The 57671-nt window shown below is 69.3% G+C and carries 43 protein-coding genes and 1 pseudogene (2 of these 44 cut by a window edge); 25 read left to right on the top strand and 19 right to left on the bottom strand.

Annotated elements, in window-relative coordinates; translation table 11 throughout:
• Window positions 1-498 carry the 3' portion of an alpha-2-macroglobulin family protein gene (locus tag C6570_RS10880; protein WP_425437871.1) on the top strand. Its footprint begins 5523 nt before the window's first position, so only the last 498 of its 6021 coding nucleotides appear in the window; the start codon falls outside the window, past its left edge; it ends in the stop codon at window positions 496-498.
• Between the two features lie 396 nt (window positions 499-894).
• Here the strand turns inward: C6570_RS10880 and C6570_RS10875 are convergent, their stop codons facing one another.
• Entirely contained in the window at window positions 895-1554 is a 660-nt protein-coding gene (locus C6570_RS10875) for a GAF domain-containing protein (protein ID WP_106703221.1), read from the bottom strand.
• A 266-nt stretch (window positions 1555-1820) separates the two neighbouring features.
• Between C6570_RS10875 and pbpC the strand changes: the two genes are divergently transcribed.
• The 9 genes from pbpC to C6570_RS10830 all read left to right on the top strand — a co-directional run bounded on the left by pbpC (window position 1821) and on the right by C6570_RS10830 (window position 13652).
• Window positions 1821-4076, top strand: coding sequence for a penicillin-binding protein 1C (gene pbpC / locus C6570_RS10870; RefSeq protein ID WP_106704650.1), 2256 nt, complete (start codon window positions 1821-1823; stop codon window positions 4074-4076).
• Window positions 4077-4415: 339 nt separating this feature from the next.
• Window positions 4416-4931 carry a sigma-70 family RNA polymerase sigma factor gene (locus tag C6570_RS10865; RefSeq protein WP_106703220.1) on the top strand — a complete coding sequence of 172 codons (516 nt, stop codon included), beginning with the start codon at window positions 4416-4418 and terminating at the stop codon, window positions 4929-4931.
• Window positions 4928-5971, top strand: coding sequence for a FecR domain-containing protein (locus tag C6570_RS10860; protein WP_106703219.1), 1044 nt, complete (start codon window positions 4928-4930; stop codon window positions 5969-5971). The genes C6570_RS10865 and C6570_RS10860 overlap by 4 nt, the downstream gene beginning before the upstream one ends.
• Before the next feature lie 331 nt (window positions 5972-6302).
• On the top strand, window positions 6303-8669 hold the full coding sequence (locus tag C6570_RS10855) for a TonB-dependent receptor (protein ID WP_245896166.1): 2367 nt from the start codon (window positions 6303-6305) through the stop codon (window positions 8667-8669).
• A gap of 110 nt (window positions 8670-8779) precedes the next feature.
• Window positions 8780-9139 (top strand): DUF3649 domain-containing protein, encoded by a 360-nt coding sequence (locus C6570_RS10850; RefSeq protein ID WP_106704649.1) that lies wholly within the window; start codon window positions 8780-8782, stop codon window positions 9137-9139.
• Complete coding sequence (locus tag C6570_RS10845) at window positions 9136-10815, top strand: PepSY-associated TM helix domain-containing protein (RefSeq protein WP_106703217.1); 1680 nt, start codon at window positions 9136-9138, stop codon at window positions 10813-10815. Before C6570_RS10850 ends, C6570_RS10845 begins: the two co-directional genes overlap by 4 nt.
• Window positions 10812-11093, top strand: a complete 282-nt coding sequence (locus tag C6570_RS10840; RefSeq protein WP_106703216.1) for a DUF3325 domain-containing protein — start codon at window positions 10812-10814, stop codon at window positions 11091-11093. Before C6570_RS10845 ends, C6570_RS10840 begins: the two co-directional genes overlap by 4 nt.
• 46 nt (window positions 11094-11139) lie before the next feature.
• Window positions 11140-12315, top strand: a complete 1176-nt coding sequence (locus C6570_RS10835) for a YncE family protein (protein WP_106703215.1) — start codon at window positions 11140-11142, stop codon at window positions 12313-12315.
• A 206-nt stretch (window positions 12316-12521) separates the two neighbouring features.
• On the top strand, window positions 12522-13652 hold the full coding sequence (locus C6570_RS10830) for a YncE family protein (RefSeq protein WP_123812251.1): 1131 nt from the start codon (window positions 12522-12524) through the stop codon (window positions 13650-13652).
• A 180-nt stretch (window positions 13653-13832) separates the two neighbouring features.
• Here the strand turns inward: C6570_RS10830 and C6570_RS18290 are convergent, their stop codons facing one another.
• Window positions 13833-14570 (bottom strand): hypothetical protein, encoded by a 738-nt coding sequence (locus tag C6570_RS18290; protein WP_211297587.1) that lies wholly within the window; start codon window positions 14568-14570, stop codon window positions 13833-13835.
• Between C6570_RS18290 and C6570_RS18285 the strand changes: the two genes are divergently transcribed.
• Together C6570_RS18285 and gorA are read left to right on the top strand one after the other, a co-directional pair.
• Window positions 14521-14982, top strand: coding sequence for a YncE family protein (locus C6570_RS18285; protein WP_211297586.1), 462 nt, complete (start codon window positions 14521-14523; stop codon window positions 14980-14982). The genes C6570_RS18290 and C6570_RS18285 overlap by 50 nt on opposite strands.
• Before the next feature lie 298 nt (window positions 14983-15280).
• On the top strand, window positions 15281-16672 hold the full coding sequence (gene gorA, locus C6570_RS10820) for a glutathione-disulfide reductase (RefSeq protein WP_106703213.1): 1392 nt from the start codon (window positions 15281-15283) through the stop codon (window positions 16670-16672).
• A gap of 149 nt (window positions 16673-16821) precedes the next feature.
• Here gorA and C6570_RS10815 read toward each other — a convergent pair whose 3' ends face one another.
• Together C6570_RS10815 and C6570_RS10810 are read right to left on the bottom strand one after the other, a co-directional pair.
• Window positions 16822-17418, bottom strand: coding sequence for a DedA family protein (locus tag C6570_RS10815; protein ID WP_106703212.1), 597 nt, complete (start codon window positions 17416-17418; stop codon window positions 16822-16824).
• The gene (locus C6570_RS10810; RefSeq protein WP_106703211.1) at window positions 17406-18212 is read right to left on the bottom strand and encodes a haloacid dehalogenase type II; all 807 of its coding nucleotides are present in this window, start codon (window positions 18210-18212) and stop codon (window positions 17406-17408) included. Before C6570_RS10810 ends, C6570_RS10815 begins: the two co-directional genes overlap by 13 nt.
• A gap of 96 nt (window positions 18213-18308) precedes the next feature.
• On the opposite strand from C6570_RS10810, the gene C6570_RS10805 reads away from it, so the two are divergent.
• From C6570_RS10805 to C6570_RS10790, 4 genes are all read left to right on the top strand, one after another.
• A complete protein-coding gene (locus C6570_RS10805) occupies window positions 18309-19472 on the top strand; it encodes an alpha-hydroxy acid oxidase (RefSeq protein ID WP_106703210.1) in 1164 nt (387 codons plus the stop codon).
• A gap of 59 nt (window positions 19473-19531) precedes the next feature.
• Complete coding sequence (locus C6570_RS10800; protein WP_106703209.1) at window positions 19532-20479, top strand: alpha/beta hydrolase; 948 nt, start codon at window positions 19532-19534, stop codon at window positions 20477-20479.
• 280 nt (window positions 20480-20759) lie between these two features.
• Complete coding sequence (locus C6570_RS10795; RefSeq protein WP_106703208.1) at window positions 20760-23054, top strand: catecholate siderophore receptor Fiu; 2295 nt, start codon at window positions 20760-20762, stop codon at window positions 23052-23054.
• A gap of 98 nt (window positions 23055-23152) precedes the next feature.
• Window positions 23153-23833 (top strand): Fe2+-dependent dioxygenase, encoded by a 681-nt coding sequence (locus tag C6570_RS10790; protein ID WP_106703207.1) that lies wholly within the window; start codon window positions 23153-23155, stop codon window positions 23831-23833.
• Between the two features lie 108 nt (window positions 23834-23941).
• Here the strand turns inward: C6570_RS10790 and C6570_RS10785 are convergent, their stop codons facing one another.
• Window positions 23942-27280 (bottom strand): DUF349 domain-containing protein, encoded by a 3339-nt coding sequence (locus C6570_RS10785; protein WP_106703206.1) that lies wholly within the window; start codon window positions 27278-27280, stop codon window positions 23942-23944.
• 306 nt (window positions 27281-27586) lie between these two features.
• Complete coding sequence (locus tag C6570_RS10780) at window positions 27587-32419, bottom strand: DUF748 domain-containing protein (RefSeq protein WP_164675531.1); 4833 nt, start codon at window positions 32417-32419, stop codon at window positions 27587-27589.
• 871 nt (window positions 32420-33290) lie between these two features.
• On the opposite strand from C6570_RS10780, the gene C6570_RS10775 reads away from it, so the two are divergent.
• The 5 genes from C6570_RS10775 (at window position 33291) to C6570_RS10755 (ending at window position 37783) form a co-directional block, all read left to right on the top strand.
• The gene (locus C6570_RS10775) at window positions 33291-34121 is read left to right on the top strand and encodes a lytic transglycosylase domain-containing protein (protein ID WP_106703204.1); all 831 of its coding nucleotides are present in this window, start codon (window positions 33291-33293) and stop codon (window positions 34119-34121) included.
• Between the two features lie 340 nt (window positions 34122-34461).
• Entirely contained in the window at window positions 34462-35712 is a 1251-nt protein-coding gene (gene glyA, locus C6570_RS10770) for a serine hydroxymethyltransferase (RefSeq protein WP_106703203.1), read from the top strand.
• A 157-nt stretch (window positions 35713-35869) separates the two neighbouring features.
• Window positions 35870-36319: a transcriptional regulator NrdR gene (gene nrdR / locus C6570_RS10765; RefSeq protein ID WP_106703202.1), complete on the top strand. Its 450-nt coding sequence runs from the start codon at window positions 35870-35872 to the stop codon at window positions 36317-36319.
• Complete coding sequence (locus C6570_RS10760; protein ID WP_106703201.1) at window positions 36320-37066, top strand: hypothetical protein; 747 nt, start codon at window positions 36320-36322, stop codon at window positions 37064-37066.
• Between the two features lie 111 nt (window positions 37067-37177).
• The gene (locus C6570_RS10755) at window positions 37178-37783 is read left to right on the top strand and encodes a hypothetical protein (RefSeq protein ID WP_106703200.1); all 606 of its coding nucleotides are present in this window, start codon (window positions 37178-37180) and stop codon (window positions 37781-37783) included.
• Window positions 37784-37916: 133 nt separating this feature from the next.
• Here C6570_RS10755 and trxC read toward each other — a convergent pair whose 3' ends face one another.
• The 4 genes from trxC to C6570_RS10735 form a co-directional block, all read right to left on the bottom strand.
• The gene (trxC, locus tag C6570_RS10750) at window positions 37917-38363 is read right to left on the bottom strand and encodes a thioredoxin TrxC (protein ID WP_106703199.1); all 447 of its coding nucleotides are present in this window, start codon (window positions 38361-38363) and stop codon (window positions 37917-37919) included.
• 11 nt (window positions 38364-38374) lie between these two features.
• On the bottom strand, window positions 38375-38722 hold the full coding sequence (locus tag C6570_RS10745; RefSeq protein ID WP_106703198.1) for a hypothetical protein: 348 nt from the start codon (window positions 38720-38722) through the stop codon (window positions 38375-38377).
• A 143-nt stretch (window positions 38723-38865) separates the two neighbouring features.
• A complete protein-coding gene (locus C6570_RS10740; protein ID WP_106704648.1) occupies window positions 38866-39060 on the bottom strand; it encodes a DUF3820 family protein in 195 nt (64 codons plus the stop codon).
• Window positions 39061-39177: 117 nt separating this feature from the next.
• On the bottom strand, window positions 39178-40371 hold the full coding sequence (locus C6570_RS10735; RefSeq protein WP_211297695.1) for an aminotransferase-like domain-containing protein: 1194 nt from the start codon (window positions 40369-40371) through the stop codon (window positions 39178-39180).
• 199 nt (window positions 40372-40570) lie between these two features.
• Between C6570_RS10735 and nth the strand changes: the two genes are divergently transcribed.
• The gene (nth, locus tag C6570_RS10730; protein ID WP_106703196.1) at window positions 40571-41209 is read left to right on the top strand and encodes an endonuclease III; all 639 of its coding nucleotides are present in this window, start codon (window positions 40571-40573) and stop codon (window positions 41207-41209) included.
• Window positions 41210-41576: 367 nt separating this feature from the next.
• On the opposite strand, the gene C6570_RS10725 is transcribed toward nth, so the two are convergent.
• Window positions 41577-42464 carry an HTD2 family dehydratase gene (locus tag C6570_RS10725; protein ID WP_106703195.1) on the bottom strand — a complete coding sequence of 296 codons (888 nt, stop codon included), beginning with the start codon at window positions 42462-42464 and terminating at the stop codon, window positions 41577-41579.
• Between the two features lie 95 nt (window positions 42465-42559).
• Between C6570_RS10725 and C6570_RS10720 the strand changes: the two are divergent.
• Window positions 42560-43503: pseudogene (locus tag C6570_RS10720) on the top strand (LysR substrate-binding domain-containing protein).
• A gap of 106 nt (window positions 43504-43609) precedes the next feature.
• The gene (locus C6570_RS10715; RefSeq protein WP_245896165.1) at window positions 43610-44818 is read left to right on the top strand and encodes an ABC transporter substrate-binding protein; all 1209 of its coding nucleotides are present in this window, start codon (window positions 43610-43612) and stop codon (window positions 44816-44818) included.
• Between the two features lie 18 nt (window positions 44819-44836).
• Here the strand turns inward: C6570_RS10715 and C6570_RS10710 are convergent, their stop codons facing one another.
• From C6570_RS10710 to C6570_RS10695, 4 genes are read right to left on the bottom strand one after another with little or no spacing between them, the layout of a single operon-like run.
• Window positions 44837-46306, bottom strand: coding sequence for an efflux transporter outer membrane subunit (locus C6570_RS10710; protein WP_245896164.1), 1470 nt, complete (start codon window positions 46304-46306; stop codon window positions 44837-44839).
• 8 nt (window positions 46307-46314) lie between these two features.
• Window positions 46315-49659, bottom strand: a complete 3345-nt coding sequence (locus C6570_RS10705; protein ID WP_106703193.1) for an efflux RND transporter permease subunit — start codon at window positions 49657-49659, stop codon at window positions 46315-46317.
• On the bottom strand, window positions 49656-53042 hold the full coding sequence (locus tag C6570_RS10700) for an efflux RND transporter permease subunit (RefSeq protein WP_106703192.1): 3387 nt from the start codon (window positions 53040-53042) through the stop codon (window positions 49656-49658). Before C6570_RS10700 ends, C6570_RS10705 begins: the two co-directional genes overlap by 4 nt.
• A gap of 13 nt (window positions 53043-53055) precedes the next feature.
• Entirely contained in the window at window positions 53056-54762 is a 1707-nt protein-coding gene (locus tag C6570_RS10695; RefSeq protein WP_106703191.1) for an efflux RND transporter periplasmic adaptor subunit, read from the bottom strand.
• 220 nt (window positions 54763-54982) lie between these two features.
• On the opposite strand from C6570_RS10695, the gene C6570_RS10690 reads away from it, so the two are divergent.
• A complete protein-coding gene (locus tag C6570_RS10690) occupies window positions 54983-55366 on the top strand; it encodes a hypothetical protein (protein ID WP_123812250.1) in 384 nt (127 codons plus the stop codon).
• A 45-nt stretch (window positions 55367-55411) separates the two neighbouring features.
• On the opposite strand, the gene C6570_RS10685 is transcribed toward C6570_RS10690, so the two are convergent.
• The 4 genes from C6570_RS10685 to C6570_RS10670 all read right to left on the bottom strand — a co-directional run.
• Entirely contained in the window at window positions 55412-55729 is a 318-nt protein-coding gene (locus C6570_RS10685) for a DUF2322 family protein (RefSeq protein WP_106703189.1), read from the bottom strand.
• Window positions 55730-55753: 24 nt separating this feature from the next.
• Window positions 55754-56101, bottom strand: coding sequence for a GFA family protein (locus C6570_RS10680; RefSeq protein WP_106703188.1), 348 nt, complete (start codon window positions 56099-56101; stop codon window positions 55754-55756).
• 28 nt (window positions 56102-56129) lie between these two features.
• Window positions 56130-56954 carry an undecaprenyl-diphosphate phosphatase gene (locus tag C6570_RS10675; RefSeq protein ID WP_106703187.1) on the bottom strand — a complete coding sequence of 275 codons (825 nt, stop codon included), beginning with the start codon at window positions 56952-56954 and terminating at the stop codon, window positions 56130-56132.
• A gap of 105 nt (window positions 56955-57059) precedes the next feature.
• A protein-coding gene (locus C6570_RS10670; protein WP_245896163.1) for an ankyrin repeat domain-containing protein crosses the window boundary here: on the bottom strand, window positions 57060-57671 show its 3' portion. 180 nt of this gene lie beyond the right edge of the window; only the last 612 of its 792 coding nucleotides appear in the window; its start codon lies off the right edge, out of view — the gene reads right to left on this strand; it ends in the stop codon at window positions 57060-57062.

Here is a 57671-nt window from a genome sequence, read left to right as displayed (position 1 = left end):
AAGCCCTGGCTCACGCTGCAGTCGCTCGCCGCCGTGCCGCTGACCGCGCCCTTCTCGGCCGGCTATCAGATCAAGAAGACCATCACCCCGGTCGAGCAGGCCGACAAGCAGCTGCCACAGGGCCAGTATTCGCGCGGCGACGTGCTGCGCGTGACGCTGGACATCACCGGCGCGAGCGACATGAGCTGGGTGGCCGTGAGCGACCCGGTGCCGACCGGCGCCACCATCCTGGGAAGCGGACTGGGGCGCGATTCGACCCTGGCGACGCTGGGCGAAAAAATCGGCCGTGGCACCCACCCGGTGTATGAGGAACGCAGCTTCGAGGCCTACCGCGCCTACTACCAGTACCTGCCCAAGGGCACGGCCAAGCTGGAATACACCGTGCGCCTGAACAACGCCGGCACCTTCCAGCTGCCGCCCACGCGGGTCGAAGCGCTGTACGCGCCCGAGATGTATGGCGAGGCGCCCAACGCGCGGCTGGCTGTGCAGGCGCCGTGACGGCGTCCTTGCGCCCTTGCGTTCGTGCCGCGCGCCCGCACGCAGGCAGGGCGCAAGGCGCACGCCACGGTCTACGCGCCCGCCGCGTCCGCCGCGTCCGCCGCGTCCGCCAGGCAGTGGATAGATGGCGAGTGTGACGGGCAGCAGCGCGCGCGGGTGCCCCATGCCTGCCGAGCGTGCTGGCACCGGCGTGCGCCGTCACTTTGTCCGCGCGCCGTGCGCCAGGTCGCTGGCGCGCCGGCGCAACTCAGCGGCGCACGCGGGATGCAACCCGCCCATCTGCAATGGATATCAAATCGGGCCCTGGCGCAGCAGCAGTGTGCGCCAGCAGCTATTCAAATGATAGTAAAAGGCCTGATAAACGGGCTGACCACCGGCCCCGATGCTGACCGGGCATTACGCCAGCGGCTCGCCCTCGTTGCGCAGCCGCGCGTCCAGCAGCATCACCGTCTGGCGTGCCAGCAGTTCCAGCGTGCGCCGCTGCACCGGCGTCAATTCGCGCGGCACGACATCGGCCACGCTCACGGTGCCGCAGGTGACGGCGTTGGCCGTGACAAAGGGCGCGCCCGCGTAGAAGCGGATGTGCGGCGCGTCCACCACCATCGGCTGCTGGCTGAACTGCGCGTCCAGCATCGCGTCGGGCACGATGAGCAGATCGGGCAAGCCTTCCATCGCCTGGGCGCAGAAGGAGCCGGCCCGCGGCAAGCGTTGCAGCTCGATGCCCGTTGCCGCCGGGAACCACACCGACTCGCCGTCCATCATCGACACCGCCGCCATCGGCGTCTCGCAGATGCGGGCGGCCGTTTCGGCGACGTACTGCAGGGCGGATATGCCCCGCGCCTCCAGCAGCGCGAGGCTGCGGCGCTCGTTGTCGTCGCGCGCGCCGTCGGCGGTATCGGGCACGCCGATCAAGGGCACGGTGGGTTCCCACATGCTGGCGTCCTGCAGCGGGCGGGTCAGTTGCAAGGTGTCCGGGAACGCGTCCAGCCGCGCCAGGTCGGAAGCGCTGGCGTCTGCCGGGATGCGACGGAGCTTTCGGGTCAGCCAGTGGAACATGATGGGGCGTTCTGCTTGGGGTGATCGGAATCGGCGGCGCCGACCCTGTCGAACCAGATTATCTATTACGTTTTTTTACAGAGCCAGTGACGCAGCATAGAAATCCCTTGTGCCAGAAGGTTCTGCCGGCCGCAGTGACGGCTTTTTGGCGCTGGCGTGGGGCCGGCGCCACGGGCTGCGGCTTGCCCGGCGGCGCCATTTCTGGCTTGCGCACACCGCCGGTGCGCCGGCAGCCCGCCGCATGGGGGCGTCGCCCTGGCTTGGCAATGGCCACCACCCTGCTCGCGCTGGCTTGCCTGGCCCCCGCAGGCGCGGGCGCGCAGACGTTCGACGCGATTCGCGCCGAATACCGCCCATCTGAGACGGTGGTGCTGGACCGGCGCGGCGAGGTGCTGCAGCGCCTGCGCACCGACGCCAGCGTGCGCCGTGGCGAATGGGTGCCGCTGGCGCGCATCTCGCCCGCGCTGCGCCAGGCGCTGGTGCTGTCGGAAGACCAGCGCTTTTACGAGCACGCCGGGGTGGACTGGCGCGCCGTCAGCGCCGCCGCCTGGGCCAACCTGTGGAACACGCGCACGCGCGGCGCGTCCACGCTCACCATGCAGCTGGCCGGGCTGCTGGACGACGACCTGCGCCTGGGCACGGGCGGCCGCACGCTGCGCCAAAAGGTCGGCCAGGCGGTGATGGCCACGCAGCTGGAGCGCAGCTGGCGCAAAGACCAAATCCTCGAGGCGTACCTGAACCTGGTGCCGTTTCGCGGCGAGCTGGTCGGTATCGACGCGCTGGCGCGCACCCTGTTTGCCAAGGCCCCGCACGGGCTGCAAGACCAAGAAGCCGCCATTGCCGCCGCCCTGGTGCGCGCGCCCAACGCCCGCCCCGCGCTGGTGGCCGAACGCGCCTGCGGCGTGCTGAAAGCCATGCGCGCGGCCCCTGCGGGCAAGGTCGATTGCGTGGCGCTGGACATGCAGACGGAAGTCGCCCTGTCGCGCCGCGCCTTCGTGACCAGCGACGGCGTGGCCCCGCACGCCGCGCGGCGCGTGCTGGCCGCGTGGCGCGCAGCGCACCCGGGCGAGGCGCTGCCAGCCACCGTCACCAGCACGCTGGATGCGCGCATTCAGCGCGTGGCGCTGCAAAGTCTGACGCAGCAGATCAAGGAACTGCGCGGCCGCCACGTCGAAGACGGCGCCGTGCTGGTGCTGGACAACGCCAGCGGCCAGGTGCTGGCGTGGGTGGGCTCCACCGGCGCCTTGAGCGCGGCGGCCGAAGTTGACGGCGTGCTGGCGCCGCGCCAGCCGGGCAGCACGCTCAAGCCCTTCCTGTACGCCCAGGCGATGGCCGAGCGGCGCTTGACAGCCGCGTCGCTCATCGACGATTCACCCGCCGACCTGCAAACCGGCAGCGGCCTGTACATCCCGCAGAACTACGACCGGCGCTTCAAGGGCTGGGTGTCGGCGCGCACGGCGCTGGCATCGTCGCTGAACGTGCCCGCCGTGCGCACGCTGGTCATGGTCACGCCCGACGCCTTTGCCCGCCAGTTGGGCGCGCTGGGCATCGGCCTGCGCGAAGGCGGCGACTACTACGGCTACAGCCTCGCGCTGGGCAGCGCCGAAATACCGCTGCTGCAGATCACCAATGCCTACCGCGCGCTGGCCAACGGCGGGCGCGTCAGCCCCACGGCGCTGCTGCCGGGCACCGCGCCGGTGTTCCGCGCCGCGCTGGACCCTGGCGCCAGCTTCATCGTGAGCGACATCCTGTCCGACACCAACGCGCGCGCGCCCACATTCGGGTCGGATTCGCTGCTGGCCACGCGGTTTTGGAGCGCCGTCAAAACCGGCACCAGCAAGGACATGCGCGACAACTGGGCCGTGGGCTACAGCCAGCGTTACACCGTCGGCGTGTGGGTGGGCAACGCCAGCGGCGCGGCGATGTGGGACGTCAGCGGCACCAGCGGCGCCGCGCCCGTGTGGGCCGAGCTGATGCAGGCGCTGCACGGCGCCCGCGGCGGCGGGGCCGCCACGCCTTCACGCGCGCCCACGCCGCCGCCGGGCGTCATCGCACAGCGCGTGGCCTTTGGCGACGGTATCGAAGCGGCGCGCAGCGAGTGGTTTCTGAAAGGCACCGAGCAGGCGCTCTTTGCTACAGATTCAAAAGCACCCAGCTCAGGCGCCACCAGCGCCAGAGGCCGAAAACGCTCACAAAGCCAACGCGCAGCCAACGCCAACGCGGGCGACGCCGTGCCCGCGCGCATCACCGCCCCGCAGGACGGCACCATCCTCGCGCTGGACCCCGACATTCCCCCCGCCCGCCAGCGCCTGACCCTCAGCGCCGAACCCGGCAGCGCCCCCGCCAGCACGCTGCGCTGGTGGATCGGCCAGCGCGAAATCGGCCGAGGCGATCGCGCCCAATGGCTGCCTTGGCCGGGCCGCCACGTCGTGCAACTGCGCAACGCCCAAGGCCAGGTGCTGGACGAGCGCAGGCTGGAAGTGCGCGGCGCCACGGCCAAGCCGGGGGCGCGGCCGCGCTGAGTCTGCGCTGAACAGTGCCGCGCCATCGGCGTCCAGCGCGTGAGCGCGCCCGGCAGACGCGGCGCGCAGCACAGCACTAGGGCCTCACATGCCGCCAGCGCAAGCGGCACCTTCGGTTGATGCTATTGTTTCAGGAGCGTTGGAGGCTCTGTGCAGCCCGCTCGAGTGCGTCTGCCGAGGGCGGCAGCCCCGCGTTGGCGAGCCTTGCACGCAGCAACGAGGCCCCGCGTTGGTGCGGTTCTTGGCGAATGGACTTGCGTCACGAATACAATTACGAATCATTCTTATGTAGGTTCATCCTCAATCGCCACGCACGGCGCGCGATTGCGGAGCCGATTCATGCGCGACGACCTGGCCCTGACGAGCATCGAAAGCCTGTACTTCAACCACCACGTGTGGCTGCAGGCGTGGCTGCGCCGCCGCCTGGGCGATACGCACCGCGCGGCCGACTTGGCGCACGACACGTTCGTGCGGCTGCTCACCCGCCAGGGGCTGGGGCCGCTGCATGAGCCGCGCGCCTTCCTCACCACCGTGGCCGCACGCGTGTTGGCCAGCCACTGGCGGCGCGAGCAGCTTGAGCGCGCGTACCTGGACGCCCTGCGCTGCCTGCCGCCCGCGCTGGTGCCCTCGCCGGAAGAGCGCGCCTTGGTGCTGGAAGCGCTTCAGCAGCTGGACGAGTTGCTGGACGGGCTGCCGGCGCCGGTCAAGCGCGCCTTCCTGCTCAGCCAGCTGGACGGCCTGACCCAGCGGCAGATCGCGCAGCAGCTGAACGTCACCGAACGCACGGTGCGCCGCCACCTGACGCGCGCAGCCGAGCAGTGTTACTTCGCCGATGTGCTCGGTGTTGGCCCATGAGCGCCTCAGCCCGCCTTTCCGCCAGCGAACTGCCGCACGACGCGCCCAACTCGGCGCCTGTCGCGCCGCAAGCGGCCCGCGAGGCCGTGCAGTGGTTGCTGGATTTGCGCGACAAGGACGATAGCCCGGCCGTGCTGGCCGACTGGCAGCGCTGGCTGACCGCCGACCCAGCGCACCAGCAAGCGTGGCTGCGCATCGAAAGCGTCAATCAGCAATTGCGCGCGGCTTCGTCGCCGCTGGCGGCGGCCGTGGCGCGCGCCGGTCTGCAAGACCCGCCCAAGATGGGCCGCCGGCGCGCCGCGCAGGCGCTGGCGATCGCGCTGGTGGGCGGCGGCGCCGCGTGGCTGGTCGAACGCCACGCGCCCTGGCGCGAGATGGCGGCCGATTTGCGCACGGGCGTGGGCGAGCGCCGCGCCACCACGCTGGCCGACGGCAGCACGGTGGTGCTGAACACCGCCAGCGCCATCAACGTGCGCTTTGGCGCGGCCGAGCGGCGGCTTCAGCTGGTGGCCGGTGAGGTGCTGATCACCACGGCGCATGGCGCCGCGGCGTCTGGGCGGGCCTTTGTGGTTGAAACCCGCCACGGGCAAGCCCAGGCCTTGGGCACCCGGTTCAGCGTGCGCCAGGACGAACACGCCACGCGCGTGGCCGTTTTTGACGGCGCGGTGCAGATCCGCCCCTCCGACGCCAACGCCAGCTCCGTGCTGCTGCGCGCGGGCCAGCAAACCCGCTTCAACGCCGCGGGCGCCCGGACCGCCAGCCCCGCCGATGCGCTGACCGACACCGCGTGGACGCACGGCAGCCTGGTGGCCCTGTCCATGCGGCTGGACGATTTTCTGGAGGAACTCGGCCGCTACAGCGACAGGCCTTTGTCTTGCGACCCGGCCGTCGCCGCGCTGCGCATCTCGGGCTCGTACCCCACGGGCAACGTCGACGCCGCCCTGCGCAGCGTGGCGCAGGCGCTGTCGCTGCGCGTTGAGGTGGTCGACCGACTGTGGCGGCCCCAGGCGATGCGCCTCACCTCGGCGGGGAGGGCCTGACGCCATGCGCCGCAGCGTTCTACCCAAGCTCATCGCGTGCCCGGCGGCGCCGTTGCGCGCGTGCGGCACGCGCTCGCACGGGATGGTGGCGGGCGGTTTAACGCTTATTTGGCCTGTGAATGTCCGCTTTGGCGGCGCTCGTGCGACAGGAAGGGTGAAGCGATTGCTTTTACCCCTTTCCTACATGAGACCTTCCATGCGCCAGCCGACGTTTACCTACCCATCAGTCCATCGCCTCTTCAGGCGTGTCACCTTCACGCGCTCGGTGCTTGCTGGAGCCGCGCACCTTGCACTGGTCAGTGTTGCCGTGGGCGGCCTCGCTGCGGCGCCAATGCCAGCTCATGCGCAGGCGGCGTCTCGCAGCTACGAGATCCCGGCTGGTTCGCTGGACGAGGCACTGACCCGCTTCGGCAGTGCGGCCGGCATCCTGCTCTCGTTCCCTGCCGACCTGACCAAAGGACGTGCCAGCCCAGGGCTGCGGGGTAGCTTCACCGTGGACACGGGGCTGGCCGCCCTGCTGGCCAACACCGGCCTGCAAGCCGTGCGCCAGGGCGATGGCAGCTATCAATTGCGAAGCGTAGCCGCTGCGCCGGCCGCGGCGGCCAGCGCATCGGTCGCGCGCGGCGCGGAAGCCGATGCCGGCACCTTGCCCGCCGTCACGGTCAGCGCCCCAGCGGCGCGCCCGGGCGATTTACCTGAAGCCTATGCGGGCGGCCAGGTCGCCAGCGGCGGCCGGGTGGGCCTGCTGGGCAACAAGGACTTCATGACGACGCCGTTCAACAGCATCAGCTACACGGACGACTACGTGCAGAACCTGCAGGCCGACCAGCTGAGCCGTGTGATCGCCTTGACCGACCCCAGCGTCTTCAACAACGGCGCCACGGGCATGCTGAGCGATAGCTTTACGCTGCGCGGCTTCAACGTGGCGACCAGCGATGTCGCCTATGGGGGGATGTATGGGCTGATTCCGTACTGGCGAGTCACGCCCGAGCTGGCCGAGCGCGTCGAGGTGCTCAAGGGCCCCTCGGCTCTCCTCAACGGCATGCCGCCGGGCGGCTCGGTGGGGGGCACCATCAACCTCGTGCCCAAGCACGCGGGCGACGTGCCGCTGGCGCGCGTGACCACCACCTACACGTCCGACGCGCAGCTGGGCGTGCATGCCGATGTGGGCCGGCGCTTTGGCGCCAACCAGGAACTGGGCATTCGCGTGAACGGCCTTTGGCGCGAGGGCGACACCGCGGTAGACCACCAGTCGAAGTCCGCCAAACTGGCCGCCCTGGGCCTGGACTGGCGCACCGACCGCGTGCGCCTGTCTGCCGACGTCTACAGCAACGACGACCATACGCGCGGCCTGAACCGCGGCGTGTCGCTGGCGCCCGGCGTGGCCGTGCCAAGGCCACCCAAGCCCAGCACCCTGCTCGCGCCGGACTGGACCTTTGGCACCACCAAGGACCACGCCATCCTGCTGCGCGGCGAAGTGGATGTGACACGCAACATCACTGCCTATGCCGCTTACGGGCACGGCAAGACGGATTTCGACGCGCTGGCCAGCTCGACCTACACCATCATCAACGCCGCAGGCGACTACCGCAACAACTTCGCGCACCAGCGCTCCATCTTCGACAAAGACACCGCCGAGATCGGCGCGCGCGCCAAGTTCGCCACTGGCGGCGTGGGGCATGAGCTGGCGCTGACCGCCACCTACTACAAGCACAACAACCAGTTCGGGTTTCTGCGCAACATGCTCGCGCAGGACTACCTCACCAACATCTACCAGCCGGTTTGGGGCCCCAGCGTCAGCACCGCCTACAGCCAAGCCGCGATTCCACGCACCGGAGCGCTGCGCACCAGCAGTTTTGGGATTGCCGACACGCTGTCGTTCGCGCAGGACGCCGTGCAGCTCACCTTGGGCGCGCGCCGCCAGAACGTGGTCAGCGATACCTTCGATGGCAGCACGGGCGCGCGCACCGCCCGCTACGACGCCGGCGCCACCTCGCCAGCCGCAGCCGTGCTGGTCAAGGTGAGCAACCGGGTGTCGGTCTACGGCAACTACATCGAAGGGCTCAGCCAGGGCGGCACCGCGCCCGGCACGGCCGCCAACGCCGGGGAAGTGTTCCCGCCCTTCAAATCCAAGCAAAAGGAAGTGGGCGTCAAGGTGGACATGGGCGGCTTCGCTTCCACCCTCAGTCTGTTCGAGATCACCCGCCCCGGCGCCTACACCGACCCGGTCAGCAACCTCTATTCGTTCGGCGGCGAGCAGCGCAACCGTGGCCTGGAGCTGGGCTTCTTCGGGGAAGCCACGCGAGGCCTGCGCCTCCTGGGCGGCATTGCCTACACCGAGGCCAAGATGACCAAGACCGCCGGCGGCGTCAACCAGGGGCGCTACGCGACGGCGCTGCCCAAGTGGCAGGCCAAGCTGGGCGTGGAATGGGATGTGCCCGCCCTGCCCGGGCTAACGCTGACGGGCAACGCCTTGTCGATGTCCAAGCAGTACATCAACGCCGACAACTCACTGTCCGTGCCCGGCCGCACCGTGTTCGACCTGGGCGCGCGCTACGCCCTGCGCGTGGCAGACCGCCCGGTGACGTTGCGCGCCGCCGTGCTGAACGTGGCGAACAAGGCGTACTGGGCCGGCTCGCTTGCCAGCGGCACCGGCGCACCGCGCACCTTCCAGCTTTCCGCCTCCGTAGATTTTTGATGAAACACGGCCCCAGTGCCCGCCTCACCAGCGTCAACAGCTATCTTTTTTGATATGAACCGCCTATCTGTCCCCAACCACCGCACCGCCGCGTGCCCGGCGCCCACGCCATGAGCGCCGACCAACGTCTGGGCGGCTTGCTGCCGCGGCGCGGGGTGCCCCGCCGCGCTGCGGTGCGCGCCACGCTGGCCAAGGTATGGGCCACGGGGCCGCTGGTGTCGCGCATCGTCGCCGCCATTCTGGGCGGCTACGGCTTAGCAGCGCTGACGTCGATCGCGGCGCTGGCGCTGCCGATGCCGGTGACCGAGGCGGTCTTCACCGGCATGCTGGCCAGCTTTGCGGTGTACGCGGGCGCGGTGGTGTGGGTGTTTGCCGTGCGTTCGGCCACGCGCGCCTGGGTGGGCTTGATCGTGGTGGCCGTGCCGCTGGCCCTGGCGGCCTGGTGGGCCACGAAAGGGGCTTCAGTATGAGCGCGCTCGACAAGGCAACGCCCGCCAAAAAGGCACCGGAGAAAAAGGCACCAGAGAAAAAGGCGCCCGGCATCCGCCAGACCATGTCCGACCTGCACATCTGGGCCGGGCTGCTGGTGGGCTGGCTGCTGTACGCCATGTTCCTGACTGGCACGGTGGCGTATTTCCGCGACGAGACTTCGCAGTGGATGCGCCCCGAGTTGCCGCAGCAAACGCAGGTGCCCGATTCGGCCCTGGTTGCGCAGCGCCTGGTGGACACACTCAGCCGGATGGCGCCCGACAGCCCGCAGTGGAGCTTCAGCCTGCCGGACGACCGCAACAACGTGTCCACCGCGTTCTGGCGCAACCCGAAGGCGACCAGCGGCCGCGGCTTTGAAGACGCCACGTTCGACCCCGCCACCGGCGCCAAGGTGGCCGCGCGCGACACCCTGGGTGGCGAGTTCTTCTACCGCTTTCACTTCAACTTCCACTACATCCCGGTGATCTGGGGCCGTCTGCTGGCCGGGCTTTGCGCGATGTTCATGCTGGTGGCCATCGTCTCGGGCGTCATCACCCACAAGAAGATCTTCATCGACTTTTTCACCTTCCGCTGGGGCAAGGGCCAGCGCAGCTGGCTGGACGCGCACAACGCGCTGTCGGTGTTCGGCCTGCCTTTTCACCTGATGATCACGTACAGCGGGCTGGTCACGCTGATGTTCCTCTACATGCCGTGGGGCAGCGATCTCGCCTTCAAGACCCCGGTGGAGCGCCGGGCGCTGACCGCCGAGATCAGCGCCTTTTTGCCACCCGCCAAGCCCACTGGCCAGCGGGCCGAATTGGCGCCGATGGCCGGCATGGTGCAGCAGGCGCAGCAGCGCTGGGGCCACGACAACATCAGCCGCGTGGTGGTCACCAACCCGGGCGATGCCGCCGCGCAGGTGGTGGTGGTGCGCGGCGACGTCCAACGCGCAACGCACAGCCCGCAGTACATGGTGTTTGAAGGCGCCACGGGCAAGCTCGATCGCATCAAGGACAAAACAGGCGCGGCCGCCGAGACGCGGGGCGTGCTGTACGCCCTGCACCTGGGCCGCTTTGCCGACATGCCGCTGCGCTGGTTGTACTTCCTCGTCAGCCTGGCGGGCACCGCCATGGTGGGCACGGGGCTGGTGCTGTGGACGGTGAAGCGCCGCGCCAAGCTGCCCGACCCGGCCAAGCCCTACTTTGGCTTTCGGCTGGTCGAGCGCCTGAACATCGCGGCCATCGCCGGCCTGTCGATCGCCATGGCGGGCATGCTGTGGGCCAACCGCCTGCTGCCGCTGGACATGGCCGAGCGCAGCGCTTGGGAGGTGCACAGCTTCTTCATCGTGTGGGGCCTGAGCCTGCTGTGGGCGATGGCGCGGCCCGCCAAGCGCGCGTGGATCGAGCTGCTGTGGGTGGCCACCGCCGCGCTGGCGCTGCTGCCGCTGGTCAATGCGCTGACGACCGACCGGCCCCTGTGGCGCAGCGTGGCGCAGGGCGACTGGGTGTTCGCCGGGCTTGAGCTGACGCTGCTGGCATTGGCCGCCTTGCACGCCTACCTGGCGGTGCGCACGGCGCGGCACCAGCCCAAGACCAAACCCGCGCGCAAGCCGGTGCCGGCCGCCGCGCTGCAAGCCAGCCCAGCGGCGCCAACCGAAGCAGCGGGGCAAGCGCTATGACGCACGTAACCATCTTTGTGATTTGTCTGGCCGGCTTCGCCGCGCTGGCCCTGGCCACCGACCGCGCGCAGCGCACCACGCTGGGGCGCGAATTGCCGCCGCCCAGCGCGCGCGCGCTGCGCGCGGTAGGTTGGGTGCTGCTGTTGCTGGCGCTGTGGCGCACCGTGGCCGCCATGGGCTGGGGCATCGGCCTGGTGGCCTACAGCGGGCACACCAGCGCCGCCGCTGGCGTGGTGTTTCTTGCGCTGATCGCGTGGGGCCGCCGCATGGGCCGCTGACGCGCCCGCATCGTTTTTTTGTTGTGTCTCAAGAAAAGGTAGTGACATGAAATTGCTCCAATCTCCCTCTGTCCTCGCTCTGGCACTGGCGGCCGCCCTCGCCGGCTGCGCGCAGCAAGCCACCGCACCGGCCGCCACCGGCGCCGCGGCGGCATCTCAACCTGCGGCCAAGCAGGCGGGCGAAATCCGCCGCCAGGCGCTGGCGCAGGGGCTGTATGAAATCGCCTACAGCGCTCGCCAAGACGCCGTGTTCGTGGCCTCGGCAGGCGGTCGCGGCGAAGGCGCGGCACCGTCGAAGATCCTGCGCTTGCACCCCGAGACCCTGGCCGTGCAGGCCGAGATCCCGCTGGAGCGCAAAGGCTTCGGCATCGCGCTGGACGACGCGGGCAATCGCCTGTACGTGGGCAACACCAACGATGGGTCCGTCACCGCGATCGACACGGCCACCAACCGTGTCGTCGGCGTCGTGCAGCTGACCGAAAAAGCCAAGGTCAAGGGCCCGGACGGCAAGGAGGTGGAGCGCTTCCCCTACAACTTCCGCGAGATCGCGGTCGACCCGGCCAACCACCGCCTGTACATGCCCGGCCTGAGGGCCCAGGACAGCGCGCTGTTCGTGGTGGACACGCGCGCCCTGAAGCTGGAAAAAATCGTGCCCGGCTTTGGCTTCATGGCCACCGGCGTCGCGCTGGACGCCCAGGGCGGCAAGCTGTACGTGTCCAACCTGCAAGGCCAGGTCTTCACCGTGGACACACGCACGCTGGCGGCCACCAAGGCCGAAGCGCCTGGCGACCAGCTGATCAACCTGGCGGTGGCCCCGTCGGCGCAGCGCCTGCTGGCCACCGACCAGGGCCTGCCCAACCTGGACAGCATGCGCGCCAAGCAGCCCGCGCTGGCCAGCTACCAGCAGCGTGGCAAGGGCAACCAGGTGCTGGTGCTGAACGCGGCCGACAGCAAGCTGGTGGCCAGCCTGCCCACCGGCGCCGGGCCGCTGGCCATGCTGGTCGATGAGCCGCGCCAGCGCCTGTACGTCACCAGCCGCAACGCGGGCACCGTGTCCGTGTTTGACACCCGCACCGACGCCTTGCTGCAAACCATCGCGCTGCCCACCTACCCCAACAGCCTGGCGCTGGATGCGCGCCGCAACGCGCTCTACGTGACGGTGAAGAACGGCCAGAGCGATCCGAAGGGCAGCAACGAAAGCGTGGCCCGCATCCAGTTCTGACCAGCGCGCACGCGCCCTGGTTTTGAACCATTTAGGCCGCCGGCGCTGTTCACACCAGCGCTGGCAGCTATCGTTTTGATACCTGATGGCGTTTGCCTTCGCGGCAGGCCCTCTTCACACTGCGCGGCACTTCATGGCGCTTGGCGGCACCTCGGGCCGCGCAGCCCAACCAAGGAATCCACTTGAAGCCTCACTTCTCCCCCACCTTGTTGACCCTCGCTCTGGCCGCCGCGCTGGCAGGCTGCGCGCAGCCGTCCGCCGCACCAGGCAACGCTGCCAACAATGCCACCGCCGCCGCCAAGGCCCAGTCCGGCGAGGTGCAGCGCAAGTCGCTGGCCCAAGGCCTTTACGAGCTGACCTACAGCGCGCGCCAGAACGCGGTGTTTGCCGTGTCGTCCGGTGGGTTTGGCGACGGTGCCGATCCATCCAAGGTGCTGCGCCTGGACCCGGCCACCCTGGCCGTGCAGGCCGAGATCGCGCTGCCCGCCAAAGGCTTTGGCGCCGTGCTGGACGACAGCGCCAACCGCCTGTACGTGGGCAGCACCATCGACGCGGCCGTGCTGGTCATCGACACCACCACCAACCAGGTGGTGCGCACCGTGCAGCTGGCCACCAAGGTGAAGAACAAAGAGGGCAAAGAGGTCTATCCGCATGGCTTTCGGCAGCTGGTGCTGGACGCCCCCAACCAGCGCATCTACCTGCCCGGCCTGAGCATGGAAGACAGCGCGCTGTACGTGCTGAACACGCGCACCTCCGCGGTGGACAAGGTGGTGCCCGGCTTTGGCCCGCTGGCCACCGGCGCCGCGCTGGACGCCGCCCGCTCGCGCCTGTTCGTGTCCAACCTGCTGGGCGAAATCCTCACCGTGGACACGCGCAGCCTGCAGATCGTCAAGCGCTACGACAGCGGCGGCGACCAGCCGCTGAACCTGGAATACGACAGCGCCAGCAACCAGCTGCTGGTGGTCGACCAGGGCCTGGCCAAGCTGACCGAGGGCCGCAAGAAGCTGCAGCCCGGCTACCAGCCGCGCCCTGGCAACCGGCTGCTGGTGCTCAACGCCGACACCGGCGCGGCGGTGCGCAGCGTGGCCACCGCCGAAGGCCCCGTCGCCCTGCGCCTGGACCCGCAGCACCAGCGCATCTACGTGACCAACCGCGGCGCGGGCAACGTGCAGGTGTTTGACAGCCGCAGCCAGACGCTGCTGCGCACCATCGCGCTGCCCACGCACCCCAACAGCCTGGCGCTGGATGCGCAGCGCAACGTGCTCTACGTCAGCGTGAAAAACGGCGAGAAGGACCCGAAAGGCGCGCCCGAAAGCGTGGCGCGCATCCCCTTCTGAGTTGTGACCGCCGGGCTGCTCGGTTCAGCAAAGAATCGGGCGCCAGCGCAGTTTCACAGTGCGCTGGCAGCTACCTTTGTCATAGCAGATTGACGGTCGGCGGGCGCCACCTCAGCGCCTACCAGCTTCCCCCTGCGGGCTGCGTTGCCCGCGCCCAAGTCGCACCTCTTCATCCACCCCTTATTCATCAGGATCGACATGAACCACCTCAAAACGACTTCTGCCCTGCTGCCGCTGGCTCTGGCCGCCGCAATGGCCGGCTGCGCGCAGCAGCCCACCGCCACCACGGGCGCGGCCGCAGCCGCACCAGCGGTGACGGCCAAGACCGCCGCCCAGGTGCAGCGCCAGGCGCTGGCCAAGGGCTTGTATGAGCTGGCCTACAGCCCGCGCCAGAACGCGCTGTTCGTGGCCTCGTCCGGCGGCTTTGGCCCCGACGCCAGCCCGGCCAAGGTGCTGCGCCTGAACCCGCAGACCCTGGCCGTCGAGGGCGAGATACCGCTGGAGCGCAAGGCCTTCGGCGTGACGTACGACGATGCCAGCGGCCGCCTGTACCTCGGCAACACAGTGGATTTGTCTGTCACCGTGGTCGACACGCTGGCCAACCGCGTGCTGGGCATCGTGCAGCTGGAAGGCAAGGTCAAAGCCAAGGACAAGGACGGCAAGGACATCGAGCGCTACCCGCGCGACCTGCGCGAGCTGGCGGTCGACCCGGCCAACCAGCGCCTGTTCCTGGCCGGCCACGGCGGTGAGAACGGCAGCGTGCTGTACGTGGTCAACATCGAAACCCTGAAAGTCGACAATGTGCTGCCCGGCCTGGGCAACGCCAAGGCGCCGGGCTTTGCCTTCGACGCGGCCGGCCAGCGCCTGTTTGTCACCAATTTGCTGGGCGAGGACCGACGCCGAGCAGCCGCTGAACATCGCCTACGACCCCGGCACGCAGCGCCTGTTCGTCACCGACCAGGGGCTGGAAAACATCCGCGCGTACCAGGCCAAGAGCATTCCCGGCTTTGCGTCGAAGAACCCCGGCAACCGCGTGCTGGTGCTGGACGCCAACACCGGCCAACCGCTGCGCAGCATCGCCACCGACGCCGGCCCCATGGGCATCCTGCTGGACGCGCCGCGCCAGCGCCTGTACGTGACCAACCGCGCCGCCGGCAAGCTGAGCGTGTACGACGCGCGCAGCTACGCCCTGCTGCAAACCCTGGATTTGCCCACCCACCCCAACAGCCTGGCTGTGGACGCGCAGCGCAACGTGCTGTACGTCAGCATCAAGAACGGCGAGAAAGACCCGAAAGGCAGCCCGGAGAGCGTGGCGCGCGTGCAGTTCTGATGCATCGCGACTGATGCATCGCGACTGACGCGGGCGGCCTGCGTGGGCATGCGGGCGCCGGGGTGCGCTCTGGCGTCGCTGCGCTTCTTTACTGGCCCAATCAGCGGCCAGCGCTTGTGGAACCAGCGCTGGCCGCTCTGTTTTTTGCAGCAATCAGCGCTGGGGCTGTGTGCGCACTGGCCGTGTTGCCGCGCTTTCACCGCGCGCGGGTGCGGGCTTGCCGCCGGGCCGCAGCTGCCGGGTGCGGGGCGAGCCTAAACTCGGCGGTCATACCACCTGCACCCACACAGAACCCACGATGCCCGACTTTGACTACGACCTTTTCATCATCGGCGGCGGCTCCGGCGGCGTGCGGGCGGCGCGGTTTGCGTCGCAGCGCGGCGCGCGCGTGGGCCTGGCCGAAAGCGGTCGCATGGGCGGCACCTGCGTGAACGTGGGCTGCATCCCCAAGAAGCTGTACAGCTTTGCTGCGCACTACGCCGAATCGTTTGCCGAATCGCGCGGCTTTGGCTGGCAGTTGCCTGGCCAGCCCACGCTGGACTGGGCGACGCTGAAAGCGAACCGCGCCACCGAGATCACGCGCCTGAACGGCATTTACGAAGGCATCATCGCCGGCGCGGGCGCCGACCGGCTGCAGGGCCACGCCAGCCTGGTCGATGCGCACACGGTGCGCGTGCAGGCCGAGGCCGGGCCCGAGCGCACGGTGACGGCCCGCCACATCCTGATCGCCACCGGCGGGCGCCCCTTCGTGCCGCAGTTTCCGGGCAGCGATCTGGTGGTGGTGTCGGACGAGATGTTCGACCTGCCCACCTTCCCCCAGCGCCTGGTGGTGGTGGGCGGCGGCTATATCGGCTGTGAGATGGCCAGCATCTTCCATGGGCTGGGCGCCACCGTGACGCTGATCTACCGCGGCGAGCAGGTGCTGCGCGGCTTTGACGAAGAGGTGCGCGGCTTCACCGCCGCCGAGATGCGCAAGGCCGGCGTCGACATCCGCACCGGCACCGACGTGCAAAGCATTGAAGCGCTGCCGGGCGGCGCGCGGCGCCTGCTGCTCAGCGACGGCAGCACGCTGGACGCCGACGTGGTCCTGTACGCCACCGGCCGCCACCCGAACGTCGAAGGGCTGAACCTGCAAGGTGTGGGCGTGCGGCAAACGAAGAACGGCCACATCGAGGTGGACGAGCACTTTGCCACCAGCGTGCCCGGCATCTACGCGCTGGGCGACGCCGTGGGCCGCAAGGACCTGACGCCGGTGGCGCTGGCCGAGGCGATGGCGCTGGTCGATCACCTGTTCGGCCCCGCGCTGGGCAAGCCCGCGCATGGCCCGATCGACTACGAGCTGGTGCCCACGGCCGTGTTCACCCACCCGCCCATCGGCACCGTGGGCCTGAGCGAAGAGGCCGCGCGTGAAAGGCACGGCGCCGTTCGCGTGTTCCGCAGCGACTTCCGGCCGCTGCGCCACACGCTGAGCGGCAGCGCCGAGCGCACGCTGGTCAAGCTGGTGGTGGACTCCGCCACCGACCGCGTGGTGGGCCTGCACATGGTCGGCGCCGACGCCGGCGAGATCGTGCAGGGTTTTGCCGTGGCGCTGCAGTGCGGCGCAACCAAGGCGCAGTTCGACCGCACCATCGGCATTCACCCCACCACGGCGGAAGAATTCGTCACGCTGCGTGAGGTGTCGCGCACCTGAGCGCCCCGAGGCGCCAGACCACCACCGGGCCTGGGCGGGGCCACGCGGGCCGCATCCCGCCTTTCAGGCTACTCTTGAATTGATAGCTGCCAGCGCTGGTGGGACAAGCGCTGGCGCCCTATTTTCCTAAGAAATCTTGCCCCAGGCCCTCATCGGCTTGCGTGGGCCGCGCCCGCCCCGGTCTTGGGCGTCTGGCGACGACGCCACCAACGCCACAGCCCGAACGCGACCGCAGCCACCACCACGACCAGACCCGCCCAATGTTCGGCATGTTCCACGCCTTGCAGCATGCGCTCGGCCGCATGGCCAAACAGCCAGCCCGCGCCCGCCACCAGCCCCGCCCATAACACGGCGCCCAGCGCGTTGTAGCCGATGAAACGGTGCCACGGCAGCTGCGTGGTGCCCAGCAGGATCGGCCCGGCAATGCGCATGCCGTACATGAAGCGCACGCCCACGATCATCCCCGGCCCCCAGCGCGACAGGCCCGCGTCCAGCCGATTGCGGTAGCTTTCCAGCTTGGGCCAGCGCGCCAGCACCGCGCGCCCGCGCCAGCGCCCGATGGCGAAAAAAGTGACGTCGCTCAGCGCCCCGGCGCACGCGCCCACGGCCATCACCCAGGGCAGCGCCAGCAGCCCGCGGCGCGCGGCGATGCCCGCCAGGATGAGCAGGGTTTCGCCTTCCAGCAGGCAGCCCACGGCCACGGCCCAGTAGCCGTAGTGGCTGATCAGATGGTTCAGGTGTTCCATGCGGCGCGATTCTCGGCATTGGGGGCGGCATCGGGGGCGCCCAGTCGCTGCGCCAGCGCGGTCAGGCTGGCGGCGTGCAGGTCGTTGCCCGGCTGGGGCGACACGTCCTTGGGCTGGTCGGCGCCGAATTCGTGCGGGCGCTCGACGTAGGCGGTGCGCAGCCCGCAGGCGCGCGCGCCGGCCAGGTCGTCGTGGTGGGCGGCCACCAGCATCACCGCCTCGGGCGGCACGTCGAAGGTGCGGGCCACGCCCAGGTAGGCGGCCGGGTCGGGCTTGTAGGCGCGAAAGACTTCGGCGCTGAGCACCGCGTCCCACGGCAGGCCGGCGCGCTTGGCCATGCGGGTGAGCAGGTTCACGTTGCCGTTGGACAGGGTGACGATGATGAAGCGGCGCTTGAGCTGCTGCAGCCCCGCCACGCTGTCGGGCCAGGGCGCCAGCCGGTGCCACGCACGGTTCAGGTGCGCGCGGGCGGGCTCGTCCAGGTGGGCCAGGCCGAAGGCGGGCAGCACCTCGTCCAGGATCTGGCGGTGCAGGGCGTCGATCAGCGTCCAGGGCTGCTCGCCGCGCATGACGCGCGCCATGGCGGGCGCATAGCCGGCGCGCCAGGCACGCGCGAAGGCGGCGCCATCCACGTCGGGGTACAGCGCGCGCATCTCCCGCACGATGCTGCCGTGCCAATCGACCACGGTGCCGAAGATGTCGAAGGCCAGCACCTGCACGCTGTCGGCCAGATGCTCGGCGATGGGTTGCGGCGGCGCCGCGGCGGGTGGAAGGGATTCTGAGGGATCGGACATGGGCTTGCGGTGCGTTTTGGCAGCACGAAAGTATGCGCCGCCGGCCGCCGGGCGCCCGGCAGGCGCTAGGATGGCGCCCTCTAGGAGGCTTTGTGCATGACGGACCTGACAAAAATGACCTGTATTGAGGACCTGCGCGTGGTGGCCAAGCGCCGCGTGCCGCGCATGTTCTACGACTACGCCGATTCCGGATCGTTTACCGAAGGCACTTACCGCGCCAACGAGGCGGATTTCCAGCCGATCCTGCTGCGCCAGCGCGTGGCGGTGAACATGGAAGGCCGATCCACGGCCACCACCATGATCGGCCAGCCCGTCAGCATGCCGGTGGCGCTGGCGCCCACGGGCCTGACAGGCATGCAGCATGCCGACGGCGAGATTCTGGCGGCGCGCGCGGCCAAAAAATTCGGCATTCCCTTCACGCTGTCGACGATGAGCATTTGCTCCATCGAAGACGTGGCCCAGCACGCTGGCCCCGGCTTCTGGTTTCAGCTCTACGTCATGCGCGACCGCGACTTCATCGAGCGCCTGATCGACCGCGCCAAGGCCGCCGGCTGCGGCGCGCTGGTGATCACGCTGGACCTGCAGATCCTCGGCCAACGGCACAAGGACATCAAGAACGGCTTGTCCACCCCGCCCAAGCCCACGCTGGCCAACCTGATCAACCTCGCCACCAAACCCGCCTGGTGCATGGGCATGCTGGGCACGTCGCGGCGCAAGTTCGGCAACATCCATGGCCACGTCAAGGGCGTGACGGACATGAGCAACCTGGGCGCCTGGACGGCTGGCCAGTTTGACCCGCGCCTGAACTGGGGCGACGTGGAATGGATCAAGAAGCGCTGGGGCGGCAAGATCATCATCAAGGGCATCATGGAAGCCGAAGACGCGCGCCTGGCCGTGGAAAGCGGCGCCGACGCGCTGATCGTCAGCAACCACGGCGGCCGCCAGCTGGACGGCGCGCCCTCGGCCATCCACGCCCTCCCCGCGATCGTGGACGCCGTGGGCAAGCAGATCGAAGTGCACATGGACAGCGGCATCCGCAGCGGCCAGGACGTGCTCAAGGCCTGGGCGCTGGGCGCGCGCGGCACCTACATCGGCCGCGCCTTCCTGTACGGCCTGGGCGCCGCGGGCGAAGCGGGCGTGACGCGCGCGCTCGAAATCATCCACAAAGAGCTGGACACCACCATGGCCTTCTGCGGCCACACGCAGATCGGCCAGGTGGACAAGGACATCTTCCGCCCCGGTACCTACCCCACGGCCTGAAAAGACCGGCTGGCGCCACCATGTCCCCAACGCCACCCACCACACAACGCCCCCACGCCATGCTGCATCCCCAGGCCCTTGACTTGATCGACTTGATGGTGGCGCGCGGCGTGCTGCCTGCGGAGGCCATGGCGCCTGCCGAGGCGCGGGCGGCCTACCGCGACCGGCGCGGATACGCCCAGCCGGCACCGCCGGATGTGGCCGAGGTGCGCGATCTGCAGGCCAGTGAGGTGCCCTTGCGGGCCTACCGGCCGCTGGGCAGTGCGGCGCAAGCCGTGCTGCCGGTGCTGGTGTATTTCCACGGGGGCGGCTGGACGATTGGCGACCTGGACACGCACGACGTCGTCTGCCGCGAGCTGGCCAACGGATCAGGCTGCGCCGTGGTGGCGGTGGACTACCGCCTGGCGCCCGAGCACCGCTTTCCAGCCGCGTTCGAGGACGCGCTGTCCGCCACCCGCTGGGTGGCCGAGCACGCCGCAGCGCTGCGCGTGGATGCGTCCCGCCTGGCCGTGGGTGGCGACAGCGCGGGCGGCAACCTGGCCGCCGCCGTGGCGCTGGCCGCGCGCGACCAGGCCGACGGGCGCGGGCAGCTGCCCATCGCCTACCAATTGCTGATCTACCCCGCCGTGGACATGCGGCGCGCCCACCCCTCGTATGAAAGCAACGGGCAAGGCTACATCCTGACCAAGGAGGCCATGCGCTACTACTGCGACCATTACCTGGGCGAAGGCAACGTGGCCGCGCTGACCGACTGGCGCGCCTCGCCCCTGCTGGCGGCCACCCACGCCGGGCTGCCGCCGGCGCTGGTCATCACGGCCGGCTTCGACCCGCTGCGCGACGAAGGCCGCGACTACGCCCGCGCGCTGAATGCCGATGGCGTGCAGGCCAACGAAGTCTGCTTCGACCAGCAGATTCACGGCTTCATCACCATGGGCGGCCTGCTCGATGAAGCCAACACCGCCCTCGCCCTGTGCGGCGCTGAGCTGCGGCGGCATCTGAAACCCTGAGCGACTCGCCCCCCGGCCGGCGCGCAGAGCGGCCTTGCCGGCGAGAAGCCCCAACCGCCAGCGGGTGCGCCGTGTTGGGCAGCCGCGACATACGCGATGCATCGGCGTGCGCAGCGTCAGCAATAGGTTGAACGGTCTTAACGATAACGATTATCATTCGTAACTCAATGAGGGAGGTCGTTACCGGCCTACTAAAACCAGCCAGCCAGAGCCGACGTTCTTGTGACGTGCGGTGTTTCCGGTCAGCCAACTGTTCAACGTTGTCTTATCGAGAATCCGCATGGCGCCAGCGTCCCAGTTCATCCGCAGCCGCAAACACCCGGCAACTTCCCCCCTAGGCCGCGCACCGGCTTCCACCATGTTCACCGCCGCAGCGCTCGCGGCCCTGGTCTCGCCCGTGCAAGCGCAGACCAGCCCCGCCGCCACCCTGCCCGAGGTCAAGGTACAGGCCACACCAGACGCCGGCTACAAACCCGAGCAGGCAGCATCGCCCAAGATGACGGCGCCGCTGGTGGACACACCGCAAACCATCACGGTGATCCGCAAGGAAGTGCTGCAGGACCAAGGCGTCAGCAGCCTGACCGAGGCCTTGCGCAACACGCCCGGCATCACCTTCCAGATGGGCGAAAACGGCAACACCGCCACGGGCGACGCCGTCTACATGCGCGGGTACGACACTTCCGGAAGCATCTTCGTGGACGGTGTGCGAGACGTCGGCACGATCACGCGCGACGTGTTCAATATCGAGCAGATCGACGTGGTCAAAGGGCCCGCCGGCGCCGACATCGGCCGAGGCTCGCCCACCGGCTACATCAATTTGTCCAGCAAGCAGCCGCAGGCGGACAACTTTGGCAATGCCACGCTGAGTTTGGGCTCTGCCAGCCAGAAGCGGGTTACCGGCGACATCAATCGCCGTATCGGTGCCAACGGCGCCGTGCGCCTGAACGTGATGGGCCAGGACAGCGGCGTGCCGGGCCGCGACATGGTGACCAACGACCGCTGGGGCATCGCGCCATCGGTGAGTTTTGGCCTGGGCACGCCAACGCGCGCCACCTTGTCCTTCCTGCACGTCCAGCAGAACAATCGGCCGGACGGCGGCTTGCCCACAATCGGGCTGAACGGCTACTACCTGGCGGCCCTGGACGCTCGCGGCGGCACGGGCCCACGGGTGGACACCGACCGGTACTACGGCCAGCGCAGCGACCACGACAAGGTCAACGCCGACATGCTGACCGCCCGGCTGGAGCACGACTTCTCTCCGGACGTCAAACTTACCAACACCACGCGCTGGGGCCGTGCGCGGCAGGATCTGATGCTGACCGCACCCTTCAGCAACGGCCTGCTGATCCCCAACATCGGCAACCCATCGACCTGGTCAACGCGCGTGCTGCCGCAGGGCAAGCTGCAGACCAACAAGGTGCTGACCAACCACACCAACCTGACGGCAGATCTGCACACCGGCAGCGTCAAGCACACCGTCAGCGCGGGGCTGGAGCTGACACGCGAAGAGCAGGACAACAACGCCCGCGCGGCGACCATCAACGCCAGCAACGGCGTGCTGTCCGGCACCAGCTACCAGGCCTACGCCAACCTGTACGACCCGGATCCTGATCGCGCCTTCATCCCTGTCACGGCCAGCGGCGCACGCACGGCCACGCGGCTGAACACCGCAGCGTTGTACGCCTTCGACAACATCGAGCTGAACAAGCAGTGGGCCATCAACGCCGGCCTGCGCTACGAGCACTACAAGACCGATTACCTGAGCGTGGCAGCCCCGTCTGCCACCCCCGCGCCGGATACCCGGCTCAACCGATCCGGCAACCTGTTCACCGGCAAGCTGGGCGTGGTCTTCAAACCGGCGGACAACGGCAGCGTGTACGCCGCGGTGGCCAATTCGTCCAAGCCGCCGGGCAGCGATTTCGCGCTGTCGGCCACGGCCGCCAACGTCAACAGCCCCAACATGGATCCGCAGAAAGCCACCACGGTGGAGGTCGGCACCAAGTGGGAGGTGCTCGACCGCCGCCTGCTGCTGTCCGCCGCCGTGTTCCGCACCAACAACAAGAACGAATTTGCCAGCGCCGACCCTGTGACTGGCGAAGCCGTTCAGTTCGGCAAGACGCGCGTGCAAGGGGTGGAGCTGTCCGCTGTGGGCCAGATCACATCCGCCTGGGGGCTGATCGGCGGCCTGGCGTACACCGACGCGAAGGTGCTCGAAGGCTCCAGTACGTCCTCCAACGCGGCTATCCGCTATTCGCCCAAGGTCACAGCCACCCTCTGGACCACCTACCGCCTGCCCATGGGCCTGACATTGGGCGGCGGCGTGCGCTACGTGGATACGCAGGCGCGCTCGACCAGCAACGCAGCCATCACGTCCACCAGCTTCGTGCCCAAGATCCCCGCGTACACCGTGGTGGACGCCATGGTCGGCTACCAGGTCAACCGGGCTTTCTCGCTGCAGCTCAACGTGTACAACCTGGCCAACAAGTTCTACGTGGCCCGCATGAACAACGCCGGCAACCGCTTCACCCTGGGCGCGCCGCGCTCGGTCACGCTGACCGCCAACCTGAAGTTCTGACGCGCAAGGTCAGGTAGCTCTGATCGCACCAACCCACCAGCCCGGTCGCCGCACCGGGCTTTTTTCATCCGCAGCGCGCACAACCATCAAGCCCCGCCATGTTGATGCACATTCCCCAGGTTCTCAGCCCTGAGCAGGTTCGCGCCATGCGCGCCGCCATCGACGCCGCCCACTGGGTGGACGGCCGCGTGACCGCCAGCCAGCAGGGCCAGCGCATCAAGAACAACCGCCAGTTGCCCGAGAACTGCCCCGTTGCGCTGGCGCAAGGCCACGTGATCCTGCAGGCGCTCGCGGCCAATGCCAGGTTCTTTTCTGCCGCACTGCCCTTGCGCACATTGCCGCCGATGTTCAACCGCTACAGCCTTGGCGAGACGTACGGCCTGCACGTGGACGGCTCCGTACGCACCATCGTGGGCACGGCGCAGCGCGTGCGCACGGACGTGTCCTGCACGCTGTTTCTCAGCGAGCCCGACGACTACGACGGCGGCGATCTGGTGGTGGTGGACACCTACGGCGTGCACGAGGTCAAGCTGCGGGCCGGCGACATGATCGTGTACCCGTCGACCAGCCTGCACCGCGTCGAGCCGGTGACGCGCGGCGAGCGCGTGGCTTCCTTCTTCTGGACGCAGAGCATGGTGCGCGACGACGGTGAGCGCGCGATGCTGTACGAGCTGGACCAGACCATCCAGAAACTGCGTGCGCGCGATGGCGAGACCGAGGAATCCCTGGCGCTGACGGGCCACTACCACAACCTGTTGCGCAAGTGGGCCCAGATCTGAGCCTCGGCAGCAGGCCGCCAGGCGGCCGAACGGTCGCTCACGCGGCCGGCTGAGGCGCTTGGGCCCCAGCGCGCGGGGCCCGCGCCCCGACGCGCCGGGCCTGCGCGCTCAGCGGCGCATCAGCACCTTCAGCGCGTTCTGCAGACGGCGCGCGGTGGTCTCGTCGTGTGCGGTGCCCAGCACGGCCCCGGCGTCGTTGGCCCAGGTTTCGGCGGGCGACGGGTCGTTGCGGCGGGTGAGCAGCTTCAGCTGCAGCGCGCGGCGCGCATCCAGCTGGTCGGCCGGCGTGGGCACATCGGCCGCCATCTCCAGGCGCAGCAGCGCTTCGGAGGCGCTGCCTTGCGGCGCGGCCTGCACGGCTTGCGCCCAAGCGGTGCGGGTGCTGCCGCTGACGCCCTTGCCCAGCTCTTGCGCGCTGGGCAGTTGCTCGGGCTGGCGGGCAGCCCAGGCGCCGATGAGTTGCGTGACGGTTTCGCCGTGCGCCTGTGCGGCCAGCTTGCGCAGCTGGGCCTGGGCGTGTTCCACCGCGTCGCGCTGGGCGCGGAAAGCGGCGTCACCCAGGCGCGGGCCACGGTCTTCACGCGGGCCACGGTCGCCAAAACGGCCACCGTCACGGCCACCATCGCGGCGGTCGCCAAAGCGGTCGCCGCCACGGCCACCTGCGCCGGGGCCACCGCGCGCATCACGGCCGCCGGGGCCAGGACGCCCGTCGCGGCGATCACCGAACTTGCCGCCGCGGCCAGCGGGCGCGGCTTCAGGCCGCTTGGCGCCGGGGCGGTCGTCGCCGCGCATGGCGACGACGGGTTTGGCTGGCTTGGCAGGCGCAGAGGGCGCAGCCGGTGCGGGCGCTGCGGCGCCATCGGCAGCTTCGCCACCCGTGGCAGACGCTTCGGCAGACGCATCCGCCGGCGGTTCTGCCGACGCGGGCACATCAGCCGGCGCTGCATTTTCAGTAGCAGCCGGCGCCCCATCAGCGGGCGCTGGAGCCGTTTTTTCTTCAGACTTCGGCGCTTCGGCAGCGGCGGGCGCGGGTTGAGCGCGCGTGGCCGCTTCCAACGCGGCCATGGCCGTGCGGATGCGGTTGGCGTCGCCGCTGGCGTTGGCTTCTTCCAGCGCCTTGGCGGCGTTCAGCACGGCGCGGTCGTGCTCGCTCATGGCGGCCTGCTGCTTCTCGCGCTCGGCCCCCTTGCGGTTGAAGGCATCGTCGAGCGGCTTGCGGAACGCGTCCCACAGGCGCTGCTCGTGCTTGCGCTCGAGCGGCACGGCCTGCGCTTCGGCCTGCCAGCGCTGCTGCAGCGCACGCACGGCGTCGATGCGCAACTGCGCTGCGGCGCCCAGCGCCTCAGCTTCGGCGATCAGGCCCTGGCGGCGCGCGGTGCTGTGCTTTTGCGCGGTTTCCAGCGGCGCGGCCGCGGCGTGGATGGCTTCCTTCCACTTGCCTTGCAGCTCGGCAAAGGCTTTTTCGCTCAGGTGGCCGGCGTTGCGCCAGCGGTCAGAGAACTGATGGATCTGGCGGTTGAAGGCCTTCCAGTCGGCGCCTTCGCCAGCGCCGGCGTGGGCTGCACCAAAGGCCTTGACTTCGTCGATCAGCGCCTGGCGCTGCGCCTTGTGCTCGGCCGCTTCGGCGCGCACCTTGCCCAGCCATTCATCGACGTGCTTGTGCGCGGCGTTGATGGCGCGGTCAAAGCGCTTCCACAGGGCGTGGTTGGGCGCGCCGCCCTGGTCGGCGGCTTTCCATTCGTCGCGCAGCTTGCGGATGGTGTCTTGCAGCTTGCGGCCGCCCATGGCGGGCACCAGCTCGTAGCCCGGCTCCAGCGTGTCGGCCGGGCTGGGACGCGCGGGGCGCTGGCTGCGGTCGGCCGCGGCGGCGTCTTCGGCGGCGCCGGCCTGCTCGGTCGCGGTGGTTGCTTCGTTGGCTTGCGCATTGGCGCTCGTGGCGCTTTCGGCTGCGGCCGATTCAGCACCAGACTCGGCTGCAGCGCTGGCGGCGTCTGCGGCGGCAGCTGCGTTTTCTGTAGCAGCGCTTTGGGCGGCAGCGGCTTCGAGCGCACCGGCTTCTTCGGTCGCGGTGGTCGCTTCGTTGGCCTGCGCGTTGGGCGACGGCTCGGCCAGAGCAGCCTCGGCCGCCACGGGGGCCGCCGCAGCTTCGGCTGCATCAGCGACTTTGTCGGCGGGCGCTTCGGGTGCCTGCACGTCCTGCACTGCAGCGGCTTGCATCGCACCGGCTTCTGCGGTGGCGGTCGTGGCTTCGTTGGCCTGGGCGTTGGCGGCGACGCTGGCGCCGTCGGCGCCCCGGATCTTGCGCTTGCTCAGCAGCGCCTCGGCCTGGGCGACGAGTTGTTCGCGCACCTTGTCGGCGCTCCAGCGCTGCCAGCCTTCCAGCTCGCCGGCCGAGACCAGCGTGGCGTGCACGCGCGCTTCCAGCGCGTCGTCAATCAGGCGGCCGTGCGCTTTCAGCGATTGGCGCAGCGCTGCCGTGGCGCTGTGCATGTTCTTGGTGTGACCGGCGGCCACGGCCTGCTCCAGCAGCTTGACGCCCGCCTCGACGGCCTTTTGCGCTGCGTTGCGTTGCTCAGGATCGACGCGCGGCTTGGGCGCGGCTTTGGCGCCGGCTTCTTCTGCCACGGCAGCAGCCGCTGGCGGCTCACCGCGTGCGGCACGCAGCTCGTCGGCCCACACGGGCACGGAAGGCAGCGGCGCGGATTTGTCCTGCGCGGCGGCGGCGGCCTGGTCGAGCGCGGCGACGAAGGCATCGCGCACGGCCAGCAATTGGGTTTGGGCCGCGTCCAGCTGGGGCGGGTAGCGCACGTCCACGCTGAGCCACTGCGGGTCGGCCAGCAGCAGGCGGGCGTGGCTGCGCCACTGCTCCACGTCGCTGGCCAAGCCGGTTTGCTGCGCCTGGGCGTCGGCCAGCGGCTTGGTGGACAGCAGCTCGATGCGCTGCGACAGCATGACGGCCGCCTCGCGCTGCACCATCACGCGCTGCTGCAGGTCTTCCACCTTCTTGATGCGGTCGACCAGCTGCGCGCGCAGGCCAGCCAGCGGCTCGCGCGACAGGGGCGCGCCGGCCTTGGCGGCGTCGCGCTGCCAGGCCAGCGAATCGGCGATGTTCAGGCGCGCGGCTTGCAGCAGGGCCTGGCCCTTGGCTTCCCATTCGGCGGCAACGGCTTCCTGGCCTTTGGCGCGGCGCAGCTCTTCCAGCTTTTCACGCAGGGCCTTGGCGGCGCCTTTGTCCTTGGTCGAAAGCTCTTTGTAGACCTCTTGCATCTGCTCAGGCGTGGGGTCGCTGGCCAGCCAGTCGCGCACGCGCTGGGCGCGCTCGCCCGAGGTGGCGGCCGAGAACACGCCCCCGGTCAGGCCGTCGAGAGGGTGCGCCTCTGCCTGCTTGGGCGCGGGTGCGGCGGCCTCGGGCTGAGGGTCTTTGGGTTCGCGAGAGAAGGGGAACATGGCAATCGAAAAAAAGCGATGGGCGCGCAGACATGGCGCACCCGGAACTGGGTATTTTCACCCGGAAATGCCCACCCTGCGCATGCAAGGTGTGTCGCGGGCCGATCCGGCCGCGCCGCGACGCCATCAGCGGGTGGTGCCAAGCCGCCAGATGGCCCGCCGCGGGCAGCACGCCCGGGGCAATCAAGGCCGCGAAAACTGGTCTCTTCGCCCGACCGGCGCCGCGCGCTGTGCCGGGTGAAGCGGACCACGCAGGGCTGGCCGGTGCGCTCAATTGCGCCAGCCCGCCCAGCGCTGGTGCGTTGGCTAACGCGCGCTCAGATTCAGCTCAGCCCGTGGCGACCACGGCCCCGCGCCTTCGCCGTCGGCACCCGGCGCGCTGCTGGCCGCCGCTTCGGGCGCGCTGGCGGCACTGGCCGCACCGCGCGCCGGTTGCGCACCGCTGCGCGCCGCGCCTAAAAAGAGGCGGTCGGCGGGCAGCTTGCGCGCGGCCAAGTAGTCCTTGACCGCCACGCCGCGCTGCGTGGCCAGCTGGCGCATGGCGTCTTCGGTCACGTCGATCTGGGCCATGAGCCGCGCTTCCATCTCGGCCACCGGAATGTCTTTTTGCAGGCCGATGGCGTTGCGCGGCTTGCCCGGCAGATCGGCGCGGCGGTACAGCCGGCGCAGCAGCTGCGGGTATTCGGCATCGCTCACCGCGTTGGGACTGGCGGGCGCGGACGCCGCCGATGCCGCCGACGTTGGCGCACTGGCCGCAGTCGCAGCACTGGCGGGCAAAGACGGCTTAGCCGCTACAGATTCCGAAGCGCCTTGCGCTGGCGCAGCGGGCGCTGCGCCTTGATTGGCCCGTTTTTCTGCGGCCACCAGCGCCTTGAGGCGTTCGCGCTGGTATCCCTCGCGCTCGGCCGCCAGGCTGGACGTGCCCACCACCGTCAGCTTCAGTGCGGGGCGGTCGGTGAGGGCCTTGGCGATCTTGTCGAGCTGCTCGCGCGATTTGGCATTCAGCTCGCTGCTGCCGGGGGCGAAGGCCACGTACGACATGTCGTCGCCCGGGCCGCCGCCCAGCGCGCGCGCCAGCAGCGTGAACGGCGCAGTGATCGCCTTGCCGATGATGTTGACGATGGCCTTGACGATGATGGGGCCGATGGAGAACTGCGGGTCGTTCAGCGAGCCGCTGATGGGCAGATCCAGGTCGATCACGCCCTTGCTGTCGGCCAGCAGCGTGGTGGCCAGCTGAACCGGCAGGCTGGCGGGCGCACCGGCCACGGCCTCGCCGAACTCCAGCTGGTTCAGCACCAGCTTGTTGGTGGCCGTCAGGCGCCCGTCGGGCTGCACGACGTAGGCCACGTCCATGCTGAGCTTGCCGCGCTCGATGCCGTGGCCTGCGTACTTGACGGAATACGGCGACAGCGGCGGCAGTTCCAGGTCGGTCACCTTGGCCTTGATGTCCAGGGCCAGCGGCTTGGCCAGCGGGTTCAGCTTGCCGCGGATGTCCAGCCCGGCGGTGCCTTCGGCGCGGCCTGTCAGCTCCAGGTCGGCCATCTGCGGGGCGCCGCCTGGCGGCACCGAGCTGAAGGCGCTGAGCGAGCCGTTCAGCTCGGTCAAGTCGGCCGAATAGTTGGGGCGGATGAACCGGTCCGAGAAGAAGACCTTGCCGTTGGCCAGCTTGACGGGGCCAAAGCGGATGACCGCGGCGTTCGGGTCTGCTGCCTGCGCCGATGGGGCTGCGGCGCTTGCGGCACCAGCGCTGGCAGCTACCTTTGTGATAGCGCTTCCACTGCCTTCACCCGCGGCGGGTTGCCCTGCTCCGCTGGCCGCAGCCGGCGCAGACGCAGCAGCAGAGGCAGCCGACGCCGCACCGGCCGGTGCGCTGGCGGCGGCGCCGTCTTTAGACTTCACCACGTCCTGCAGGTTCAGGCGGCCGTTGGGGTGCAGGATCAGCCGGGCGTAGAAGTCGGTCAGCTGCGTGTCTTTGACATCCACCTGCGTGGGCTTGCCGGGCTCCAGCTGCACATCGACGCCCCCCAGGCGCAGCTGCTTCCAGCTGGCGAATTCCTCGCCCAGGCCGCCCGCGCGGCCGGTGGCGCTGGCCGACATGGGCGCCAGCGGTGCGTGCGACGCGCTGGGGTGATTCGCGTTGCCTGCGTTGGTCTTCGCGCTGCTGGCCGCGCTGGTTGCGTTGGTGGTGGCGCCGTTGCGGGCCTTGGCCTTGGCGGTAGACGCGGCGCTAGCCGCTGTCGTGGCAGTCGTGGCTGGCGTAGCAGGCGACGGCCGCGCAGGCGCCGTGGCCGTCGTGGTGGTGCTGCCGCCCAGGTTGCGGTGGGTGGTGGATGGCGGCGTGCCCGCTGCGGCCGTGGGCTCGGTGTCGCCGCTGGCGGCGGTGCCGGGCACGCTGTAGGTGCGCAGCTCTTCGACCAGCGCATCGCCCGACACGCGGGCGCGCGGGCCTTGCGCCGTCTGCGTGAAGCTGACGTTGCCCTTGAAGCTGGTGTCGGCACGCAGGATGTCGATGTTCAACGCGTCGCCAAAGTACGGGTCGAGCGCGTGCAGCGGCAGGCGCACGGCGTCCACCTCGCCCTGGGCGCTGACGGCGGGCTGCAGGCCAATCTGCCCGCGCCAGGACAGGCGCCCCGGCTCCGTGCGGCCCGCGCCCACGCGCGTGACCAGCGCCACCTGCATCGGCTTGGCGGCGTTCAGGTCGATCTGCTTGGCGCTCAGGTGCAACTGGCTCAGCTCGGCGCGCACGGGCGAAATGGTGGCCTGATCCAGCCAGCCGATGTTGCCGTCGTCCACCGTCAGCTCGGCCACCTGCACTTTCCAGGGAAAGTCGCTGTGCGGGGCCTTGCTGGGCGCTGGCTTGGGCGCCGTGGCGCTGGCGGTGGCGGGCCCGGATGGCTGGCGCAGCCAGCGCTCGAACATCAGATGCTGGTCGGCGTCGCGTGCCACGTCGATCTGCGGCGCTTGCAGCGCGACCTTGCCCACGGTGACGGCACGGCTGCGCAAATCCACCAGCACCTGGTCCAGCGCCAGCTCGCCCACGCTGGCCAGCTGACCAGGGGCGCGTGGGCGGGCAGCGCGGCCCGCGCGGGCCGGTGCGGCGGCGGTGTTCTTGGCAGCGGCGGCCGCGTCGTCGGCCAGCAGCAGGTGGCTGAGCACCAGCCGATCCGCCGCCACCTTGATCTCGGCCGGCAAATCCTGCGCCTTGGGCGGCGCCCATTGCAGGCCAACGTGCGCGTCCAGGTTGCCGGACAGGCGCGGCACCAGGTGCGGCGCCAGGTACGGCGCGGCCAGCGCCAGCGGCAGCGCCGCCACCCGCGCGTTCACTTCAGCGCCCTGCAGGCTGGCCGTCCCCTGAAATTCCAGCGACGGCACGGCACCCAAAGCCGAGACGTGCACGGGTGCGCCGGACGGTGCCGTGGCCGCTTTCGTCGTTGCGGCGGCACTTGATGCGCTTGAAGCGCTGGCAGATGCGGGGCTGGCCTGCGCGCCAGACTTGGTGCCCGCCGCCGAATCGGCCTGGCCGCCAGACTTGCCGGCCGCCTTCGCACCCGTCGCCTTGGCAACAGTCGCCTTCTCACCGGCCGTCTTGCCCGCCGCAGCGGCCTGAGGCAGCGCCTGGGTCAAGCCCTCCGTGCCGACGAACGCGGCCGAGCCGTTGAAGGCCACCGGCTGCGCCATCGGCCAGGCCACGCGCTGCGCGTTGAGTGCCACTTCATTCAGACGCACGGTGGCAGCGGGCGCCAGCTCGGTCAGCGTGGTCTCGTCCGTCACATCGACCGAGCCGCCGCGCACCGTGACCGAATCGACCTGCACCTGCCACACGGGCGTGGCGCTCTTGCCGGATGAGCGCGGGGCCGCACTGGTGGCGCCCGATGCACCCGAAGCCCGCGCCGCCGAAGCAGACGCCGGTGGCACGACCGCGGCCGGTGCGCTGGCGGCGGATGCAGCCGCTGCCACCGCTGTCGACGAGGTGCCATTTGTGCCTCCAGCGCCCTCCCCACCAGCGCCAGCAGCTATGTTTTTAGAAGCACCCTGCGCCGACTCTGCCACCAGCAGGTTGATGCGCCCCTGCTTGTCGCGCCGCACAGCGACGTGGGGGTTGGTGAGCTCGACACTGCTCAGGTGCAGCTTGCCTTCCAGCGGGCGCACGTCGGCCAGTTGCACTTTCAGGCCGTCAAAAGCCAGCGCGTCGGCGCCCTGCCCGTCCTTGGCCTTCAGGCCGCTGACCTCCAGCCCGCCCTGCACGCGCAGGCTGGGCTTGGGCGTTTGCTCAAAGCCCACGCGCAGGTCGGCGTCCAGCGTGGCGGCTTCCAGGCGGATGGGCAGCCCGGCGGGCAGGTAGCCCAGGTAGGGCGCCAGATCCAGCTTGGTGAAGCGGAACGCCGCATCGGTCTGCCGTGAATCGCTAAAAGGCAGCGCATGGGCGCTGGAATCAAAGGGCGTGCCGTTGGCCACGAAGGCCAGCTTGGGCTGCACCTGCACCTGGCGCTGCGACGGCAGGTTGCTGATGAAAGGCACGCTCAGCTGCAAATCGCGCACGTGGTGCTGGCGGCCCACGGTCTGGTCGTCGAAATCAACCTGCCCGCCCTGCACCTGGATGTTGTACAGCGCAAAGCGCGCGGGCTCGCCGGCATCGGCAGCTGGCGGGCGAGCGGCGAACTTCGCCAGGATGTCGTCCACGTCGTAGTGCCCGTTGCCCAGGTGCTTGAGGCGCACGATGGGCGCATCCACCTGGATCGCGTCGATCACCGGCGCCAGCCGGAACAGCGACTGAAGCGCCACATCGACATACGCGCGCTGCACCTGCAGCTGCGGGGCCGCGCCGTTGGCGCCCGCCACGGCGACGTCGCGCAGCGTCAGCTCCAGCGACCAGGGCCTGAAATCCACCTGCCCGATGGTCACGGCGCGGCCCAGCTGCGCGCTGGCGATCTTTTGCGCCTGCCACTTCAGCAGCGGCGGCACGGCCGCCCAGGTGACGGCCCAAAGCCCCAGCACGCCAGCGGCCGTCCAGACAGCGCGGCGCGCCCAGCGGTTGGCGGGCATACGCGCGGCCAGTTTTTGGCGCAAACCCTGGCTCGACGGGGCGGCAGCATCGGCCGGGTGGGTGGAATCGCGTGGTTCGCTGGCGCCTAATTTCATAGCGCGAATTGTCGCCTGCATGCGGCGCCAGCACGCCCGCGCCGCCCAGTACTTCGCAACCCAATGAAACCGCCCGACGCTTTTGTGCGCAATGTCACTGGCGTGTGCAGCGCCGCGACAGGCCGATTCAGAAATGCGGAATTCGGGAGGCCGAAAACGAAGAAAGCCCGGCGTTAGGGCCTGAAGCCTGCCCGCCGGGCTTTCTAGGCAGCGTGGCAAAAGCGCCGTGATCTGCCTGGTTTTCCGCACACTGGAAAGCTTGTTGTTTCCAACTGCGGGAAGGCAAAGATTGCCTTCATGAAACGGCTGGAGGTGGGCCCATTCTGCTGCATCGGCTGCAGCTGACCGGCTCCTGTCAGCCCAACGCCCGAGTGGCTCGGACGCTTTCCAATGTACCGATGGGCGAGCAACGCGCCAAGAGAAAAAAATCAATATCGCCCTGCGTCCGGATTGGCCTGCTCAATCGGTTGGCAAGCACTTGCGGGCGAGGCTTGAAGAATCGCGCTTCTTGCGCGCGCGGCGGGGCTTGCGGGCGCTCTGCGTGCCCTCTTCGGCCGTCTTTTATATGGTTTTTAGAATTTCAACTCAAATTTACCTTGTTGACCTGTCATATGGAGCGCTCTAGAATCCCGCGATTCCGACCATTCTGGTAGGAAATCCTGACTTGTTGCCGATCCTCGGCAAGCCGTGCGGCGAAAGCCCAGTGTGATGCGTCAGTGCCGCAGGCAGCCCCTGGTATTTGCAAAGGGCGCCGAGCGACACCGCCCACGGCCATGGACTGATGTGCAGGATGCCCCCGCAGTACCCCTTGTTCGCAGGCCCTAGATTGGCTTGAGAGCGACGGCGCGGGAGTGTCATGACTAGGAGTGCTATGACAGCCAAAGCAAAGTTCGCCGCAGTGGGACGCGGTGTGCGAACCTTCACCACCGACGTGGCGGAAGGTTTTTTCGAAATCACCCACAACAGCCTGGCCCTCGTCGGCGTCGCCGTGGTCCTGGCTGTTGCCATGCTGACCATGCGGCCCGACCTGCGCCAGCAAGGCGAAGAGCGACTGACCAGCTGGCTGACGGCCCGCAAGGTGGCGGCCATGGGCATCCAGCCCGAACTGGGCGCCATTGAGCGCGCCACGGCCGCCAACCCCAGCACCCTGCCGCAAGAGCAGGCCACGGTGGCGATGTGGATCGCCAAGAAGTACCGCGTGGCGCCCGAGCCGGTGGCCGCCCTGGTGGCCGAGGCTTATGAAGTGGGCCAGGCCAACAAGCTGGACCCCACGCTGATCCTGGCCGTGATGGCGATCGAATCCAGCTTCAACCCCTTCGCGCAAAGCGCGGTGGGCGCCCAAGGCTTGATGCAGGTGATGACCGAGATCCATTCGGACAAGTACCAGAGCTTCGGCGGCCAGTACGCAGCTTTTGATCCCAAATCCAACCTGCGCGTGGGCGTGAAGGTGCTGCAGGAATGCATCGCCCGCGCCGGCTCGGTTCAGGCCGGGTTGAAGTGGTACGTGGGCGCGGCCAACCTGCCTGGCGACGGCGGCTATGCCGAAAAGGTGTTGGCCGAGCACGCGCGCCTGTATCAAGTGGCCAAAGGCAAGGCGCTGCCCGCGCCGACCCTGCGCGCCGAGGCCACGCCGCCGGCCGGCCCGTCTGCGCCGCCTTCCACCAACGCGGCGCCCGCCGTCAAAGTGGCTGCGCTGTCCTGACGAGCCAACCCCGGTGAACCCGGGGCTCCAGGGCGCGTCCTCATTGGGCCGCATATGGCCCGCTGGCGCGATGACCGCATCCGGCGTCGGCCCGCGCACGCGCAGTGCACCGCGCGTGGGCTACACTCCCCGCGTGCGCAACTGGCGATAGGCACCCTGCTGTAGCGGGTGCTGACGTGGACCCTGGCAGCTGCCTGCCAATTACCACTGGGAAGCGCGCCGCGTTCGGCAGACACCTCTTGGTGCACCGAAGCGCGTTTGAGCCGTTCGCCTGGGCAACCCCTTTCGTCGCGCCGATGCGCGTGGCGGATACGGGGAACACCTTGCCAAACCCACTGCCATGTTCAATCGCACCACCCAACCGCTTTCCGCCGTCGACGCCGATGTCTTTGCTGCCATCCAGAAGGAAAACCAGCGCCAGGAAGACCACATCGAGCTGATCGCCAGCGAAAACTACACCTCGCCCGCCGTATTGGCCGCCCAGGGCAGCCAGCTGACCAACAAGTACGCCGAGGGCTACCCCGGCCGCCGCTACTACGGTGGTTGCGAGTACGTGGACATCGTCGAGCAGCTGGCCATCGACCGCGTCAAGCAGCTCTTCGGCGCCGAAGCCGCCAACGTGCAGCCGCACTGCGGGGCCAGCGCCAACATCGCCGCCTTCATGGCCTTCCTGAAGCCCGGCGACCGCATCATGGGCATGAGCCTGGCCGAAGGCGGCCACCTGACGCACGGCATGCCGCTGAACATGTCGGGCAAGTGGTTCGACGTGGTCAGCTACGGCCTGGACGCCAAGGAAGCCATCGACTACGAAGCGATGGAGAAAAAGGCGCACGAAACCAAGCCCAAGCTGATCATTGCCGGCGCCAGCGCCTACAGCCTTGAAATCGACTTCGCCCGCTTCGCCAAGGTGGCCAAGGACGTGGGCGCCATCTTCATGGTGGACATGGCGCACTACGCCGGCCTGATCGCCGGCGGTGAGTACCCCAACCCCGTGCCATACGCCGACGTGGTCACCAGCACCACGCACAAGAGCCTGCGCGGCCCGCGCGCCGGCTTCATCCTGATGAAGGCCGAGCACGAAAAGGCCATCAACAGCGCCGTGTTCCCCGGCCTGCAAGGTGGCCCGCTGATGCACGTCATCGCCGCCAAGGCCGTCGCCTTCAAGGAAGCGCTGGCACCAGAGTTCAAGCAGTACGCCAAGCAGGTCAAGGCCAACGCCAAGGTGGTGGCCGACACCCTGACCGAGCGCGGCCTGCGCATCGTCAGCGGCGGCACGCAAAGCCACGTGATGCTGGTCGACCTGCGCCCCAAGGGCATCACCGGCAAGGAAGCCGAAGCCGTGCTGGGCAGCGCCCACATGACGATCAACAAGAACGCCATCCCCAACGACCCGGAAAAGCCGATGGTGACCAGCGGCATCCGCGTGGGCACGCCCGCCATGACCACGCGCGGCTTCAAGGAAGACCAGGCGCGCGCCACCGCCCACCTGATCGCCGACGTGCTGGACAACCCGAAAGACGAAGCCAACCTGGCCGCCGTGCGCGCCAAGGTGGCCGAGCTGACGAAACAGTTCCCGGTCTACGGCGGCTAATTCGCTGACACGGCGCACTTCGTTGTGACCGACCGCGGCGCCGCTCTGCCACAGACGGCGCCGTTTTTACGTTGTGGTTCTGCTGCTATATTGATAGCTTCTGGCGCAGGCCACACCAGCGCTAGAGCCCGATTCTCCGTATAAATTCCCAAGCCCGATGCATTGCCCTTTCTGCGCCCACACCGAAACCCAAGTGGTCGACACCCGCGTGGCCGACGACGGGGGTTTTGTGCGTCGGCGGCGCCAGTGCGGGCACTGCGCCAAGCGCTTCACCACGTATGAGCGGCCCGACGTCAGCTTTCCCAGCATCGTCAAGAAGGACGGCCGGCGCGTGGCGTTTGAGCGCGCCAAGCTGCAGGGATCGCTGGACTTGGCGCTGCGCAAGCGCCCAGTGAGCACCGAACAGATCGACAGCGCCATCGAGCGCATCGAAGAAAAGCTGCTGGCCACCGGCGCGCGCGAAGTGGCCTCGGCCCGCCTGGGCGAGCTGGTCATGCGCGAGCTGAAAAAACTCGACAAAGTGGCTTACGTGCGCTTTGCCAGCGTGTACCGCAGCTTTGAGGACATCGACGAGTTTCGCGCGCTGGTCGACGAGGTGCGGCGCTGAATGCCAACGCGCGGGCCAAAGCCAGCGCTGGTGGGGGCGCTGGCCGCCGCCATCGCCTTGCACGCCTTGCTGTGGCTGTCGCTCAGCCGTTACGTGGTCGTGCGGCCGCCTGCGCGCTCTCAACCTGCGGCGTGGCACGTCAACTTTCGCACCGCCGCGCCGCCGCAGCTTGCGCCCGCGCCCGCACCGCTACCGACGGAATCACCCGCGCCGGACGCACCCGCGGCGCCCGCAGCGGCGCCTGAAATCACCGCGCCCGAGCCAGCCGACACGCCGCCGCCAGCGCCGCGCCCTCGCCCGGCGCCCACGCCGCAGCCGCCACCCCAGCCCGCTCAGCCACCGGAGCCAGCGCCACCCGACCTGCCTGCGTCCGCCGCGCTGCCCGATTCCGCCCGCAGCGCCAGTAACCAAGGCGGCTGGCTGGACGCCACGCAAGCCGACCAGGCGCCCGTGCCCATCGACAACGATTGGCACCTGGCCGAGATGCCGTGGCCGCAGGCGCACCCGCGCATCACCGTGCAGCTGTGGATTTCATCGCAAGGGGTGATCGAGCGCTATGAAATCCAGGGCGACGCCGGCACAGACCGCGCCGTGCAGGCCCTTATCGCGCCCATTCTGGACACCCCCATGCGCCCCGCCCGCATCGGCCGCGCGCCAGTGCCCAGCACCATGCTCATCGAATTGTGGAAGGGCGACGGCGCGGTGCCGAACTTCGTGGCGCCGCTGGTCGCGCCGACACGGCCATGACCCTGCCGTGCGCGCGGCCGCTGGCCGCCCTGCCACACTCGGGCCGCTTGGCGCCGCGCGGCCCACGCATGGGCGCAGCGCCCGCCCGCCACCCCTGACCTTGTCGCCGCCATGGAACTGTTACCCCTGCTCGTCCTCGTCTTCATCGTCTTCGCCGTCTTCAGGGCGCGCGAGCAGGCACGCCGCATCGCCTTGCTGGGCAGCGTGCTGGGCCAGTACCGGATCGAGCAGCTGATGGAAAACCTGACGGAAGGCTACCTGCGCTGGGTGGGCGAGGCCGACCCCGACCGCCGCACGCAGATCTGGGGCACGCTGCAAGACACCGAGCAGGCGCTGGCGTCGCAGTTTGGCCGCTTTGCCGCCGACTTTGCCAAGGTGCCGGCGCCGCTGGCGCAGTTCGGCAAACTGCCCTTCGCCATTCCCTGGGCGCAGCAACTGCTGCCGCGCGACCGGCTGATCGACGCGCGCCGCCTTTTTGAGCTGCACGCCCGCGCCATCCAGACGCTGGCGGTCAACGCAGACGGTCTGGCGCCGAAAGACAAAGCCTTCACCATGACGGCCGAGCTGTACCTGATGCAGCACAGCTGCCACTGGTTTTGCCGCTCGCGCCCGGTGGCGTCAGCCAGGCTGCTGGCGCGCCACCACAGCAGTTATGAACAGGTGCTGGCAGCGGTGTCGCCGTCCACGCGGCGCGCCTACGAGGCGCTGGTGCGCTGAAAGCGCGAAAGTAAACCGCACCGCAGCAAGCGCGCGGCGCTGGCAGCCAGGGCGAAGCTGGCCGTGACGCACACGCGGCAAATCGGCGGAGCGGCGCGCAACGCTCGAAAGCATCCGCCGATGAGCGAGTGACTCAGCGCGGCACGTGCGCCGCGACCCACTGCACGATCTGCGCAGGGTTCGTCATGGCGCCGGGCTGGCGCGCCACTTCCTTGCCGCCCACAAACAGCGCCAGCGTGGGGATGCTGCGGATATTGAAGCGCGTGCCCAGCGCGGGGGCGGCTTCGGTGTTGACCTTGGCCACGCGCACGCGCGGCTCCAGCTCGGCGGCGGCTTTTTCGTAGGCGGGCGCCATCATGCGGCAGGGCCCGCACCAGGGCGCCCAGAAGTCGACCAGCACGGGAATCTGGTTGCGCGCAATGTGCTTGTCGAACGCCGTCACATCGTCCAGCGCCACCGGGTGGCCGGTGAACAGCGGCTGCTTGCATTGGCCGCAGGTGGGGTCGCTGGCCAGTTGGTCGGCGCGCACGCGGTTGGTGGTCTGGCAGTGGGGGCAGACGATGTGCAGTGGCTCGCTCACAAAGGGCTCCTTCAGGCGGTGGGGGCTTGGTCGGGGAAGGCGCTGTCGGCGGCAGGCGCCTGTCGGGCGGCGGCTTCGATGGCTGCGCGGGCGTGCATTTCGGCGGTCATGGCCTGCTCGAGCGGCGAGCGGCACAGGCCCGCCTCGGCGTAGTGCAGGTTCTCATACACGGCGGCGGCGGCAGGGCTTTCGGCCAGCAGCGGCTGCCAGTCCACGCTGTCGTCGGACAGCATGCGCGTCAGGCTGTCGACCACGGTGCGGTACTGGTGCGCGTCGACCGGGACGCGGCTTGCATCCAGCCGCTCCAGCAATTGCGCCAGAAACCCGGCGGTCTTAGAGGGGGATTGGAGTGTTTTCATGCCGTCGCAGTTGAGGACGGCAGAGGCTTTTTCAAGGGCGGTGCGGCCGTGCCTGCGTGCGCCTTAGCGCAGACCAATCACTCTATTTATGATAGCTGCCGGCGCAGGCTGCACCAGCGTCAGGGCCCTATTTGGCTTGCAATCTATTTGGCTGGCGACTTGGGTGCGCCATGGCGCAGCGGCGCCAGCAGTGGGCGACCGCCGGCCTGGTCCACCTCGTGCATCAGCGCCAGCAGGCGGCCCAGCTCGCCCTTGGGAAAGCCCTGCCGCGCAAACCAGTCCAGGTAGGCGCTGGGCAGGTCGGCCAGCAGTGTGCCCTTGTACTTGCCAAAGGGCATGGCCAGGGTGACCAGCCGCTCCAGCGCGGCGGGCGGGTCATCGCTGGCGCGGCCTGGCTTGGCAGCGCCAGTGGCCGGCGCTGCGGGGGTAGAAGGCTCGCCCACGGCCCTGCCCGATCAGCCCAGCGCGCGCGCCAGGCGGCCGATGCCTTCGCGGATCTTGTCGTCGCCCACGGTGGCGAAGGACAGGCGCAGTGTGCTGAGGTCCGGGTTGGCGCAATAGAACGGCGCGCCGGGCACGAAGGCCACGCCCTGCTCGATGGCGCGCTTGGCCAGCTCGGCGCCGTCTTTCAGCTTGCCGCCCGCGCCCGTCAGGCGCGCCCACACGAACAGGCCGCCCTGCGGCGCCACGAAGTCGATGGCGTCGCCCAGCTCGCTGCGCAGCGCGTCGGTCATGGTGCGGGCGCGCTGGCCGTAGACCTGCCGCACGCGCGCCAGGGTGGCGGGCATGTGGCCGTCGGCCAGGTACTGCGCGGCGGTGGCCTGGGCGAAGGTGCTGGTGTGCGCGTCGCTGAACTGCTTGCACATGGTCGCCTTGGCCAGCAGCGCCGCAGGCGCCACCATCCAGCCCACGCGCAGGCCGGGGCTGAGCACCTTGCTCAGGCTGCCGCAGTGCACCAGCCAGTCGCGGCTGCCGGGCACCTCGGCCGTGAGCGCCAGCAGGCTGGGCGGCGGCGGCGCGTCAAAGTACAGGTCGCCATAGGGGTCGTCTTCGATGATCAGCGTCTGGTACTTCACCGCCAGCTCCAGCACGCGCTTGCGCCGCTCCAGGCTGAGCATGGCGCCGCTGGGGTTGCCAAAGGTGGGAATCAGGTAGATGAAGCGGGGGCGGTGCTCAACGATCAGCTGCTCCAGCTTGTCCACCTGCACGCCGTCGCCATCGACCGGGGCGCTGACCAGGTCGGCGCCGTACAGGCGAAAGCACTGGATGGTGGCCAGAAAGGTGGGGCCTTCCACGATGGCCTTGCTGCCGGGGTCAACCAGCGTCTTGCCCAGCAAGTCCAGCGCCTGCTGGCTGCCGGTGGTGACGATCAGCTGGTCGGGCGCCACATCCTTGGCGCCTTTTTGCGCCATGAAGGCCGAAAGCTGCTCGCGCAGGGGCTGAAAGCCCTCGGTGGCGCCGTACTGCAGCGCGGCGCCGGGCTCGGTCTGCAATGCGGTGTTGACGGCCGCCGAAATGCCCTGGACGTCGAACATCGCGCTGTCTGGGAAACCGCCCGCAAAGCTGATGATGCCGGGCTTGCCCAGCAGCTTGAACAGCTCGCGGATGGCGGAGGTTTCGACGTTGTCTAGGCGTTGGGCGAAGGTCAGAGGCATGGCTTGCGACAGGATGAATGAAAGAGAAGCTACAGCGCCCGGCCAGGCCGTGGCGGCACACGCCATTGTCGCGCGTCCGGGCGCCCTGCCTTCCGCCCACGCAAGGCGAAAATCGCGGCGGCAAGTGCAACCCACGGCGTGGCAAGATGGCCGCCAAGCCGCCCACCCGCGTCGGCGCGCCGCCCCACCCCCGATGACCCCCAAGCAGATCGACCATTTCTTCGCCACCTTGCAGGCGGCCAACCCCCATCCGCAAAGCGAGCTGGAATACAGCAGCGTGTTCGAGCTGCTGGCCGCCGTGCTGCTTTCGGCACAGGCGACGGACGCGGGGGTGAACAAGGCCACGCGGCGGCTTTTCCCCGTGGCCAACACGCCGCAGAAGATCCTGGCGCTGGGCCAGGACGGGCTGGAGAGCTACATCAAGACCATCGGCCTGTTTCGCAGCAAAGCGCGCCATCTGCTGGAAACCTGCCGCATCCTGATCGAGCGCCACGGCGGCGAAGTGCCCGCCACCCGCGCCGAGCTGGAGGCGCTGCCCGGCGTGGGCCGCAAGACCGCCAACGTGGTGCTGAACGTGGCCTTTGGCGAGCCGACGATGGCGGTGGACACGCACATCTTCCGCGTCAGCAACCGCACCGGGCTGGCGCCTGGCAAGACGCCGCTGGCCGTCGAGCTGCAACTGCTGCAGCGCGTGCCGCCCCGGTACGCCGTGCACGCGCACCACTGGCTGATCCTGCTGGGCCGCTACGTGTGCGTGGCGCGCAAGCCGCGCTGCTGGGAATGCCAGGTGGTGGTGGACTGCGACTTCAAGCCCAAGACACCGTTGCCTTGAGCGCGCGAAACGCTGGCAGAAATTTGCTATTACCAAGATAGCATCCTGCGCAGTCTGGACGGCCGCTGCAGGCCTTTTTTTATAGTCCATCGCCCACCCACGGCTGCGCACCGGGTCGCCCAAGGCCGCAGCACGCCGGGCAGCGCCTCGTTGCGGTCTTCACAACACCGCTGCCGTGGGCCAGCGTCTATGCGCCCGCACCCATCCGCGCAGCGACGTACTCACCCTGCACATCCCCTGCTGCGGCCCGCGCGCACAGGGCGCGCACGGCATCGCTAATGTACTGGTGTTCGTCGGGCACGGGGTTCATGGACACTATGCTTTTGCTAGCTGGTAGCGCAATCTGCACCTGCGCTGTCGGCTCTTTTTACTCCAATTCGGCTTCGGCCTGCATGGTCAGCCAGCCTTCGTGGTCGTGCGCCCAAAGCCGCACCTTCCGCCCGTCCGGCGACGGCGCGCCGTTGACGTGAGACGCATGCCCGTCGAACGTGGGCCGCACGGCGCGAAAGTCAAAGCGGCGGATGAAGCGCCCCGGCGCGTGGCGCCGCACCAGATCGACCAGCAGCGTGGCAATCAACGGGCCGTGCACGACCAGGCCGGGGTAGCCCTCTTGCTGCGTGACATAGCTGCGGTCGTAATGGATACGGTGCCCGTTGACGGTAAGCGCGCTGTAGCGGAACAGCAGCACCGCATCGGGCACGATGGGGCGGCGCCACGGCGCGCGGGTTTCGGCGGCCACGGGCGCGGGCGGGGTTTCGTGCGCAGGCGGCATGCCGCGGTAGACGATGTCGTGTTCCTCGCTCAGACACAGGCCGGCGGCGTTGCGGACTTCGTGCTTCACCCCCACGAACACCATCTCGCCCGTGCGCCCGTCCTTGCGCGTCACCGATGCGATGCGTGAGGTGCGCTGCGCTGCATCGCCCAGGCGCAGCGGGTTGGCGGCCTCCCAGCGAAGGCGCCCGCCGGCCCACATGCGGTGCGGCAAGGGCACGGGCGGCAGAAAGCCGCCGCGCTTGGGGTGGCCGTCCGGCCCGATCTGGCTTTGCGGCGCCTGCGGCAGAAAGTACAGCCAGTGGCCGAGCGGCGGCACGGCGTCGCCATGCTCGGGCGGCGCGTCGCCCCTGTCCAGCGTGGCCGACAGGCCGCGCAGCGGCGCGGCGGCAATGTCGTCGGTCAGTGTTTCGCTGCGCCCCACCCATTGCTGCAGGTGGGCGATGGCGGCGGCGTCCAGCGCGCGGTCGTTGCTTGTCTCCATGGCCCGATGTTGGCCCGCGCCGGGCCATAGCACCATCGGTGATTTCGAGAACAAGGTTTCGGATAATCCGAAGGCTTGCCACTGCGCCACTCTCTATGCAATTCGATCTGACCGACCTGCGCCTGTTCGTGCGCGCCGCCGACGAAGGCGCCCTCACCCGCGCCGCCTTGCGCCGCCCCTGTCGCTGGCCGCCGCCAGCGCGCGCATCAAGGCGCTGGAAGAACAGGCCGGCGTGGCACTGTTCCACCGCGAAGCGCGTGGCGTGCGCCTCACGCCGGCGGGCGATGCCTTTTTGCACCACGCGCGCGGCGTGCTGCGCCAGGCCGAGCAGTTGCGCGCCGAACTGCAGGAATACGGCGGCGGCCTGCGCGGGCACTTGCGCGTGTACGCCAACACCACGGCGGTGATGGATTTCCTGCCCGAGCTGCTGCCCGCCTTCATGGGGGCGCACCCGACGATCAACATCGACCTTCAGGAAAAACCGAACGGTGACATCGCGCGCGGCGTGCGCGACGGCCGCGCCGACTTGGGGATTGTCGCCGGCGATGTCGACCTGACCGGGCTGCGCGCGGTCCACTTCTCGACCGACCGGCTGGTGCTGGTGGTGGCGCGCGGTCACCCGCTGGCGCGCCGCAAGTCGGTGACATTTGCCGACACGCTGGAGCACGACCACATCGGCATGCACAGCGGCAGCACGCTGCAGGCCTACCTGAGCCGCATCACCGAGCAGATGGGACGCAAGCGCAAGCTGCGCATCCAGCTGACCAGCTTCGACGCCATGTGCCGCATGATCGGCGGCGGCGTCGGCATCGGCGTGGTGCCCGAGAGCGCGGCGCGGCGCAATCTGGCGGCGATGAGGCTGGTGCAGATCGAGCTGACCGATGAGTGGAAATGGCGCGAGCGGCGCGTGCTCCCGCGCGAGAACGATGCCCTGCCGGCGTATGCGCAGGCGCTGGTCGAGCTGCTGTGCGCGCACTTTGCCCGGCACGAAGCGCCTGGTGCGCAGCGCCGGCGCAACACGAAGCGATTCGCCAAATAGTTGGCATTGCCAGTGAGCGTGCGTGGGCGTTCCGGGTTTCCACTATGCCGATGGGCACGCCAATCGCGGTTCTAATCCAGCCAGACTTTTTCAGGAGACTCATGCCGTGTTCACGAGAACCAACAGATCGGGCGTGCTGAGTTTGGTCGGCGCGTCGCTTGCGCTGATGGCAGCGTCCGCCAGCGCGCAACAGCCCGCGATCAAGATCGGCCTTGTCGGGCCTTTCAGTGGCGGCTCTGCCGATTTCGGCACCTCGATGAAGCGTGGCGCGGAACTGGCCATCAAGGAGATCAACGACCTCGGCGGTTACGTGGGCCGCAAGTTCGAGGTCGTCGTCAAGGACGACAAGAGCACGCCCGACGGTGCGCTTGCTGCCGCGCAGGAACTGATCAAGGAAGGCGTGGTCGCCACCATCGGCTTTTGCAACACCGGCAACGCGATGAAGGCGCTGGACGAGTTCCAGAAGAACAAGGTGCCGCTGCTGGTGCCCTGCGCGACCGGATCGCCGATCACCAAGAAATACCCCACCGCCGAAAGCTACATCTTCCAGTCGTCCGCCACCGACGACCTGCAGGTGCCCTTTGTCGTCAACGATGCCGTCAAGCGCGGCTGGACGAAGATCGCCATTTTTGCCGACACCAGCGGCTACGGCGAGGCGGGATTCAAGGACTTCATGGCCGCGCTGGAGGCGCACAAGCTCAAGCCGGCGTACGTCAAGCGCTTTGATGTGGGCGTCAAGGACTTGTCCGACGCTGTGAAAGAGGCGCGTGACGCCGGCGCGCAGACGGTGTTCACGATCACCGTGGGCCCCGAAAACGCGCTGATTGGCCGCGCCCGCGAGGCGCTGGGCTGGAAGGTGACTCAGATCGGCGCCTGGCCGCTGTCCTTTCCGTTCTACATCGACAACGCCAAGAGCGCGGCAGAAGGTTCGCTGATGGCGCAGACCTTCATTGCCGAGCCGAGCAACGAACGTCGCTCAACCTTCCTGGCCAACTTCCGCCGTGCCTACAAGGTGGAGCGCATCACCGTGCCGGTGGCTGCCGCCCAAGGCTACGACGCGGGCTATCTGCTGGCCTATGCGCTGTTCACGATCAAGAACAAGACCATCGACGGCCCGGCGATCAAGCACGCGCTGGAAACCAACGACCGCCCCTACTACGGCGTGGTGACCACCTACAAGAACGCCTTCAGCACGACGGACCACAACGCCATCACCATGAACATGCTGTACCTGGGCGTGGTCCGCAACGGCGCAATCACCTTCGCCTATCCGGAGGACGCGCGGCGGAACCTGGCGGTTCAGCGCAAGGGGTAAGACAGCGGCGCCAGGCCGTCAACGAGGCGACGTTGCGGCGTCCACAGCACCCCACGGCGCCTGCCAGCCGCCGCCCAGCGCCTGCATCAGCGACACGGCCGCCTGCTGGCGCTGCAGTTGCAGCTGCATCACCGAACGCCGCGCGCCCAAAGAGCTGGCCTGCGCCGTCACCACGTCGGTGTAGGCCGACAGGCCCGACTGGTAGCGGTTCAGCATCTGCTGCTCGATGCGCTGCGCTGCCTGGGCCGCCGCGCGGGTGCGTTCCTGCTGCGCGGCCAGCGCGGTCAGGCGGGCCAGCTGGTCTTCCACATCTTTCATGGCCGACAGCGCGGTCTGGCGGTACGTGGCGGTGGCGCCTTCGTGCGCCGCAATCGCCTGATCCACCGCCGCGGTGCGCGCGCCGCCGTCAAACACGTACTGCGCCAGCGACAGGCCCAGCGACCACAGCAGGCTGGGCGCCGAGATCAAGTCGCCAAGATGGCTGCCCGAGGCGCCCAAACTGCCCGTCAGCGTGATCTGCGGGAAGTACGCCGCCCGCGCCACGCCGATGCGGGCGTTGGCGGCGCTCACGCTGCGCTCGGCGCTGGCGATGTCGGGGCGGCGCAGCAGCAGCTCAGACGGCACGCCCGCCGGCGCCACGGGCACCTGGTCGACACAGGTGGCGGGCGCCAGCGTGAAGCCGGCCGGCGCCTCGCCGACCAACAGGGCAATGGCGTGCTCGCTGAGTGCACGGTTCAGCTGCAGCGCCGTGAGGCTGGCGCGCGCGCCATCCAGCGTGCTTTGCGCCTGCAGCGTGTCGGTGCGCGCGGCGATGCCCGCGTCGTAGCGGTTTTGCGTGATGCGCGCGCTGCGTTCGTAGCCGGCGATGATGTCCTGCAGCAGCGCGGCCTCGGCGTCCAGCTCGCGCAGGGTGAAGTACGCCTGCGCCAGGCTGCCCTGGGCCGACAGGCGGGCGCCGGCCAGGTCGGCCTGGCTGGCCTGCACGCCGGCGCCCTGGGCGCGCGCGGCATCGCCCAGGCGCCCCCACAGATCGGGCGCCCAGCTGACGTTCAGCCCCAGGCTGGCGGTGCTGGTGCTGGCGCGGTCTTCGCCGCCGCTGCGCTGCTCGCTGCCGCTGGCGCCTACCGTGGGCCACAGCTGCGCCTGTTGCTGGCGCAGCAGCGCCTGGGCCTGCCGCACGTTGGCCACGGCCAGCGCCAGGTTCTGGTTGCCGATGTCGACGCGCGCCATCAGCGCGTCCAGCTGCGGGTCGTTGAACGGCGTCCACCAGCGGCCGGCCTGCCAGTCGCGCGCGGTGTCGGCGCTGATCCAGCCGGCCTGCGGCGCGGCGCTTTTCCAGGCGGCGGGCACGGTGATGGGCGGCGTGGCGTCCAGCGGGGCCAGGCTGCAGCCGGCCAGGGCCAGCAGCACGCTGGCGGCCAGCACGCTGCGCGAGGTTAGCGATGCGCGCGCGCGAGGGGCGAAACGTGCGCGGGATAAGGGGGTCAAGGCGGTCTTCATGCGGTGGCGGCGCGGGCAAGGTGGCGCTCATCAGCGGGGTGGCGGCGCAGGCGGTCCAGCAGCACATAGACCGCCGGGGTGGTCAGCAAGGTGAGCATCTGGCTGGCGATCAGCCCGCCGATGATCGTCACGCCCAGGGGCTGGCGCAGCTCGGCGCCCTGCCCGAAGCCGATGGCCAGCGGCAGCGCGCCCAGGCCGGCGGCCAGCGTGGTCATCATGATGGGGCGAAAGCGCTTCAGGCAGGCCTCGCGCACAGCCTGCACGGCGGTGAGGCCGCGGGCGCGCTCGGCGTCCAGCGCGAAGTCGATGATCATGATGGCGTTCTTCTTGACGATGCCGATCAGCAGAAACACCCCGATCAGCGCCATGATGGAAAACTCCATGCGCAGCGCCAGCAGCGCCACCACGGCGCCAAAGCCCGCGCTGGGCAAGGTGGTCAGCACCGTCAGCGGGTGAATCAGGCTTTCGTACAGGATGCCCAGCACGATGTAGATCACCACCACCGCCGTCAGAATCAGCCAGCCCTGCTGCGACTGCTGCGCCTGCGCCTCGGCCGCCGCGCCGCTGAAGGCGCCGCGCACGTTGTTGGGCATGCCAATGGCGTCCTCGGCGTCCAGGACGGCCTGGCGGCCCTGCTCCAGCGAGGCGCCGTCGCCCAGGTTGAACGAGATGGTGCTGGACAGCTCACCGCCGTCGTGCCACACGCCGGTGGCCACCGACCGTTCAGAGAACCGCGCGAAGGCCGACAGCGGCACCATGGGCGTTTCGGCCGTCGAAATGGCCTGCCCCGTGGATGCGTTGCGCAGACCGGGGTTGGCCGAAGAACCGCCCGTACCCGTGGCCGACGAAGCCGACGCGCCCCCGGCGGTGGCGCCGCCGGCGCTGCCTGCAGTGCCAGATTGGGCCCCAGCGCCCGCTGCACCAGCGCCGGCAGCTACGGTATTGGTAGCATTGGCCAGCGTGGCGGCCGCCTTGCCTGAGCCGGCCACGTACACGTTGTTGAGCACGATGGGCGACTGGGCATAGCGCGGCGCCCATTCCATCACCACGGCGTACTGGTTCAGGTCGCTGTACATGGTGGCCACCTGCCGCTGGCCGAAGGCGTCGTACAGCGCCGAATTGATGGCGCTGCTGCTCACGCCCAGCTCGGCCGCCTGGTTCTTGTCGACCTGCACGTAGGTCTCGACCCCGTTCTCGGTCTGGTTGCTGTCCACGTCGGTCAGGCGCGCGTCGGTGCGCATCTGGTCGGCCAGCTTGGCCACCCAGGTTTTCAGGTCGGCCTCGTTGTCGGCCTTCAGCGTGTACTGGTAGGTGCTGTTGCTGCTGCGCCCGCCCATGCGCAGCTCTTGCGCCGGGTTCAGGAACACCTGCAGCCCGGTGATCGGGCTGAGTTGCGGGCGCAGGCGGTTGATCACGTCGCGCGTGGTTTCCTTGGGCGGGCGCTGGCTGGCGGGCTTGAGCGCGGCCGACATGAAGCCGCCACCCGTGCCGCCGGAAAAGCCCACCACGGTGGCCATGGAAGGGTCGGCCGCCACGATGTCCATCGCCTGCTGCAGCTTGTCGGCCAGCGCGGTGGAAGAAATGCTCTGGTCGGCGCGCAGCCCGCCCACCAGCTGGCCGTTGTCCTGCTCAGGAAAGTAGCCCTTGGTGATCGAGCTGAACAGGTAACCGTTCAGCCCGACCACGGCCACCAGCACGGCCACCACCACCCAGGGCATGGCCAGGGTCCAGTCCAGCGCGCGGGCGTAGCCGCCTTCCACCGCGCGGCCGGCGCGCCCCGCCGCCCCGCCCAGCCGGGCGCGCAGGCGGCCCATCACGCTGCGGCGCGGCGCCGCTTCGCTGCGGCCCATGTGGCGCGGCAGCAGCGCGGCGCACATCATCGGCGTGGTGGTCAGCGAGATCAGCAGCGAAATCATCACCGCGATGCACAGCGTCATCGCGAATTCGCGGAACATCTGGCCCATCGTGCCGCCTTGCAGCAGCAAGGGGATGAACACCGCCACCAGCGACAGGCTGATGGTCAGCACCGTGAAGCCGACTTCGCGCGCCCCGAGCAGCGCCGCCTGCCGGCGCGGCATGCCGTCTTCGATGTGGCGGGCGATGTTCTCCAGCACCACGATGGCGTCGTCCACGACGAAGCCGGTGGCCACCGTCAGCGCCATCAGCGTGAGGTTGTTGAGCGAATAGCCCAACGTGTACATCGCCGCGAAGGTGCCCAGCAGCGACACCACCGTGGCCACGGCCGGGATCAGCGCGGCGCGCAGGTTGCGCAGGAAAAGGCCCACCACCAGCACGACCAGCATCACGGCGATGATCAGCGTCAGCTCCACCTCGTGCACCGACGCGCGCACCGAGCCGGTGCGGTCGATGGCCACGTCCAGGTTCACGTCCTGCGGCAGCTGGGCGCGCAGTTGGGGCATCAGCGCGTCGATGGCGTCGGCCGTCTCGATCAGGTTGGCGTCGGGCTGCTGGGTGATGCTGACGACGATGGCCGGCTTGCCGTTGAAGGTGCCGCGCGTGCGCGTGTCCTGCACGCTGTCGATCACTTCAGCCACGTCCTGCAGGCGCACCTCGGCACCGCCGCGCACCGCCACGATCAGCCCGCGGTAGTCGGCCGCGCGCAGGCCGGGCACGGGCGTGAGCACCTGCAGCGCGCGCCCGTCGCCGGCGGTGCCCACCTCGATCACGCCCTTGGGCCGGTTGGCGTTGTTGGCCTGGATGGCGGCGCGCACGTCCTCGCCCGTCAGGCCCAGGTCGTTCATGGCGAAGGGGTTCAGCTCGACCCGCACCGCAGGCAGCGAGCCGCCGCCCAGCGTGACATCGCCCACGCCCGGCACCTGCAGCAGCCGCTGGCTGACGATGTTGCTGACCGCGTCGTAGATCTGCCCCGGCGTGCGCGTGGGCGAGGTCAGCGCCAGGATCATGAAGGGCTGCGCCGCCGGGTTGGCCTTGCGGTAGCTGGGCATGCTGCGCAGGTTGGCGGGCAAATCGGCCCGCGCGGCGTTGATGGCAGCCTGCACGTCGCGCGCGGCGCTGTCGATCTTGCGCTTCAGGTCGAATTGCAGCGTGACGCGCGTCTGCCCGGTGCTGCTCATCGAGGTCATCTCGTTGACGCCCGAGATGGTGCCCAGCGTGCGCTCCAGCGGCGTAGCCACCGTGCGGGCCATGTCGGACGGGCTGGCGCCGGGCATGTTGGCGCTGACGCTGATGACGGGAAAGTCCACCGCCGGCAGCCGCGCAACGGGCAGCATGAAGAACGCGACGATGCCCGCCAACGCAATGCCCAGCGTGAGCAGCACGGTGGCGATGGGCCGTTCGATGAACGGGCGCGACAGGTTCACGCCGCGCCCCCGTTGGCGCCCGGCGCGCCGTGGTTCAGGCCAGCCACTTCAGTGCCAATTTGGCCTTCAGCGCCCGGCCCACCTGCGCTGGCAGCTTCACTTTCCATAGCGTCTGGCCGCTTGAAGCGCTGGCCCAGCCGGTCAAAGTACAGGTACACGACGGGCGTGGTGAACAGCGTCAGCAGCTGAGACACCACCAGCCCGCCGAAGATGGCCAGACCCAGCGGGCGGCGCAGCTCGGCCCCGTCGCCCACCGACAGCATCATCGGCAGCGCGGCGGCCAGCGCCGCCAGCGTGGTCATCAGGATGGGCCGGAAGCGCAGCAGCGCCGCCTGGTGGATGGCCTCTTGCGGCGACTTGCCCTGGTGGCGTTCTGCCTCGATGGCGAAGTCGATCATCATGATGGCGTTCTTCTTCACGATGCCGATCAGCAGCACCAGGCCGATGATGCCCACCACATCCAGCGGATGCCCGGTGATCCACAGCGCCAGCAGCGCGCCCACACCCGCCGATGGCAGGGTGGACAAGATCGTCAGCGGGTGCACGTAGCTTTCATACAGCACGCCCAGCACGATGTACACGCACACCACGGCCGCCAGAATCAGCCACAGCTGGTTGGACAGCGAGCTTTGGTAGGCGCCGGCCGCGCCCGTCATGCGCAGCGTGATCGACTCGGGCAGGCCTTCGGCGCGGGCGGCGGCCTGCACCGCGCCCACGGCCGTGCCCAGTGAAACGCCGGATGCCAGGTCAAACCCCACGGTGGCCGCCGGGTACTGGCCCACGCGGGTGACCTGCAGCGGCGCGGGTTCTTCCACCACCGTGGCGAAAGACGCCAGCGGCGTGGTGCCGCCCGACGAGGTTTTGACCGGCAGGTTGCGCAGCGCCGCCAGGCTGGCGGCATCGCTGCGCACCGCTTCCAGAATCACGCGGTACTGGTTGGTTTCGGTGAAGATGGTCGAGACGATGCGCTGGCCGTAGGCGTTGTAGAGCGTGTTGTCCAGCGCGCTGGCCGTCACGCCCAGGCGCGATGCGGTGTCGCGGTCGACCTGCACCATGGCAGACAGGCCGGCCGCCCCCGCGTCGGTGGTGGCGTTGCGCACCTCGGGCACGCTTTGCAGGCGCTGCACCAGGCGCTGCGCCCATTCGTTGACCTGCGCGGTGTTCACGCCTTCCAGGTCAAAGCGGAATTCGGTGGGGCCGCTGGCCGAATCCACCGTCAAATCCTGCGTGGGCTGCAGGTACAGCGTGGCGCCGGGCACGTCGCGCGCCACTTCGCTGGCCAGGCGCTGCATGATGGCCGCCTCTGAAGGGCCAAACAGCCCGCGCGGCGCGAGGTTGATCGTCAGCCGCCCGGTGTTCAGCATGGTGTTGTTGGCCGCATCCACCCCCACTACGGAGCTGAGCGACTGCACCGCCGGGTCTTGCGCCACCAGCTTGGCCACCGCGTCCTGCAGCGCGGCCATGCGGTCGAACGACACGCCTGAATCGGCTTGCACCCGCCCCTGCAGCTGCCCCGTGCTTTGCGTGGGGAACAGCGACTTGGGCATGCCCCAGTACAGCAGGGCCGTGACCGCCAGCGTGGCCACGGCCACCGTCAGCGTCAGCGCCTGGCGCGCCAGCACCCAGTGCAGACCGCGGTCGTAATGCGCCACCACCCAGTCCAGCCGCGCCTGAAACCACTGGCCAATGCGGCTGATGCCGCCCATGGCACCCGCAGGCGCATGGCCGTGCGCTTCGCCCGGCGCGGCATCTGCACCTGCACCTGCGTCTGCATCCGGATCGCCGGGCGCCCGCTTGGGCGGCGCTTTTTCCAGCCAGCGCGCCGACATCATGGGCACCAGCGTCAGCGACACCACGGCCGACAGCAGGATGGTGATGGCCAGCGTGACAGCGAATTCGCGGAACAGGCGGCCAATTACCTCCTGCATGAACAGCAGCGGAATCAGCACCGCGATCAGCGACACCGTCAGCGAGATGATGGTGAAGCCGATCTCGCCCGCCCCGTCCAAAGCGGCCCTGAAGGGCGGCTTGCCCATCTCGCGGTGGCGGGAGATGTTCTCGATCATCACGATCGCGTCGTCCACCACGAAGCCGGTGGCGATGGTCAGCGCCATCAGCGTCAGGTTGTTGAGCGAATAGCCCAGCAGGTACATCAGCGCGACCGAGCCAATCAGCGAGATAGGCACCGCGATGGACGCAATCACCGTGGCCCGCAGGCTGTGCAGGAACAGGAAGATCACCAGCACGACCATCACGACGGCCAGCACCAGCTCCATCTGCACATGTTCGACCGAGGCGCGGATGCCCAGCGTGCGGTCGGTCAGCACGTCCACCGTCACGGTGCTGGGCAGGCTTTGGCGCAGCTCGGGCAGCTGCTTCTTGATGGCATCGACGGTGGCGATGACGTTGGCACCCGGCTGGCGCTGCACGTTGAGGATGATGGACGGCGAAAGGGCATGAAGTCCGCCCTGCGCGGCTTCGCCTGCTACCGGCTTATCAGAAGAAATTTCCCGCTGGCGCCCGGCTGGCGTAGGCTGGCCGCTCTCATTTTTGATGACGGCCCAGGCGCCCAGGCGGTCGTTTTCAGAGCTGTCGACCACCTGCGCCACGTCTTTCAGGCGCACGGGTGCGCCGTTCTTGTAGGCGATGATCAGCTCACGGTACTGGCTGGCCGCCATCAGCTGGTCGTTGCTGTTGATGGTGTAGGCGCGCTGTGGGCCGTCAAAACTGCCCTTGGCGCCGCTGGCGTTGCCGGCGCTGATGGCGCTGCTGATCGAATCCAGCCCCAAGCCCAGCGCGGCCAGCGCCTCGACGTTGCCCTGCACGCGCACGGCCGGGCGCTGCCCGCCCGCCAGGGTGACCAGGCCCACGCCGCTGATCTGGCTGATCTTCAGCGCCAGGCGGGTGTTGACCATGTTCTGCACTTCGGTCAGCGGCAGGCTGGTGGAGCTGATGGCCAGCGTCAGGATGGGCGCGTCGGCCGGGTTCACCTTGGCGTACACCGGCGGCGCGGGCAGATCGGCGGGCAGCAGCGTGGAGGCGCCGTTCATCGCGGCCTGCACCTGCTGCTCAGCCGCGTCCATGGATTCGGCCAGCGCGAACTGCAGCGTGACCAGTGACACGCCGGCGGCGCTGGTGCTGCTCATGCGCTCCAGCCCGGACATCTGGCCGAACTGGCGCTCGAGCGGCGCGGTGACGGTGCGGCTCATCACGTCCGGGCTGGCGCCGGGGTACAGCGTTTGCACCTGGATGGTCGGGTAATCCACCTGCGGCAGGGCCGCCAGCGGCAGAAAGCGCAGGCCCACCAGGCCCGCCAGCACGATGGCCAACATCAGCAGCCCGGTGGCAACCGGCCGCTGGATGAAGATGCGCGAGACGTTCATACCAGGCGCACGCTCAGTTGGCGGGCGCGGCCCCGCTGCCCTGGCGCTGCTCGCGCAGCTGCCGCACGTAGGCGCGCCGCTCCTCGGGCGGCATCGCCATGATCTTGTCGCGCTCGGCCGGCGGCAGGCTGTTCAGCCAGGCGGCGCGGCCATTGCCGTGGCCGCCGTTGCCGCCCGCGTCGCCCTGGCTGCCCGCACCGGGCGCAGGCGTGCCAGACCCCGCGGCTGGGGCCGCGCCTGCGCCGCCCGCCGGGCCGGTACCGGCGCCCGCGCCGATACCCCCACCTGCTGCGTTTTCAGTAGCTGACTGCGCAGGCCCTGTGGCGGCTGGAGCGCGATTGGTTGCCGAAGTACCCGCGCCGGCGGCAGAAGCCATGGACGCGGCAGCGGCCGCACCAGAAGCCCTGCGCCACGGCCCGCTGGCGCGCCCCTGCGGTCGCTGCGCACCGGCGGCGCCACCAGCGCCTGGGGCTTGCAGCTGCACGCGGGCGCCGTCCTTCACGCGGTCACCGCCTTCGGTGACCACGCGCTCGCCGGCCTGCAGGCCCTGGGTGATGAGCGTCTGGTCCACCGTGGCCAGCCCGCGCTTGACGGCGCGCGTGTGCGCCACGCCGTCCGCATCAATCACATAGGCGTAGTCGCCCTGCGGCCCGGTGCGCACGGCTGTCACGGGCACCAGCACGCCCGCCGCGTTGCCCAGCTGCAGGCGCACGTTCACGAACTGGTTGGGAAACAGCCGGCCGTCGGCGTTGGCAAAGCGGGCCTTCGCGCGCACGGTGCCGGTGCTGGTGTCGATGGCGTTGTCCAGCGTCATGAAAACGCCCTGGCCCACCTGCTGACTGCGGGCGCGGTCCATCGCGGTGACGGTCAAGGGCCCGGCGCGCTGGGCGTCCACCACGGCGGGCACACGCTCTTGCGGCACGGCGAAAGACACGGTGATCGGATCCATCTGCGCGATGGTGGCAATGCCGGTGCTGCCGCCGGAAGACACCAGGTTGCCCGGGTCCACGGCGCGCAAGCCGATGCGCCCGGCCATGGGCGCCACGATGCGAGTGTGGTCCAGGTTGAGCTGCGCAGCCTGTTCGCTGGCGCGGTCGCTGGCCACGGTGGCGCCCAGCTGCTTGACCAGGGCGGCCTGGGTGTCCACGTCCTGCCGGGCGATCGAATCCTGCTGCCACAGCGTCTGGTAGCGCTTGAGCGTGACCTGCGCGGCTGCCAGCTGCGCCTCATCGCGGGCGCGCGTGGCCTTGGCCTGCGCCAGCGCCTGTTCATAGGGGCGCGGGTCGATGCGCGCCAGCAGCTGGCCTTTGGTGACGTTCTGGCCTTCGGTGAACAGCACATCGGTCAGCGTGCCGGTCACCTGCGGCACCAGCGCCACCGTGGCCTGCGGGGTGACGGTGCCCAGCGCTTCGACCAGCACCGGCAATTCACCCTGCTGCGCCACGGCCGAGCCCACGGTGACCGACGGGCCGCCGCGGCCCGCCCCGCGCGGCCCACCCGGGCCAGGGCCGCCCGGCCCGCGCGCGCCCGCGCCAGCTGCGCCTGCGGCGGGCTGTTTGCTGCGTTGCACCAGCCAGTAGGCGCCGCCGCCCAGCGCGGCAATCAGCAGCAGGGCCAGCACCCAACCGAGCCAGCGCCTGGGCCGCACCGGCACTTGAGGGGGCAGCGGCGCTGGTGTGCTAATGGCCGGTGCGGAGGATGGGGCTGGCGGTGTGGGCATGGGGCACGCAAAAAGTGATCGCGAATGTCTGGGTGTAACAGCCGCCCGGGCTTGGTGCACGAGGCTGGCCGACGGCGCATCCTAGCCCTTGCGCCTGTCTTGCCACTTGTCGGTCTTTTGAAGATTTGTAAAGCCCCAGGCGCTGCGGCAAAAGTTGCGTAAACCGGCCGCTTACACGGCGCGCCTCTGCTAACGTGCCCGCCTCTGCCCCAGTATCACCATGCCTGCACAAACTGATCGCGCCGCGCCGCCCAACCCAAGGCCAGAACCGGTTGGGCCGCCCGAGCGCAACCCGCGCACCTGGATGCGCGAAGAGCTGCTGCAACTGCTGTCGGTGGCGGGCACGCTGGCCGGGCTGTCGATCACGGCGGTGGCACTTTTGCACTCGGTGGGGCAAAAGCAAACCTCATCCACCATTGCGGACGACGTGCTGGTGCTGTCGGCGCTGCTGTTCCTGCTGTGCACCTACGCGATCTTCATCGCGCTGCGCACGCGCCGTCCAGGCTGGGCCAGGCGGCTGGAGCAGGTGGCCGACGTGCTCTTTCTGCTGGCCATGACGGGCATGGTGGCCTCGGGCTTCATCATGGTCTACACGCTGCTGTAGCGCGCGGCGGGGCTGGCTGGCCGCAGCCACCCTGCCCCGAGATGCTCAGGCGGGCAGCGGCACCAGGCGCCAGCCTGCGTCGCCCGCGCCGGGCTTGAGCAGCAGGTCGATGTTGGGGTGCGCGCCGGCGTTGGCGCGCGCGTCGGCCACGTGCTCGGCAAACCAGTCCAGCCCTTGCAGAACCGCCTGGGGCGACAGCGCGCCGTCAAACCGCTGGGCCAGCGCGTAGTACACGCGCAGCGAACCCATCTTGCCCGGCGCCGCCGGAATGTGGTGCACGACGGCGCCGGTGGCGTCCACGATATCCAGCCCGCGCAGGCCATCGGCGGCGGGCAAAGTGGCCAGAATGTCTTTGAAGTTCATCCCGTGATGGTAGACGCTGGCGCCTCAGAAAGACCGGCCGTCCACCGGCGTGCGCGGCAGGCTGGCCAGGTCAATGCCGTCCAGGCAGCGCACGTTGACGGCCACCAGTTCGCTGCCGTCGGGCGCCTGCCCCAGGCCAAACGGCGCGCAGCCGCAGCGCGGGCAAAACTTGTGCGCCACCACGTGGCGGTGAAAGGTGTAGGTGGCCAGCTCGCCCTCGCCCGCCTGCACGGCCAGCGCCGCGCGGGGGTGAAAGCTCAGCAGGTAGCCCTTGCGCTGGCAGTGCGAGCAATTGCATTCGGCCACCGGCCCCAGCGCGTCGGCCGCCAGGGTAAAGCGCGTCTGGCCGCAGTGGCAGCTGCCTTGGTACATGGCGCCGTGGGCGGCCAGCGGCGCCGCTTCAGTCCTGCCAGACCACCGCGCCGGTCCACCACGTGGCCAGCACGATGAGTCCGAACACGATGCGGTACCACGCGAAGGGCACGAAGCTGTGGCTGGAGATGTAGCGCAGCAGCCAGCGCACGCACACCCAGGCGCTGATGAACGAGAAGAACAGCCCAACGGCGAACAGCGGGATATCGGCCGTCGACAGCAGGGCGCGCTCTTTGTACAGCGAATACACGCCCGCGCCGATGAGTGTCGGGATGGCCAGGAAGAAAGAAAAATCCGTGGCCGCCTTGCGCGACAGGCCCAGCAGCATGCCGCCGATGATGGTGGCGCCCGAGCGGCTGGTGCCCGGAATCATGGCCAGGCACTGCACCAGGCCGACTTTCAGCGCGTCCAGCGCGGTCATGTCGTCCACGCTGTGCACGCGCGCGGCGCTTTGCGGGCGGCGTTCGGCCCACAGGATGACGAACGCCCCCAGGATGAAGGTGCTGGCCACCACCTGCGGGGTGAACAGGTGCTCTTTGATGGCCTTGCCGAACAGCAGGCCCAGGATGACGGCGGGGAAGAAGGCGATCAGCACATTCAGCGCAAAGCGCTGCGCCTGCCGGCTGCTGGGCAGCGCGACGACGGTGCTGTGGATCTTCTGCCAGTACACGATGATCACCGCGAGAATGGCGCCGGTCTGGATGGCGATGTCGAACACCTTGGCCTTGGCGTCGGAAAAGCCCAGCAGGCTGCCCGCCAGGATCAAGTGCCCGGTGGATGAGATGGGCAGGAACTCGGTCAAGCCCTCCACGATGCCCATGATCGCGGCCTTGACCAGCAAAACGGTATCCAAGCGAAATCCTTCCGTGCAGATGAATGGGCGCCGCCCGGCACCCCGGCAGCTACACCATTTGTAGCTGCCAGCGCAGATTCTACGGGCGCCAAAGCCCGGTTTTGCTTAAAAAACCGTTACAGGGCCAGCCGACGCAGGCACCGATCTGACTGCCGCTTGGCTACCTGCCGCCGCCGCACGCAACAGCGCCGCCACTTCGGGCTGACCGCGCTGCACGGCGTGCTGCAGCGGCGTCACGCCTTCGCGGTCGGCCAGGTTCACCTGGGCGCCGCGCGCCAGCAGCATCTGCACGATCTGCTGGTGGCGCGGGCCGCCGTCGCCCAGGATCACCGCCTCCAGCAGGCCCGTCCAGCCCAGGCGGTTGACGTGGTCCACGTCGATGTCGGTGCTCAGCAGCAGGCGCACCGTGTCGACATGCCCGCGCTCGCACGCGGGAATCAGTGCCGTGCCGCCGTAGCGGTTGGTGATGCGCCAGTCGGCCCCGGCGCCCAGCGCGGCGCGCATGATCTCGGTGTAGCCGCGCGCGCCCGCCAGCAGAAAGGCGCTGTCCAGTTGCTGGTCTTGGGCGTTGACATTGGCGCCGCGCGCGATCAGCGCCCGGGCGGCGGCCACGTGGTTGCCGTCGGTCGCCAGCAGCACGGGCGTGCGCCCGCGGGCGTCGCGCGCCTCCACGTCGGCGCCTGCGGCCAGCGCGCGTTCGATGGCGGGCACGTCGCC

Origin of the sequence: Ottowia oryzae (assembly GCF_003008535.1) — a bacterium.
Taxonomy (GTDB): Bacteria; Pseudomonadota; Gammaproteobacteria; order Burkholderiales; family Burkholderiaceae_C; genus Ottowia; species Ottowia oryzae.
The sequence above is the reverse complement of the archived record's forward strand: the minus strand, read 5'-3'. Positions and strand labels throughout refer to the sequence as shown.

What these genes read in the sequence shown, in the direction of transcription:
- C6570_RS10875 (WP_106703221.1), bottom strand. Translation starts at nt 1,554, where the DNA reads ATGTTCCACTGGCTGACCCGAAAGCTCCGTCGCATCCCGGCAGACGCC.
- pbpC (WP_106704650.1), top strand. Translation starts at nt 1,821, where the DNA reads ATGGCCACCACCCTGCTCGCGCTGGCTTGCCTGGCCCCCGCAGGCGCG.
- C6570_RS10865 (WP_106703220.1), top strand. Translation starts at nt 4,416, where the DNA reads ATGCGCGACGACCTGGCCCTGACGAGCATCGAAAGCCTGTACTTCAAC.
- C6570_RS10860 (WP_106703219.1), top strand. Translation starts at nt 4,928, where the DNA reads ATGAGCGCCTCAGCCCGCCTTTCCGCCAGCGAACTGCCGCACGACGCG.
- C6570_RS10855 (WP_245896166.1), top strand. Translation starts at nt 6,303, where the DNA reads ATGCCAGCTCATGCGCAGGCGGCGTCTCGCAGCTACGAGATCCCGGCT.
- C6570_RS10850 (WP_106704649.1), top strand. Translation starts at nt 8,780, where the DNA reads ATGAGCGCCGACCAACGTCTGGGCGGCTTGCTGCCGCGGCGCGGGGTG.
- C6570_RS10845 (WP_106703217.1), top strand. Translation starts at nt 9,136, where the DNA reads ATGAGCGCGCTCGACAAGGCAACGCCCGCCAAAAAGGCACCGGAGAAA.
- C6570_RS10840 (WP_106703216.1), top strand. Translation starts at nt 10,812, where the DNA reads ATGACGCACGTAACCATCTTTGTGATTTGTCTGGCCGGCTTCGCCGCG.
- C6570_RS10835 (WP_106703215.1), top strand. Translation starts at nt 11,140, where the DNA reads ATGAAATTGCTCCAATCTCCCTCTGTCCTCGCTCTGGCACTGGCGGCC.
- C6570_RS18290 (WP_211297587.1), bottom strand. Translation starts at nt 14,570, where the DNA reads ATGTTCAGCGGCTGCTCGGCGTCGGTCCTCGCCCAGCAAATTGGTGAC.
- gorA (WP_106703213.1), top strand. Translation starts at nt 15,281, where the DNA reads ATGCCCGACTTTGACTACGACCTTTTCATCATCGGCGGCGGCTCCGGC.
- C6570_RS10815 (WP_106703212.1), bottom strand. Translation starts at nt 17,418, where the DNA reads ATGGAACACCTGAACCATCTGATCAGCCACTACGGCTACTGGGCCGTG.
- C6570_RS10810 (WP_106703211.1), bottom strand. Translation starts at nt 18,212, where the DNA reads ATGTCCGATCCCTCAGAATCCCTTCCACCCGCCGCGGCGCCGCCGCAA.
- C6570_RS10805 (WP_106703210.1), top strand. Translation starts at nt 18,309, where the DNA reads ATGACGGACCTGACAAAAATGACCTGTATTGAGGACCTGCGCGTGGTG.
- C6570_RS10800 (WP_106703209.1), top strand. Translation starts at nt 19,532, where the DNA reads ATGCTGCATCCCCAGGCCCTTGACTTGATCGACTTGATGGTGGCGCGC.
- C6570_RS10795 (WP_106703208.1), top strand. Translation starts at nt 20,760, where the DNA reads ATGGCGCCAGCGTCCCAGTTCATCCGCAGCCGCAAACACCCGGCAACT.
- C6570_RS10790 (WP_106703207.1), top strand. Translation starts at nt 23,153, where the DNA reads ATGTTGATGCACATTCCCCAGGTTCTCAGCCCTGAGCAGGTTCGCGCC.
- C6570_RS10785 (WP_106703206.1), bottom strand. Translation starts at nt 27,280, where the DNA reads ATGTTCCCCTTCTCTCGCGAACCCAAAGACCCTCAGCCCGAGGCCGCC.
- C6570_RS10780 (WP_164675531.1), bottom strand. Translation starts at nt 32,419, where the DNA reads ATGAAATTAGGCGCCAGCGAACCACGCGATTCCACCCACCCGGCCGAT.
- C6570_RS10775 (WP_106703204.1), top strand. Translation starts at nt 33,291, where the DNA reads ATGACAGCCAAAGCAAAGTTCGCCGCAGTGGGACGCGGTGTGCGAACC.
- glyA (WP_106703203.1), top strand. Translation starts at nt 34,462, where the DNA reads ATGTTCAATCGCACCACCCAACCGCTTTCCGCCGTCGACGCCGATGTC.
- nrdR (WP_106703202.1), top strand. Translation starts at nt 35,870, where the DNA reads ATGCATTGCCCTTTCTGCGCCCACACCGAAACCCAAGTGGTCGACACC.
- C6570_RS10760 (WP_106703201.1), top strand. Translation starts at nt 36,320, where the DNA reads ATGCCAACGCGCGGGCCAAAGCCAGCGCTGGTGGGGGCGCTGGCCGCC.
- C6570_RS10755 (WP_106703200.1), top strand. Translation starts at nt 37,178, where the DNA reads ATGGAACTGTTACCCCTGCTCGTCCTCGTCTTCATCGTCTTCGCCGTC.
- C6570_RS10745 (WP_106703198.1), bottom strand. Translation starts at nt 38,722, where the DNA reads ATGAAAACACTCCAATCCCCCTCTAAGACCGCCGGGTTTCTGGCGCAA.
- C6570_RS10740 (WP_106704648.1), bottom strand. Translation starts at nt 39,060, where the DNA reads ATGCCCTTTGGCAAGTACAAGGGCACACTGCTGGCCGACCTGCCCAGC.
- nth (WP_106703196.1), top strand. Translation starts at nt 40,571, where the DNA reads ATGACCCCCAAGCAGATCGACCATTTCTTCGCCACCTTGCAGGCGGCC.
- C6570_RS10725 (WP_106703195.1), bottom strand. Translation starts at nt 42,464, where the DNA reads ATGGAGACAAGCAACGACCGCGCGCTGGACGCCGCCGCCATCGCCCAC.
- C6570_RS10700 (WP_106703192.1), bottom strand. Translation starts at nt 53,042, where the DNA reads ATGAACGTCTCGCGCATCTTCATCCAGCGGCCGGTTGCCACCGGGCTG.
- C6570_RS10695 (WP_106703191.1), bottom strand. Translation starts at nt 54,762, where the DNA reads ATGCCCACACCGCCAGCCCCATCCTCCGCACCGGCCATTAGCACACCA.
- C6570_RS10690 (WP_123812250.1), top strand. Translation starts at nt 54,983, where the DNA reads ATGCCTGCACAAACTGATCGCGCCGCGCCGCCCAACCCAAGGCCAGAA.
- C6570_RS10685 (WP_106703189.1), bottom strand. Translation starts at nt 55,729, where the DNA reads ATGAACTTCAAAGACATTCTGGCCACTTTGCCCGCCGCCGATGGCCTG.
- C6570_RS10680 (WP_106703188.1), bottom strand. Translation starts at nt 56,101, where the DNA reads ATGTACCAAGGCAGCTGCCACTGCGGCCAGACGCGCTTTACCCTGGCG.